The organism is Cupriavidus sp. FW305-27 (assembly GCF_058787995.1).
Window position 1 is genome coordinate 1 of the sequence record NZ_JBYTAG010000052.1, and the last position, 54,353, is coordinate 54,353.

The window sequence follows — 54,353 nt, forward strand, 5'->3', positions numbered from 1 at the left end:
GCCGACAGGGGCAGGGGCGCGGTCACCGTTGCCCCAACCAACCCCACGTCCGTTCCTCTGCCAAAATACGTCTTTAACCCCACCAGATTCCCCTGGAGACAAAATGAAGTTGCAGTTGTACGTCCCCGATGGCCGCTACGACGCCTGGATCGCAGGATTCGCCGAGGCACTGCCCGAAGCGCAATGCGTGACGTGGGAGGACAGCCGTGGCGAACCGGCCGACTACGCCGTGGTCTGGCGCCCGCCGGTGGAGATGCTGCGTGGCCGTACCGAGCTGAAGGCGGTGTTCAACCTGGGCGCCGGCGTCGACGGCATCCTGCGCCTGCGCGATGAAGCCCCTGACGCCTTGCCCGCGGGCGTGCCGATCGTGCGGCTCGACGATGCCGGCATGGCCGCGCAGATGGCCGAGTACGTCACCCACGCCGTGCTGCGCTATTTCCGCAAGATGGACGCCTACGAGGCCCAGCAGCGCGCCGGCAACTGGAAGTTCCTCAAGCCGCATCGCCGCGCGGACTTCACCATCGGCGTGATGGGGGTGGGCACGCTCGGCACGCATATCGCCCGCACGCTGGCGGGCTTCGGCTTCCCGGTGCGTGGCTGGAGCCGCACCGCGCGCGCCATCGAAGGCGTGAGCGGCTTCTATGGCGATGCCGGGCAGGCGCCGTTCCTCGATGGCCTGCGCGTACTGGTCAATGTGCTGCCGCTGACACCGCAGACCGAGAACATCCTCAACGCCGCGCTGTTCGCGCGGCTGGCACAGGGCGCGTATGTGATCAACGTCGCGCGCGGGCAGCACCTGGTCGAGGAAGACCTGCTCGCCGCGGTGCAGTCGGGGCAGGTTGCGGGTGCCACGCTCGACGTGTTCCGCACCGAGCCGCTGCCTGCCGAACACCCGTTCTGGCAGGAGCCGCGCATCACCGTCACGCCGCATATCTCGGCGCTCACGCTGCGCGAAGACAGCATCGCGCAGATCGCCGGCAAGATCCGCGCGCTGCGCGCGGGCCAGCCGATCGCGGGCGTGGTCGACGTGCAGCGCGGCTACTGAGCGCCCGACCAATATGAATCAAAGACAGGAGACTGCCATGACCATGCCGAACTACGTGAAGATCGTTGAAGTCGGCCCGCGCGACGGCTTGCAGAACGAGAAGGCGATGGTGCCGACCGAGGTCAAGGTCGCGCTGATCAACCAGCTGACCGATGCCGGCTTCGTCAATATCGAGGCCGCGTCGTTCGTGTCGCCCAAGTGGGTGCCGCAGATGGCCGACGGTGCCGACGTGATGGCGCGCATCCAGCGCCGGCCCGGCACACTGTTTTCGGCGCTGACGCCGAACATGAAGGGGTTTGAAGGCGCGATCGAGGCCGGTGCCGACGAGGTCGTGATCTTCGGCGCCGCCAGCGAGGCGTTCTCGCAGAAGAACATCAACTGCTCGATCGCCGAGTCGATCGCGCGCTTTGCGCCGGTGGCCGCCGCAGCCAAGGAGAAGGGCGTGCGCCTGCGCGGCAGCATCTCGTGCGCGCTGGGCTGCCCGTACCAGGGCGAAGTACCGGTGCACGCTGTGGTCGACGTGGTGCGGCGCATGCGCGAACTGGGCTGCGACGAGATCGACATTGCCGACACCATCGGCGTGGGCACTCCCGTGCGCGTGCAGGAAGTGATGCGCGCCGCGGCGGCGGAGTTTGCGCTGGACCGCCTGTCGGGCCATTTCCACGATACCTACGGGCAGGCGCTGTCCAATATCCTGGCCAGCCTGGAAGTGGGTATCTCGATCTTCCATGCGTCGGTGGCGGGGCTGGGCGGCTGCCCGTACGCAAAGGGCGCGACCGGCAACGTGGCGACCGAGGACGTGCTGTACATGCTGCACGGCATGGGCATCCACACCGGCATCGACCTGGAAGCGGTGGTGCGCACCGGCGACTATATCTCGCAGGCAATTGGCCGTGCCAACAGCTCGCGCGTGGGCCGTGCCTTGCTGACCAAGTGGGCCGCCGCCAGCGATGCGGCGCCTGCCTGCGCGTAAGTGCGGATCAGGCGCGGGCCACGGAACAAGGAGAAGTACGCATGACGGTGAATGACGAAGCGCTGCCCGAGTCCGCGCAGCGCGTGGCGGACCTGCTGGCCGGGCTTGGCCATGACCGGCCCGTGGTGATGCTGCCGGCCACCGGCAAGACCTCGGCCGAGGCCGCGGCGGGGCTGGGCTGCAGCGTGGCCGAGATCGCCAAGTCCATCATCTTCCGGCGCGTGGCCGACGATGCGCCGGTGCTGGTGATTGCCAGCGGCAGCAACCGCGTCGACGAGGCCAAGGTGGCCGCGCGCGTAGGCGCGCTGGGCAAGGCCGACGCGCGCTTCGTGCGCGAGAAGACCGGCTACGCCATCGGCGGCGTCTGCCCGATCGGACATGCGGTGGCGCCGGTGATGCTGCTGGACCAGGACCTGTTCCGCTATGACAGCTTGTGGGCCGCGGCGGGGCATCCCCATGCGGTATTCAACCTGACGCCGCACCAGTTGCAGCAGATGACGGGCGCTGAAGTGGCCGACGTCGCGGCAGGCTCAGTGGCATGAGTCCCGACCTGCGCCCCGGCCTGACCTTCAGCTGGCAATACACGGTGCCGCCCAAGGCCACCGTGCCGCGCCTGTACGACGATATCCCGGGCTGCCCCGAGATGCCCGACGTGCTGGCCACCGGCTATATGGTCGGCATCATGGAGTGTGCCTGCCTGCAGATGCTGCGCGAACACCTGGACTGGCCGCGCGAGCAGTCGCTCGGCACGCTGGTCAGCTTCTCGCACCTGGCGCCGACGCCGCCCGGCATGACGGTGACGGTCAAGGGCGAACTGGTGGCGGTGGACGGGCGCCGCCTGCGCTTCCAGCTGAGCGCCTGGGACGGCGAGGACAAGATCTCCGAGGGCGTGCATGAGCGCCACCTGATCGACGCCGGCCGCTTCAATGAGAAGGTCGCCGCCAAGGCCGCGCGCGCGGCGGGCTGAGCGCTGTCCGATGGCCACCATGCCCACGCCCGTCCCCTCCGCGGCTGAACTGGCGGCGCAAGCCGACCTCGCGCTGCGCGCGTCGCCTGTGCCTTCGCCATGCCGCAACATTTGCCACATGGACCCGTTCAGCGGCTACTGCGCAGGTTGCCTGCGCACGATCGACGAAATCGCCGGCTGGTCCTCGGCCAGCGACGAAGACAAGCGCCACGTGTGGGCGCAACTGCCGCAGCGCGCAGCATGGCTGGCAGGCGAGGAGGCATCCCCTTGAGCGCAAGCCCGGTTCCGCAGTTGCCGCCATCCATGCGCGTGTTCGAGCGCGGCTGGCTGTCGGCTAACAATATCCTGTTCGTGGACGGCGACGATACGGTGCTGGTCGATACCGGCTACGTCACCCACGCGCCGCAGACGGTGGCGCTGGTGGCGGCCGCCTTGCAGGGCCGGCCGCTCGCACGCGTGATCAATACCCATCTGCACTCCGACCACTGCGGCGGCAATGCCGCGCTGCAGGCGCGCTGGCAGCCGCGCACCGCGATCCCCGCGGCCGAGGCCGCTGCCGTTGCCGCGTGGGATACGGAAGCGCTCAGCTACAACGCCACCGGCCAGCAGTGCGACCGCTTCACCTTCGACAGCGTGCTGAGCGACGGCGACACGCTGCGCCTGGCCGGCATCGACTGGCAAGTCGTGGCCGCTCCCGGCCATGACCCGCACGCGGTGATGCTGTTCGCGCCGGCCGGGCGCATCCTGGTTTCCGGCGATGCGCTGTGGGAGAACGGTTTCGGCGTGATCTTCCCCGAGCTGGATGGCGAGAGCGGCTTCGCCGAGCAGGCGGCGGTGCTGGAGCGCATCGCCCAGCTCGACGCGCGGCTGGTGATCCCGGGCCATGGCCGGATGTTTACCGATGTGGCGGCGGCGGTCGAACGCGCCCAGGGGCGCCTGGCCTACCTGAGCGCCGACCCGGCGCGCAATGCCAGCCATGCGGTCAAGGTGCTGGTGAAGTTCAAGCTGCTGGAGCAGCAGCGCATGGCCCAGGACGCGCTGGTGGCATGGATGGAGGCCGCGCCGCTGATGGTGCGCATCCGCCAGCGCTTCATGCCGGGGCTGGAGATGGCCGAGGTCTGCGCGCAGACGGTGCGCGCGCTGGCGGGAGTGAAGGCGCTGGCGGTGGAGGGGGAGTGGGTGGTGAATCGGGATTGATTCACCACGCCTGCCTGCATCCTCAGAACGACGTCCTGAACCCCACCTTCACACTGCGCCCGGCCAGCGGTGCGATATCACGCAGGATCGAAGCCGAGTTGCGCGCATCCTGGTTGGTCAGGTTGTCGCCGCGCAGGTACACCAGCGTCTGCGTGCCCGACACCTTGAACTTGTAGGTCAGCGCCAGGCTCAGCAGCGTATAGGCATCGGTCGGCGTGTCGTTGGTCGGCACGCGGGTCTGCTTTGCGGCGTAGGTCACGTCGACGCGCGCGCCCCACGGGCCCGCGCCATACACCAGTGCACCGCCCAGGCGCAGCGGTGCCAGGCGCGGCAGCGGTTCGCCGGTATCGCGGTTCTCGCCGCGCACGTAGTCGGCGCGGGCCTCGAAGTCCAGCGTGTCGCTGGTGGTCAGCATTTTCTGCAGCAAGCGCGTCTTGCCTTCCACCTCGAAGCCGTACAGCGTGGCCGGCACACCCAGGTACTGGAACTCCGGCAGCGCGTCCGGGCTGCCGGCGGCGACCACATCGCCCGCCTCGTCACGCGTGCGGCCGGTGGCGTTCAGCGCGAGGTAGTTGGCGAAGCGGCTGTAGTAGCCCGACACGGCGGCGCTGTGCGCGCCGGACTTGAAGCGCACGCCCAGGTCGATAGAGGTGGCCCGTTCCTTGTTGGCATTGGGATCGCCCAGCTCCCACGCGCCGGTGGCCACGTGGGGGCCGTTGGCATACAGCTCGTAGAAGGTCGGCGCGCGCTCGGTGTACGACAGGTTGCTGGTCAGCGACCACAGCGGGTTGACCTTGTAGAGCAGGCCGGCCGACGCGCTGGTGGCGTTGAAGCTGCGGCTGGCATCGGTAAAGCGGTCGTTGCCGTTGGCGCTGGCCTTGATGCTGCTGTGGTCCAGGCGCCCGCCCAGGTTCAGCTTGAGGTCGCCGGAAGCGGTCAGCGGCAGTTCCTCGAACACGAACAGCGCCGCGTTATCCGTATTGGTGCTCGGCACGAATGCCTCTTCGCCCAACGCGGAGAAGTCGGTATGGCCGAACTGTGTGCCGATCACGCCCGTCATGTTGCCGATCTTCGCGTGCCTGGCCTCCAGGCGCGCATCCCAGCCGCGGTTCTTGAAGATCGTGCCGGTCTCGCCGCCCTCGATCTCCTTGTGTTCGTAGTCGGTGTAGCCGAACTTGCCCTTGACCGATTCGAGCCAGCCGGCGGTGTTGCCGGCCAGGTTGCGTGCCTCGCCTTCCAGCGCAAAGCGGTCCTGCCGCATTTTCAGCCGCACGTCGTCCTCGGCGGGCGTGCCGTACTCATTGCGGTAGGCGCTGTAGTTGGCGCCGACGAAGCCATCGGCCCAGGTGTAGGAGCCGCCCATCGCGCCGCCTTCCTGCTGCGCGCTGGTGTTGGGCAGGCGGCCATAGGCTTCGGTCTCGCCTTCCGGCAGAGGATCGGCGCTGCGCAGGCGGTCGCTGCGGGCGTAGCCGGGGATGCGCAGGTCGCTGGTCTTGCGCGCAAAGGCGTCGGCGTGGACGGCGAACTTGCCGTTGCCGGCCTCGATCAGCGCGCTGGCGTTGCGCGCCTGGTCGCCGCCCGCGGTGGCGCTGGCATCGACCGCGCCGCCGATGCCTTCGATCGGCTCCTTCGGAATCCGGTTGTCGATCACGTTGACCACGCCGCCGATGGCGTTGCCGCCGTACATCAGCGCTGCCGGGCCGCGCACGACCTCGATGCGCTCGGCCACGAGCGGGTCCACCGGCACTGCGTGGTCGTAGGACAGCGTGGAGGCGTCGACGGTGGTGCCGCCGTTCTGCAGCACCTTGATGCGGTCGCCGTCCAGGCCGCGGATCACCGGCCGGCTGGCATTGGGGCCGAAGTAGCTGGACGAGACCCCGGGCAGCTTGTCGAGCGTGTCGCCCAGCGTGCTGCCCTGGCGCACGGCCAGGGCGTCGCCGCCGAGCGTCGATACCGGTGCCACCATGTCGTTGAGGTCGCTGCCGAGCGGATTGGCGGTGACCACGACTTCGCGCAGCATGGCGCCGGCTGGCGCGGTGGCGGTGGCGGTGGCGGTGGCCGTGGCCGTGGCCGTGGCGGGTGCGCTGTCGGCGGCAGGTGCCGTGGCCTGTGCCAGCGCGGCGGGCGCGACGAAGGCGGTGGCCATGGTGGCGGTGAGGGACGCGGCAAGGGCCGCCAGCGGGGTCAGGCGCGGTGCGCTGGTTGGTGCGGTGTAACGATTCTTCGACATGGCGCGCGGAGTGAGGCAATGGCAATCGGCCCGGCTGGCACGGCAGCTGCCCGGCACTGCGCCGGCCGCCCGCGATGGGCGTGGCCGCGCAGCCGGAATAGGCAGGCGTTCAGCTCGGAATTGGTCAGGCCGGGTGCGCGGCGAGGGCCGCTTCCCGGATCAGGCGAGGGCGATGGCAGGCGCCGGCGGCGCGCGCGATTGGAAGGGGTGGGTGGCGGGCAGGTCGGGCCAGCGCCAGGCCAGGTTGGCCGGCTTGACCGGTTTGCCAAAGGCAAGCTGCGGCAGCGGCAGCTTGCCGCACAGGGTGTCGGCAACCGTGGCGCCATCGAACAGCACGCACGAGTGGCCGCTGAATTTCTGCGCCAGCGGGTGCGGCTCGGGGTCGTTGGCCGAGGCGGCGTCGGCCGTTGTCACGGAGGCCGACGGCGCAAGCAGGCCGCCATGCACGATGCGGTGGGTCAGCCCGGCGTGCTGCGTCAGCAGCAGGCATAGCGTCAGCCACAGCACGGACCAGAGGCCCGGGCCATGCGCGCGCAGGCGGGCGAACCAGTCAGTGCGCATGCGGATGGCCGGCGTGGTTGCCGTGGTGGTGGTCGGGATCGCCGCAGCCGCAATCATCGCCATGGTCATGATCGTGGTCGTCGTCAAAGTCGTCGACCCAGGCGGGGAAGGGATCCGCATAGCCCGCCCAGGCATCCGCGCCCGCGGCCATCTCGGCATCGGTCAGCAGGCAGGCGTCGAGCCGGGCCTGCAGCGCCGCATGGTCCAGGTCCAGGCCGGTCAGCACCAGTTCCTGGCGGCGGTCGCCGAAGGCTGCCGGGGCACCGTCGACCTGCATGTCGGCTTCGACTTCGGCGCGTTCGGCGCTGTCGGCCGGCCATTCGGCCGGATCCAGCGCGGCCCACCAGGCGCCGGCGCCGCCATGGCGGCAGACGCCGCCGGACTGGTTCCAGTCGCCCGCGGTGTCCATGCGGCTGGCCAGCCAGAACAGGCCCCTGGAACGCAGCACGCTGCCGTGCTCGCGCAGCCATTCGGTATGGATCAGGTCGGCGAAGCGCTGCGGGTGGAACGGGCGGCGGCGGCGGTAGACCAGCGTGGAGACGCCGCTGGCGTCGGCAGCCGGCAACTCGCCGCGCAGCGCGGCGAGCCAGCCCGGTGCGTCCGCGGCGGCTTCGAAGTCGAAGCGGCCGGTGCCTTGCACGCGCTCGGGCGCGACCTTGCCGAAGCTGGCTTCGACGATATCGGCACGCGGGTTCAGCGCCTGCAGCACGGCGTGCAGCCGCGCCAGTTCGGCCGCGCTGGCGAGGTCGGCCTTGTTCAGCACGATCACGTCGCTGCATTCGACCTGCGCCACCAGCACTTCAGCCACGGTCCGGTCATCGTCCGTGGCCGGCGCCAGCCCGCGGTCGGCCAGGAACTCGGCCTCGTTGAGGTCGCGCAGGAAGGTGGCGGCATCGATCACCGTCACCAGCGTGTCGGGTTGCACCGCCGCGTCGGGCCCGGCGCCATGCTCGGCCTCGAACAGGAAGCCTTCGGCAATCGCGAGCGGCTCGTCCAGGCCGTCGGCTTCGATCAGCAGCGAGTCAAAGCGGCGCTCGGCGGCAAGCCGGGCGGCTTCGCCGAGCAGGGCGTCGCCCACGGGCAGCAGCGTGGCCTCGCAACCGGGCGGCAGCGGCGCCAGCGCCTGCCCATGCTGCGGCCCGCAGACCAGCACGGCCAGGCGCCGGCCCGCGCTGTGCGCAAGCAGGTGGTTCAGCAGCGTGGTTTTGCCGGCGCCGGGGAAGCCGGACAGCACGGTGACGGGCAGGCGATCAGCCATGGCAGGAGAGATGGAAGTGACGAGGGACTACGCAGCCCAGGCGAGGGGCGCGTTGTTGCAACAAGGTTGCGAATTTACCAGAAAGGCCGGGGCGGCAACAGCCGGACGATTCTCAATGGTAGGCCGTGGCGACGGCACGACAAGGCGGACGCGGCCCGCCAAAGCAAACGGCCCGGGTAACCGGGCCGTCACGTTACGCCTGCCGCACCGTCCGTGCCGGCGCGCGGCGTATCAGTCGCCGAACAGCTTCTGGCGCAGTTCGCGGCGTTGCTGCGCTTCCAGCGACAGCGTGGCGGTGGGACGGGCCAGCAGGCGCGGCACGCCGATCGGCTCGCCGGTTTCCTCGCACCAGCCGTAGTCGCCGGACTCGATGCGCTGCAGCGACTGCTCCACCTTCTTCAGCAGCTTGCGTTCGCGGTCGCGCGTGCGCAGTTCCAGCGCATGCTCTTCCTCGATGGTGGCACGGTCGGCCGGGTCCGGCACGATGACCGTTTCGCGCAGGTGTTCCGTGGTCTGGTCAGCGTTCTTCAGGATTTCGTCGCGCAGCTGCTCAAGACGGTGCTTGAAGAAGGCGAGCTGCGCTTCGTTCATGTAATCCTTGTCGCTCATCTTCAGGATTTCAGCTTCAGTCAGAAGTTTGTTGCTGCTCATGGTTGCTGCTGATTCTCTTGTTGATGCGGCCGGCGGCGTCCGGGTCCGCTCGGGTGCGCTGTCCGCGCGCTTGCGCGCCTCGGTTGTTTCACTCTGGCTGGCTGCAGTCTTGCTGCTTCGCGGGCCTCCCTTCGTTGCGCCCGCTTCGGCGTTCGCCGTACTGCCGCGGGGAGCGGGCGCTGCCTTCACAGGCTGCGCCTTGAGCGTCTCTGCCGCTGCAGTACCAGTCTTGCTGCGGCTTTCTTTCGTCTTCGTTGCGGCTGTCATGGGGACACCTCTCTCTCGCGTCAGTCAGTGACGGCGCGCGTCGGGGCACCCCAGGCGGAAAAAGGCGGTCTCCGCACGAAGCACTGCGACCGCACCTGCCGGCGGCCTGCCTCATGCTGACGACAACCGCCGCCCTGCAAGTCCACCAGATCCGATGGACCAAATGCCGGCAGCGGGAAAAAGGTGCGCCACCGGTATCAAATCCGGCCTATTGTACTTGAACAAATTTTTCCGAGATACGGGGAAAACCGGCTGGCGCTTCGGTATTTCCCCGGTACCCCGAACGGGGGGCGGCCGCGGAGCGGGGTTCGAGGGGGCGTCGCCGATGGGGCGACTGGTGCACTCAGGCCAGGCAGTTCTCCAGGCCCTTGAGGATGGCGTCGCGGGGCAGGTCCACGCCGATGAACACCATGCGCGTGCCCGGGGTCTCTTCCTCCCACTTGGCGCCGATGTCGCTGCCCATCAGCTGGTGGACCCCCTGGAACACCACTTTGCGGTCCACACCGTCCATATATAGTACGCCCTTGTAGCGCAGCAGTTTTTCCCCGTATACGGCCAGGATGCCGGACAGGAATTCCTCCAGCTTGCCGTAGTGGAAGGGCTTGTCGCTGCGGAAGACGAACGACGCAATGCGGTCGGTATGGTGGTGGTGGTGGTGGTGGTCGTGCGCGTGGCCATGGCCGTGCGCATGGTCGTGCCCGTGGTCATGGCCGCAGTCGTCGCCGCAATGCTCGCCATGCTCATGGTCATGATCGTGGTCATGGTCGTCGGCGCGCAGGAATTCCGGGTCGATCTCCAGCTTGGCGTTCAGGTTGAAGCCGCGCAGGTCGAAGATGGTGTCGATCGGCGCCTCGCCGAAGTTGACCAGACGGATCGGCGCGCGCGGGTTCATGTGCAGCAGGCGGTGGCGCAGCTCGGCCACGTCGGCTTCGGTCACCAGGTCGGACTTGGTGATGAAGATGGCGTCGGCAAAGCCAACCTGGCGCTGCGCCTCTTCCTGCTTGTCCAGCTGCAGGTGGGCATGCTTGGCGTCGACCAGCGTGATCACCGCGTCGAGCAGGTAGCGCGAGGCAATTTCCTCGTCCATGAAGAAGGTCTGCGCCACCGGGCCCGGGTTGGCCACGCCCGTGGTCTCGATCACCACGCGGTCGAAGTCGATCTCGCCGGCGTCGCGGCGCGTCAGCAGCGTCGACAGCGCCTGCACCAGATCGCCGCGGATGGTGCAGCAGATGCAGCCGTTGCTCATCTGCACGATCTGCTCGCGGCCGTCCTGCACCAGGATCTCGTTGTCGATGTTCTCTTCGCCGAACTCGTTCTCGATCACGGCGATCTTCATGCCGTGCTGCTCGTTCAGGATGCGCTTGAGCAGGGTGGTCTTGCCGCTGCCGAGAAAGCCGGTCAGGATCGTGACCGGGGTCAGTTTGGACATTGTTGTTCTCCGGGTATGAGAGATTGCCGTTCAGTGCGAAGCGCCGCCAGGCGAGGCGGGCGCACGCTTGCCGCACTCGGCGCAGACGCCGTTTACGGTCAGTTCGACATGTTCGATGGCAAAGCCGCTGGGCACGCGCGGCGCGGCCGGCGGAGCCGGCGCGCTGGCATCGTCCAGGCAGAAGGTGCGGTCGCAGCGGGTGCAGTGGAAATGGCTGTGCTGGCGGTGCTCCTGCGCGCGCGCGGCCTCGTGTTCAACAAGGCTGAAGCGGAACACGCGGTCGTTGCCGGCACGCTTCTGCGCCACGCCCTGTTCCACCAGCCAGTCCAGCACGCGGTAGACGGTGACGCGGTCTATGGTCTCGCCCGGTTCGGGCAGGCGGTCGATCACGGCCTGGTGCGTCAGCGCCTCTTCGCTGCCGATCAGGCAGGCCAGGATGCACAGCCGCGGCTGGGTCACGCGCGCGCCCAGCTGGCGCAGGCGCTCGTGGGCGGCTTCCAGGGACTCAGGGGTGGGGATCGCCGGTTCCGGCACAGCGGCCGGCCGGTCCGGACTGGGACGGGTCATGGGCGGATTTAACCATAGGCCCCCGGTTGATGCAATTCAGTTGCGTCAGCTGGCCGAATGGCGAAGCCGGCGCAGCCACGCCGATGAGGCGGTTTGCGCCTATGATCGGCACAGGACGACCCTTAGAAGCGGAGACGACCCATGCTGAATGACGCCAGCGCGCTGCTGTTCCCGAACTTCGAACCCTTCCGGCAGCGTGTCGGCGAGGTCGAGATCGCCGGCGTGCGCGGCGGTTCGGGACCGCCGCTGCTGCTGTTGCACGGGCACCCGCAGAGCCACCTGATCTGGCACCGGGTGGCGCCGGCGCTGGCCGATCACTTCACGGTGATCGCCACCGACCTGCGCGGCTACGGCAGCAGCTCGGCCCCGCCCGGCAATGCCGGCCACGAGCACTACAGCAAGCGCACCATGGCGCAGGACCAGGTGTCGCTGATGACGGCGTTCGGTTTCGAGCGCTTTGCGCTGTGCGGCCACGACCGCGGTGCCCGCGTCGCGCACCGGCTGTGCATGGACCATCCGGACGCGGTCAGCCGCGCCATGCTGCTGGACATCGCGCCCACGCTGGCGATGTACGAGCGCACCAGCATGGCCTTTGCCGCCGCCTACTGGCACTGGTTCTTCCTGATCCAGCCGGCGCCGTTCCCCGAGACGCTGATCAACGCCGAGCCCGATTTCTACATCGAGAAGCTGATGGGCCTGCGCCACGCGGGCCTGACGCCCTTCGCCCCCGACGCCATGGCTGCCTACACCGCGGCGATGCGCGACCCGGCGCGCGTGCATGCCATGTGCGAGGACTACCGCGCCGCCGCCACCATCGACCTGGAGCACGACCGCGCCGACCGCGAGGCCGGGCGCCGGCTGGCGCTGCCGCTGCGCGTGCTGTGGGGCGAGCACGGCGTGGTGGCGCGCTGCTTCGAGCCGCTGGCGCTTTGGCAGGAGGTGGCGACCGACATCAGCGGCCAGGCGCTGCCGTGCGGGCACTACATCCCGGAAGAGGCCGCCGAACCTCTGCTTGAGGAAATGCTCGGTTTCTTCCGTTAGGCCGCACCGGGTGTCACAAACGCATGCCTTTGCATCCGATCTCTGCCATATCCTCCCCGTTTCCCGCCATATGCGGCTGATTGCAAGCGGGTTAGCCCCTATACCTGCGTATTGTCTGGAGTTGCTAACATCAAGGCCCGCCCTTGTCGTTTTACGGCAGGGGCAGCCGAGCCAGCCGGCATGGTCCAAGAGCGCCGCCACAGAGACCGCGCCAGATGCGCCCCGCACAAGCAGGGGCCGGGCCGGCGGCAACGCATTGCAAGACGGGTATCAAAGGGAATCAGGAGAAGAGAGCATGAAACGAGTAATAAAGATGGTCGCGGCCGCGCTGGCAGTCAGCGCAATGGGTGTGGCGTCGGGCGCGTACGCCCAGGAATATCCTGGCGGCAAGCCGGTGTCGGCGGTGGTGCCGTTTGCCGCGGGTGGTCCGACCGACAAGCTCTCGCGCGAGCTGACCGCGATCATGTCCAAGCATCTGGGCGCGACCATGATCATCGAGAACCTCGGCGGCGCCGGCGGCACCATCGGCGCCAAGAAGGTGGCCCAGGCCAAGAACGACGGCCACACCCTGCTGATCCACCATATCGGCATGGCCACGGCCCCGGCGCTGTACCGCAACCTGGGCTTCGATCCGCTCAAGGACTTCGAGATGGTCGGCGAAATCGCCGACGTGCCGATGATCCTGGTCGGCAACAAGCAGCTGCCGCCAAACACCTTCAAGGACCTGCTGCCGTACCTCAAGGCCAACGCCAGCAAGCTGTCGCTGGCCAATGCCGGCATCGGCTCGGCTTCGCACCTGTGCGGCCTGCTGTTCCAGAGCGCGATCCAGACCGAACTGACCACCGTGCCGTACAAGGGCGCCGCGCCGGCACTAACCGATATCCTGGGCGGCCAGGTCAACCTGCTGTGCGACCAGACCACCAATCTCGCAGGCCACCTCAAGGCCAACTCGGTCAAGCCGTACGCGGCCATGCAGGCACGCCGCGTGGAAGCGTTCAAGGATATCCCGACGGCGGCCGAGCAAGGCCTGCCGGGCGTGGAAGTGAAGGTCTGGCACGCCATGTACGCGCCCAAGGGCACGCCCAAGCCGGTGATCGACAAGCTGTCGGCTGCGCTGCAGAAGGCCGTGGCCGACCCGACCTTCCGCTCCAAGATGGCCGAGCTGGGCGCCGAAGCCGCGCCGGCACAGCGCGCCACGCCGGATTCGCTGCGCACCCTCCTGACCGCCGAGATCAACAAGTGGACCCCGGTGATCAAGAAGGCCGGCGTGTATGCGGACTGATCTGGTGGAGTGATGCGCGAGGCGCGCGGGCCAGTGGCCCCGCGCGTCGCGGACAAGGGCCATGCGGCAACGCATGGCCCTTTTTGTTTGGGCGCGGCGCCGGGCAACGTGGCGGCAGGCATCCTATATTGGTCAGACCGCGCCCGGCGCACGCGAGGGCCTTGAAACCCGCCGGGGGCGTCGCCAACTAGGGTCCTGACATATTCACGGAAGCCACCATGGAACAGTATCACGGCACTACCATCGTCAGCGTCCGCCGCGGCAATCAGGTTGCACTCGGCGGTGATGGTCAGGTCACTCTCGGCAATATCGTGATGAAGGGCACCGCGCGCAAGGTGCGCCGCATCTACAACGGCAAGGTCTTGGTCGGGTTTGCCGGCAGCACCGCCGATGCCTTCTCGCTGCTGGACCGCTTCGAGGCCAAGCTGGAAAAGTACCAGGGCAACCTGACCCGCGCCGCGGTCGACCTGGCCAAGGACTGGCGTTCGGACCGCGCCCTGCGCCGGCTGGAAGCCATGCTGATCACCGCCGACCGCGACACCACGCTGGTCATCACCGGCAACGGCGACGTGCTCGACCCCGAGGGCGGCATCGCCGCGATCGGCTCGGGCGGCGCGTATGCGCAGTCGGCCGCCAAGGCGCTGGCCGAGAACACCGAAATGGCGCCCAAGGACGTGGTCGAGAAGGCGCTGACCATTGCCGGCGAGCTCTGCATCTATACCAACACCAACTTCGTCATCGAGACGCTGGAATAAGCGCAGGCCGGCCACCGCGCAGGCCGGCGCGCCCCCACTGAACGGATACCATGTCGCACACCATGACCCCGTCGGAAATCGTTTCCGAACTCGACAAGCACATCATCGGCCAGAACAAGGCCAAGAAGGCCGTGGCGGTGGCGCTGCGCAACCGCTGGCGCCGCCAGCAGGTGGCCGAGCCCCTGCGCCAGGAAATCACTCCCAAGAACATCCTGATGATCGGCCCGACCGGGGTCGGCAAGACCGAGATCGCGCGCCGCCTGGCCAAGCTGGCCGACGCGCCCTTCATCAAGATCGAGGCCACCAAGTTCACCGAGGTGGGCTATGTCGGCCGCGATGTCGACACCATCGTGCGCGACCTGGCCGAGATGGCGATCAAGCAGACGCGCGAGTCCGAGATGAAGAAGGTGCGCACCAAGGCCGAGGACGCGGCCGAGGACCGCCTGCTCGATGTATTGCTGCCGCCGGCGCGCGATATCGGTTTCTCGCAGCCGGAAGAGAAGGATTCCAACACGCGCCAGGTGTTCCGCAAGAAGCTGCGCGAAGGCTCGCTCGACGACAAGGAAATCGAGCTGGAACTCTCCGCCGGCATGCCGAGCATGGACATCATGGGCCCGCCGGGCATGGAAGACATGACCGAGCAGATCCGCACCATGTTTGCCGGGCTGGGCCAGGGCAAGAAGGCGCGCCGCAAGATGAAGGTCAAGGAAGCCTTCAAGCTGCTGATCGACGAAGAGGCCGCCAAGCTGGTCAATGACGAGGAGCTCAAGCACAAGGCCATCGCCAATGTCGAGCAGAACGGCATCGTGTTCCTGGACGAGATCGACAAGATCGCCAGCCGCAGCGAGATCGGCGGCGGCGAGGTGTCGCGCCAGGGCGTGCAGCGCGACCTGCTGCCGCTGGTGGAAGGCACCACGGTGAGCACCAAGTACGGCATGATCAAGACGGACCACATCCTGTTCATTGCCTCGGGTGCGTTCCACCTGTCCAAGCCGAGCGACCTGATTCCCGAACTGCAGGGCCGCTTCCCGATCCGGGTCGAGCTGGATTCGCTGTCCGTGCAGGACTTCGAGGCCATCCTGACGCAGACCGATGCGAGCCTGACCAAGCAGTACCAGGCGCTGCTGAGCACGGAATCGGTCGACCTGGTGTTTGCCGATGACGGCATCCGCCGGCTGGCGGAGATCGCCTTCTCGGTCAATGAGAAGGTGGAGAACATCGGCGCGCGCCGGCTGTACACGGTGATGGAGCGGCTGCTGGAAGACCTGTCGTTCCATGCGACCAAGTCGTCGGGCGAGACCGTGACGATCAACGCGGCATATGTCGATGAGCGCCTGGGTGACCTGGCGGTCAATGAGGATTTGTCGCGCTACGTGCTGTAAGGGAATACGGGCGGAATGCGGGAGGGGCGCACCACGGTGCGCCCTTTTTGCGTCTGTGGGCCAGTTTCCGCCCCTGGCGGGAACGGATTTCACATATCCGTACGTATCCGGCTGCCACATGCGGGTAAGGAGCGTAAGCATTGGTAAGCACGCTGGCGCGCAACGGCCCGACAATGCGACCCTTCGTCACCTTGACGGTCGATTGACCGGTGCGGGAGCCACCGCATCCCACTCAACTCACTGGCAGGAGAAATCGAATGGTCCATTACAAGACCCGCCGTGTCGTGCTGGCCACAGGCGGCCTGCTGGCCGCGCTGGCCGCCGCGACGGCCTTCCTTTGCATCCGTCCCGCCGTGCCCGCCGCCGAGGCTGCGCAATCGGGCTCGCGCGGCGCGGCCACTGCCGCGGCCGCGAAGCTGGCGCTGGATTCTGGCGGCCTGTTCACGCTGGCCGACCGGCATGCCGGCGATGCCATGCGCATCGTCGCGCAGGGCAGCACGCCGCAGGGCAGCGCCGACGGGCTGGACTGGGACTACGTCCAGTTGCGCCTGTAACGCCGGCAGCAGTTGCCACCGGAAGGGCCGCGCAATCCGCGCGGCCTTTTTCTTTACCGCGACACCGGCCGCTTGCCCAGCTTGCGCTGCAAGGTGCGCCGGTGCATGTTCAGCGCCCGTGCCGTGGCGGAGATATTGCCGTCATGCTCGGCCAGCACGCGCTGGATATGCTCCCATTCCAGCCGCGCCACCGACAGCGGCACCGGCTCTTCCAGCGCGGCCTGCGCCGCATCTTCGGACACGCCCGCCATCAGCGCGGTCAGGATCGAATCGACATTGGCCGGCTTGGCCAGGTATTCGTCCGCGCCTTGCTTGACCGCCGCCACCGCGGTGGCGATGCTGGCGTAGCCGGTCAGGATCAGGATGCGTGCGTCCGGCAACGCCTGGCGCAGCGGCGACACCAGCTGCAGCCCCGATTCGGCGGGCACGGTGCTGCCGGCATCCGGCGGCGGCTCCAGGTGCAGGTCCAGCGTGACATAGGCAAACTCGATGCGTGATGCCAGCGCCAGTGCGGTGCGGCCGTCATGCGCCACCTGCACGGCATAGCCGCGTCGCGTGAGCGCGCGGGCCAGGGTGCCGGCAAAGACCTCGTCGTCGTCGATGACCAGGAAGGGCGTGCCAGCCGGTGCGGTGGCTTCGGGTACCGGGGTGAGGGTGTCGGTCATGGGGTTCGTGGTGCCGTGGCGGCGGCGGATGCGGAAAGGGTGGACAGCGCGGGCAGGCGCAGCTCGGCAACGGTGCCGCCGCCGGCGCGGTCATGCCAGGCCAGTTCGCCGTCCATCTGCCGGGCGGCGCTTTGCGCCAGGTACAGGCCGATGCCCTGGCCGCCGTGCTGGCTGGCCACCGGGGTTTCGCCCAGCTGGCCGCGCAGCATCTCGGGAATGCCGTCGCCGTGGTCGGCGATGCGGAACGACAGCCACGGCGCGGTATTGCCGGGCGCCATGGCGATCTGCAGCTGCAGCGGCTCCTGGCCGCGGCCGGCGGCTTGCTGGCTGCGCGCGGCGTTGTCCAGCAGGATGGTCAGGATCTGGCCCACGCGCGCGGTTTCCACCGCCTGCGCGCCGGCGCCCGGCGTGGCGCTGGCCTGCAGGCTGGCGTTGGGGTGGCGCAGCTGCCAGCGCTCGGCAAAGGCCGGCAGCCAGCCGTCGATGCGCTGCGGCGCCAGCGTGGCCGGGTCTTCGCGCAGGCGCGCGAGCGTGGTGCGGCACAGCGCCAGCTGCTGCTCCATGGTCTGCAGGTCGGGCAGGTAGCTGTTGATTGCGGAGGTGCCGCGGCCCGCGTCGGAGGCATCGGCACGCAGCTCGCCGGCGATGACCGCCAGCGTGGCCAGCGGCGTGCCGATCTCATGCGCGACCGCGGCGGCCTGGCCGTTCAGGTCTTCTACGCGCGCCTCGCGCAGCAGCTGCTCGCGTGCCAAGTTCAGCTGCGCCTCGCGCTGGCGCAGCACGCCGGACAGGCGCGCCACGAACAGCGCGATCATCACCGCGCTGGCAACGAAGTTCAGCCACATGCCGGCCAGGTGGTAGTTCACCGCGTTGTCCGGGTTGTGCAGGTCCAGCGGCACATATTCGAACAGCAGCAGCGTGTAGCAGACGAGCGCGTACAGCGCCAGCGCGATCACCTGGCGCCACGGCAGGATGGCGGCGGCAATGGCCAGCCCCGGCAGGTAGAACGAGACAAAGGGGTTGGTCGCGCCGCCGGTGTAGAACAGGATGGCCGACAGCGCGGTCAGGTCCACCAGCAGCTGGCCCATCAGCTCGGCCTCGCCGGGGGCGCTGTTGCGCCGCGTGTGCTGGCGCAGGCGCAGGCCGGTCAGCAGGTTGAACAGCGCCTGCAGGCCGAACACCACCAGCAGCGGCCCGTAGGGCAGGCGGATGCCGGCGATGGGCTCGCAGCTCAGCACGGTCAGCGCCTGTCCCGCCAGCAGTGCCCAGCGCAGCCAGAACAGCCGGCGCAGCGTCACCTGGCCATGGCGGGCGGAGGTGCCCGCCGGCAGTGGCGACAGGAAGGGGAGGTCGGGCAAGCGGGTCACGGCTGCGGCGGTGGTCATGGCGCGAGTGTATCAATGCGGCCGCGGGGCGCCGGTGCGTGCGACACCTTGCCGCATTGGCGCCGAGCTTGTCGGGCTGCCAGACTAGCCGGCTGTGCGCCGCATGGCGGGGTTGCCTGGGGCATGCACGGGCGGGCATCGCCATGGTCTAATGTCTGCTTTCAGGAGAGCCTTTCATGCAAGCCAAATTCCGCTCGGCCACGCTGGCCGCATCGGTCGCCCTCGCCGCCGCGCTGGCGTCCGGCGCCGCGCTGGCCCAGGTCGATGTCAGCAACGCCTGGGTGCGCGGCACGGTGCCGACCCAGACTGCCTCCGGCGCCTTCATGGTGCTGCACGCGCACGACAACGCGAAGCTGGTCGGCGTGTCGTCGCCGGTGGCCGCGGCCGAGCTGCACGAGATGAAGATGGAAGGCAACGTGATGCGCATGCGCCAGGTCAAGTCGCTGGACCTGCCAAAGATGAAGGACGTCGAGCTGAAGCCGGGCGGCTACCACGTGATGCTGATGGACCTGAAGGCGCAGCTCAAGAAGGGCGACACCGTGCCCATTACGCTGAAGATCGAGCAGGGCGGCAAGATGATCGAGCAGAAGGTCACGGCTGAAGTGCGTGACATGGTGCCCGCCGCCGCCGGCGCGAGCGGCGGCCACGGCGAACACAAGCACTGAGCGCCTGACGGGGCCGGCCTCGTCCATCCACCCATCCAGCCATCATGGCCAACAAGCAGCACGGCACCCGGCAGAAGCTGGTCTTTCGCGGCGACACGCGCCCCGCCAGGCCACCTGCTGTTCCCGCGCAGCGCCGTGATGCCCAGCCCCCGGCGCCAGCCAAGCCGGGGGTGCGCCGTCAGCCGCGCAAGCTGATCGGCTCTTCCGATTCCTGACTGGCCGCCGCGGCCAGCACGCGCTCGCGCAGCCAGGCGTGGGCGGGATCGGCTTCGGTGCGCTCGTGCCAGATCATGCTGAAGGTGAAGTCGTCCAGCGCAAACGGCGGCGCGAACACGGCGTAGCGCGGGTCCTCTTCCAGCGCGGCCAGGCTGCGCCGTGCCGTGGTCAGCACCAGGTTGGTCCCGGCGATCAGCGCCGGCGCCACGCTCCAGTGCGGCACCACGCAGGCGATCTTGCGCCGTCCCCCCAGCTTGGCCACCGCCGTGTCGATCGCGTCCATGCGTTCGCTGTGCGTGGCCACCAGCACGTGCGAGCGCGCCAGGTAGGCCACCTGGTCAAGCCGGCCGCTGTCGCGCACGGTGGCGGCATCCACCGCGCAGGCATAGCTCTCGCAGAACAGCTCGGCGGATTTCACGCCTTCCGGCTGGTGGGTGAACACGCCCAGCGCCATGTCGATCTCGCCATCGGCCACCTGGGCGGTCATGCCTTCGCGGCTGGCCTGCGACACCACCAGGTCGATATTGGGCGCGGCCTTGCGCACCGCGCGCAGCAGCCGCGGCAGCACCACCAGCGCACCGTAGTCGGACATGGCCAGGCGGAAGCTGCGCCGCGCGGTGGCCGGCTGGAAGCCGCTCGGCCCCAGCAGGATGCGCACCTGCGCCAGCGCCTCGGCCAGCGGGCCGGACAGCTCATGGGCGCGCGCGCTCAGCACCAGGCCGCCCTTGCCGCGCACCAGGATGGGGTCGTCGAGCAGCTGCCGCAGGCGCCCGAGCGCGTGGCTGACCGCCGGCTGGCTCAGGTGCAGCCGCAGCGCGGCGCGGGAGATATGGCGCTCGGCCAGCAGTGCTTCGAGCACCACCAGCAGGTTGAGGTCGATTCCGCGTAGGCTATTCATTCGGCGAATAATAAACGTACGAAAGCAGAATTGGAAATTCGCATTGCGATATTTCAAACTGCTGGCATCGCATCTTGCCCTATGGAGCGCTTCATGTCAGGCACCCAGTTGCCGTTTTCCTTCCCGGTTTCACTCTGGCTGCCGCTTGGCACGGCCGTGCTGGCCGGCGCGGCGATCCCCTTCCAGGCCGGCGCCAACGCCACCCTCGGGCGCACACTCGGGCATCCGCTGTCGGCCACGCTGGTGTCGCTGCTGGTCAGCCTGGCGGCGCTGCTGCCCGTGCTGTGGCTGATGCGCGTGCCGCTGCCGGCGCCAGCGGCACTGGCGCGCGCGCCGGGCTGGCTCTGGATCGGCGGGGTGCTTGGGGTGTTCTATATTTCGGCCGCGCTGATGATGGCGCCGAAGCTGGGCGCCGCGGGCTTTATCGCCGCGGTGGTGGCGGGCCAGGTGCTGGCGGCGCTGCTGGTGGACCAGTTCGGGCTGGCCGGCTTTGCGGTGCGCGCGCTCACGCCGGCGCGGCTGGCGGGCGCGGCGCTGATCGTGGCGGGGATGCTGGTGATGCAGTGGGGCAGTGCCGCAGGGCCCGGGCCGGCGCCTCAGCCAGCGGCGGAATCAGGTTCCTGAGCCGCTTGCCGGCGCGCTGCCAGGCAGGCCGGACACAGGCAATGCTGGCCCGGCACGATGCGCCGCGCCGGCAGCAGCGGCTGGCTGGCGCACCAGCACTCGGGCAGCCCCGCCACGTAGCCGCAGACAAAGCCCGCGCCGCAGTGGCTGCAATGTTCGACCGGGCGCAGCTGGCCGGTCAGCACGGTCGAGGCGTCGCTCATGGCTGGCTTCCCGGCGCTGGCGGGAAATCGGGGATGCTGGCTGGCAAGAGGCGGCTGGCGGCGGGCATGATGGCCAAGGTGGGGAACGCTGTGCCGCGGCGCAGGCCAAACGGCTGAGTGGTGGCACGTTGTTGCGTGGACGGAACGCGTTGGTGCCCCGTGGGGCGCTTGCAGGCGGTTCGCGGGACCACGTTCGGCCGGTTGACTCGCGCCCCGCGCGGTTTCTTGTAAAATCGGCGCCTGCCATGGCCGGATGGCGCACTTTCGGGCGATCCCCGTTGGTTATCCCTGGCTACGTGGCCGATTAGCCATCATACCTGTTGATTCTCACGGATGTCCCCCATGAACGCCGACAACCCCGGGCCTGCCGCAACCACGGTGGCCGCCATTGCTCCCGCGCTGAAAGCCGAGATCCTCGCCGAGGCCCTGCCGTATATCCGCAAGTTCCACGGCAAGACCATCGTGGTCAAGTACGGCGGCAATGCCATGACCGAAGAGAAGCTCAAGCATGGGTTCGCGCGCGACGTGATCCTGCTCAAGCTGGTCGGCATGAACCCGGTGGTGGTGCACGGCGGCGGCCCGCAGATCGATGAGGCACTGAAGAAGGTCGGCAAGGTCGGCACCTTCGTGCAGGGCATGCGCGTCACCGACGAAGAGACCATGGAAGTGGTCGAGTGGGTGCTGGGCGGTGAGGTCCAGCAGGACATCGTGATGCTGATCAACCAGTACGGCGGCCAGGCCGTGGGCCTGACCGGCAAGGACGGCGGCCTGATCCGCGCCAAGCGCTTGCAGATGCCGGACCGCGAGAACCCGGGGGCGTTCATCGATATCGGCTACGTCGGCGACATCGAGGCGATCAACCCCGCGGTGGTCAAGGCGCTGCAGGACGACGCCTTTATCCCGGTGATCTCGCCGATCGGCTTCTCCGACGACGGCCAGGCCTACAACATCAACGCCGACGTGGTTGCCGGCAAGATGGCCGAGATCCTGAAGGCCGAGAAGCTGGTGATGATGACCAACATCCCGGGCGTGATGGACAAGAAGGGCAACCTGCTGACCGACCTGTCCGCGCGCGAGATCGAAGAGCTGTTCGCCGACGGCACCATCTCGGGCGGCATGCTGCCGAAGATCTCGTCGGCGCTGGATGCGGCCAAGAGCGGCGTGCATTCGGTGCACATCATCGACGGCCGCATCGAGCATTCGCTGCTGCTGGAAATCCTGACCGAGCAGGCCTTCGGCACCATGATCCGCTCGCACTGAGCGGAGCCTCGGGGCGGTGCCGGCAGCGGCCGGCCGCCCCGGTTATCCCATCACCCTCCGAGTTTGCCCGGCGTGCCTTCAAGTCTTCCTTCTCCGCGCCGTGTCCGCGCTCGCCTCTGCCGCCGCCCCGCGGGCAATACCTCGGGCGATACGGTCTGGCTGTTCGATCTCGACAACACCCTGCACGACGCCTCGCACGCGATCTTCCCGGCCATCAACCGGCTGATGACCGACTACGTGGCGCGCGTGCTCGGCTGCGACGAGGCCACCGCCAGCCGCGTGCGCGTGGACTACTGGCAGCGCTACGGCGCCACGCTGCTCGGCATGATCCGGCACCACGGCGTGGATCCGGCTGACTTCCTGCGCGCCGCGCATGAATTCCCGGCGCTGGCCGACATGGTGCGGGTGCGGCGCGGGCTGGCCGCGCACCTGCGGCGCCTGCCGGGGCGCAAGATCCTGGTCACCAATGCGCCGCAGGACTACGCGCGGGCGGTGCTGGAGATAGCGGGCATACGGCATTGCTTCGAGCGCATGGTGGCAATCGAGCAGATGTGGGTGCATGGCCACCTGCGGCCCAAGCCGGACCGCCGCATGCTGCGCCGGTTGCTGGTGCAGACCCGCATCGCGCCACATCGCGCGGTGCTGGTGGAAGACACCGTGTCGCACCTCAAGCGCTATGCCGGCACCGGCATCCGCACCGCGTGGGTGACGGGCTACCTGCGCACGATCGCGCCATCGCGCCCGCATGAGGTGCCCGCGGTGCGCGACGACGGCAGCCGGCGCGATGCCGCGGTACGCTCGACGCTGGAGGCGGAGGACCGGCGCCATGTCGGCCACGCCGCGCAGGAGCAGTCGGTGACGCTGGTGGCTGCGGAGACCCAGGCACCGCAGGCGCAGCCCGACAACGTGCGGCGCGTGCGCGCCCGCGTGCCGAACCGGCCGGCCTATGTGGACATAAAAGTACAATCGATGCATCAACTCCAACGACGAATGCGGAGAATCGGGTCATGACGCAAAGCAACGGGCGCGAGCCAGAGGCGGTCATTTCAGGCAGTGCGCAGGATGCGCAGGACGGAGGCCAGCCGCCGGCCACGCCGGCGCGCAAGCGCCCGCGCCCGGGCGAGCGCCGCGTGCAGATCCTGCAGACCCTGGCCACCATGCTGGAGCACCCGCGCGGGGAGAAGATCACAACGGCGGCGCTGGCCGCGCGCCTGAGCGTGTCGGAGGCGGCGCTGTACCGCCATTTCGCCAGCAAGGCGCAGATGTACGAGGGCCTGATCGGCTTTATCGAGCAGACCGTGTTCGGCCTGATCAACCAGATCACCGACAAGGAAGAGCACGGCCTGCGCCAGGCCCACGCCATTGTGCGCATGCTGCTGTCGTTTGCCGAGAAGAACCCTGGCATGACGCGCGTGCTGACCGGCGAGGCGCTGGTGGGCGAGCACGAACGCCTGCAGGAGCGCATCAACCAGGTGGTGGACCGCATCGAGGCCTCGCTGCGCCAGTGCCTGAAGATGGCGGTGACGCAGGCCGCGTTCCCGGCGGATGCCGATATTCCCGCACGCGCGGCGCTGATCATGGCGGCGGTGCAGGGCCAGTGGCACCGCTATGCCAAGAGCGGCTTCCGCAAGTCGCCGTCGGACCATGCCGAGGCGCACCTGAGGGTCTTGCTGGGTTAAGAACCCATTTCACAATGAAGAAGGGGCCCGGCAGCAGCCTTCCCTTCGGGTTCAAGCCAGGCGCGGCGCATGCGTCGTTACGGGCCTTGACCTTGGAATGACCAAGGCCGGCGGCCCGCGCCTAGCCTGCGCCGCGCCTGGCTTGAACGCGTGCCCATCTTCAATGTGAAATGGGTTCTAAATCAACATGCCGGGCCGATTGCTCTATAATTGCCCGGTCGCGCCGATTTGATGACTGGCTTGCGGGCGCGCGGCAGCCAAGGGACCAAGTTCCGGGTTGCCACTACAAATGCGGCTAAAGAGGTTGGGTCGGCGCCCCATGCCTCCACGGTAGTGGATGGCGCCGGCACGCGGAATCCCGCAAGGAATCCAGTGAATCCCGACTTGGCTGCGACGCTTTATACGCAAATGCCGGTCGGGTTTTTTTATGCCCGTTCGCCACGGGCCGGATTCCATGACTGATGTCGCCCTGCCGACCGCCGCGCCTGCCGCGTTCGACCTGCCGCCCGATTCGGTCGGCGTGGTTGCGCCGCAGCGCATGCACTTTGCCGAGCCGCTGAAGCTGCGCAACGGCTCGTCCATTGCCGGCTACGACCTGATGGTCGAGACCTATGGCACGCTCAATGCGGCCCGCTCCAACGCGGTGCTGGTGTGCCACGCGCTCAATGCCTCGCACCATGTGGCCGGCGTCTATGCGGAAGACCCGCGCGACGTGGGCTGGTGGGACAACATGGTCGGGCCCGGCAAGCCGCTCGATACCAATCGCTTTTTCGTCATCGGCGTCAACAACCTGGGCTCGTGCTTCGGCTCGACCGGCCCGATGAGCCTCAATCCGGCCACCGGCGCGCCCTACGGCGCAGCGTTCCCGGTGGTGACGGTGGAAGACTGGGTCAATGCGCAGGCGCTCGTGGCCGACGCGTTCGGCATCACGCAGTTCGCCGCGGTGATGGGCGGCAGCCTGGGCGGCATGCAGGCGGTGGCCTGGAGCCTGCTGTACCCGGAACGCCTGCGCCACTGCATCGTGGTCGCGTCCACGCCCAAGCTGTCGGCGCAGAATATCGCCTTCAACGAGGTCGCGCGCAGCGCCATCCTGTCGGACCCCGACTTCCACGGCGGCAACTACTACGCGCATGGCGTCAAGCCCAAGCGCGGCCTGCGCGTGGCGCGCATGATCGGCCATATCACCTACCTGTCGGACGAGGACATGGCCGAGAAATTCGGCCGCGAGCTGAAGACCGACGACATCCGCTTCTCCTTCGATGTCGAGTTCCAGGTAGAGAGCTACCTGCGCTACCAGGGCGACAAGTTCGCCGAATACTTCGACGCCAACACCTACCTGCTGATCACGCGCGCGCTCGACTACTTCGACCCGGCGCTGGCCTTCGGCGGCGACCTGACGCGCGCGATGGCGCAGACCCAGGCCAGCTTCCTGGTGGCGAGCTTCGGCACCGACTGGCGCTTCGCGCCCAGCCGCAGCCGCGAGCTGGTCAAGGCGCTGCTGGACAACAAGCGCCCGGTCTCGTACGCCGAGATCGATGCGCCGCACGGCCACGATGCCTTCCTGCTCGACGACCCGCGCTATCACAACCTGATGCGCGCCTACTACGACCGCATCGCAGAGGAGATCGGCGCATGAACGCACTGGCCAATCCCAATATCCTGGCGCTGCGCCCCGATTTCCGCGCGATCGCGCGCTGGATCGAACCCCATTCCACCGTGCTCGACCTGGGCTGCGGCGACGGCAGCCTGTTGCGCGTGCTGCAGGACGAACTCGACGTGCAGGCCTACGGCATCGAGATCCGCGACGAAGGCGTGCTGGCGTGCGCGCAGAAGGGCGTCCATGTCATCCAGCAGAACCTGGAGGGCGGGCTGGCGCTGTTCGAGGACAAGAGCTTCGACACGGTGATCCTGTCGCAGACGCTGCAGACCATCCACAACACCGCGCAGGTGCTGCGCGACACGCTGCGGGTGGGGCGCGAGTGCATCGTCTCGTTCCCGAACTTCGGCTACTGGCCGCACCGGCTGTCGGTGTTCCGCGGCCGCATGCCGGTATCGGAATCTCTGCCCTACCAGTGGTACAACACGCCCAATGTGCGCGTGCTGACCATCAGCGACTTCGAGGCGCTGGCGCCCAAGGTCGGCCTGCGCGTGATCGACCGCGTGGTGATGCACGAAGGCGTGACCGTCAACTGGGGCGGCAACTGGCGCGGCAGCCTGGCGGTGTACCGGGTCTGCGCGGCCTGAGCCAGGCGCGTCAGCCGGGCAGCGCGCCCGCCTCGTACTGCGCGGCAAACTCCCCCGACGGCGGGATCGGCTTGATGATGTCGATCAGCACGCCGTTCGGGTCGGCGGTAATGAAATGCCGCTGCCCGAAGGCCTCGTCGCGCAGCGGCAGCAGGATCGGCAGCCCGGCCGCCCGCAGGCGGTCATGGACCGCATCCGGGTCTTCCACTTCGAAGTTCAGCAGCAATCCCCTGGCGCGCTGGCCCCGGGCCGGGGCGGGGATGGTCTCGTGGGTGCCGTCCAGCACCGCGAGGTTGACCGACGGATCGCCGGCCAGTTGCAGGTGCACGTACCAGTCGCTGGTGAACAGCGCCACAAAGCCGAAATGGCGCTGGTAGAACGCGGCCGTGCCGGCAACCTCGCCGGTCATGATGACGGGGTAGTAGCTGGTGATTTTCATGGATGCTCCTCTGTTATTCAGATACATGCAGCCTGTATGTAAATCCATATTAAGATACAGGCTGCATGTATGCAAGGAGGCAATGGTGGCCAGATCCAACCGCGAACGTACCGAGGCAACCCGGCAGGCGCTGCTCGATGCCGCGCGCACGCTGTTTGTCAGCCGCGGCTACGGGGAGACCTCTACCCCTGACATCTGCGCCGCCGCCCGCATCACGCGCGGCGCGCTGTACCACCATTTCGCCGACAAGCGCGACCTGTTCCGGCACGTGCTGGCGGAGGAGGCTGCCGCGGTGGCGGACGATATTGAAGCCGCGGCGCCCGCGGGGCTGGATGCCGCGGACGCCCTGATCGCCGGGGCGCAGGCCTACCTGGACGCAATGACGGTGCCGGGCCGCACGCGCCTGCTGCTGGTGGAAGGGCCGGCGGTGCTGGGACTGCGCGAAATGCTCGCGCTGGACGACGCCAACGCCGCCCGCACGCTGCGCGAGGGGCTGGAGGCCGCGGGCGTGGACCCGCAGGGCGATGTGGCGCCGCTGCTGTCGGCGGCATTCGACCGGGCCGCGCTGGAGATCGAGGCCGGGGCCGATGCCGTGCGCGTGCGCGGCGCGATGCTGTGGTTGCTGCGCCGGGTCCTGGGCCAGTCGGCGCGGTGATCAGCGCGGCGCGTCGTCGGCGGTGCCGGCCAGGTGATCGACAAAGGCGCGCACCTTGGGCGGTACATGCCGGGTGGGCGTGTAGACCGCGTAGGCCGTGCCGATGTAGGGTTCGAGGATGTCCCAGTCGGCCAGCACGGTGACGACCCGGCCCTGGTCCAGCGCATCGCCCAATGAGAAGTCCGGCACCAGCCCGATGCCGGCATCGCGCTCCACCATGCTCATGATCGCCAGGCTGTTGTTCAGCGTCAGGCGCGGCGGGATGCGCACCTCCACTTTCTCGCCGCCGGCCTGGTGGCGCATGGCCCAGCGCTCGCCGAAGTTGCCGTAGCCCAGGTACAGGCAGCGTGCGGCGGGCAGGTCGGCGGGCGTGGCCGGCGTGCCGTGGCGGGCCAGGTAGCCGGGCGAGGCCACCAGCCGGTAGCGCACCTCGCGCAGCGGGCGCGCAGCCAGCCCGGGCGCCAGTTCGCGCGCGATGCGTACGGCCACGTCCATCCCTTCTTCGACCAGGTCGACCATGCGGTCGGCCAGCGTCAGCTGCAGGTCCAGCCCCGGGTATCTGGCCAGCAGCGCCGGCAGCCGCGGCGCCAGCCAGGCCTGCCCGAACGAGACCGGCGCGCTCACGCGCAGCACGCCATGCGGCGTGCCGCCGTGCTCGCCGGCCAGCGCGGTGACGTCGCGCGCTGCCGCGGTCATGCGGGCGCAGGCGGCGTAGACCGACTGGCCCAGCTCAGTCAATGCAAAGGCGCGCGTGGTCCGCTGCAGCAGGCTGGCGCCGAGCGTGGCTTCCAGCCGGGAGACGTGCCGGCTGACCGCCGACGGCGTCATGCCCAGGTCGAGTGCGGCAGCCGAAAAGCTGCCGCACTCGACCACGCGCGCAAACACGGCCATCGCATTAAGTGGCATATCCGGCATGGCACGTCCTCTTTCTTTGACTTCAGATCAAATACTAATTGAGCTCTGACGGGATTGTTGAGCAGATCGCATGATGGAACAATGCGGCCATTGTCTGACCGGAGTCCGTCATGCCCTCGCAACAACCCTTGCCAGGCGGCGCCTGGCGCATGGTCGCGGCCATGCTGCTGTCCGGTACCATCGGCTGGTTCGTGGTCACCAGCGGCCAGCCGCCGCTCGATGTGGTCTTCTTCCGCTGCCTGTTCGGCGGCGCGGCGCTGCTGGGCGTGCTGACGCTGCAGCGCGGCTGGGTGCGGATGAGCCGCGCGCAGCTTGGCTGGCTGGCGCTGGGCGGCGTCACGCTGGTGCTCAACTGGCTGGCCTTGTTCTCGGCGTATGCGTACAGCGGCATCGCCATTGCCACGGTGGTCTACCACACCCAGCCGTTCTTCCTGCTGCTGCTGACCTCGGTGATCCAGCGCGAGCCGTTCCCGTTCGCGCGGCTGCCATGGCTGGTGCTGGCCTTTGCCGGGGTGATGCTGATCACCGGGCTGGAGCATGGCGCCACTGGCACTGCGATGCTGGCCGGCATCGGCCTGGGCCTGCTGGCGGCACTGCTGTATGCGGTGACGACCCTGGCCACGCGGCGGCTGCAGGCCATCCCGCCAGGCCAGATCGCCGGGCTGCAGATGGTGCTGGGCGTGCTGATGCTGGCGCCGCTGGCACATCCCGCGGCCGGCAGCTATGGCACCGGCACCTGGGCCGCGCTGCTGGCGCTGGGGCTGGTGCATACGGGCGTGATGTACACGCTGCTGTATGGCGCGTTCCAGCGGCTCAACGTGGTGTCGATCGCCACACTGTCCTTTATCTATCCGCTGGTGGCGATCGTGATCGACGTGATGGTGTTCGGCGTGGTGCTGGGCCCGCTGCAGATCGCCGGCATGGCGCTGGTGCTGCTGGGCGTGGTCGCCAACCAGCTGGGCTGGAGCCTGCCGCTGCGGCGGCGGGTGCAAGGCTGATGCGGGCACCACGGTGCCAGCGGCTGGAATATTGGCGTCTTGACCCGAACGCTGACTACGGTTAGTGTAGGCAGCACGATCGAACGATCGTGCTATTCCCTGCGAGTCACCAACCCATACCAGCCATGTCCACTGCGCCCCAGACCCGGGCGGCCACCGCCGCCAGGCCGCTCCATCCCTTTGACGACGCGCTGGCGCTGGAGCCGGCCGGCGAGCACCGCTTCCTGGGCCGCACCACGCCCGAGTACTGGAACATGATCGGTCCGTTCGGCGGCATCACCGCCGCCACGCTGCTGCAGGCGGCGCTGGACCATCCGCAGCGCCTGGGCGACCCGGTCTCGCTGACGGTCAACTTTGCCGGGCCGATCGCCGAGGGCCCGTTCGAGATCGAGGCGCGCCCGGTGCGCACCAACCGCTCGACCCAGCACTGGACGCTGGAGCTGCGCCAGGGCGATGCCGTGGCCACCACCGCCACCGCCATGTTTGCGGTGCGCCGCGAGACCTGGGCCTGCGGCGAGGCGCTGATGCCGGAGGTGCCGGCGGCCGAAGCCCTCGTGGCGATGAGCGGGTTTGCGCCGGTGCGCTGGCTCAAGTCCTACGACATGCGCCCGGTGCGCGGCGCCAAGCCGACCGCCGAGGCCGGCACCGAGCACCCGGACAGCCTGACGCAGTTCTGGCTGCGCGACGCGCCGGCGCGCACGCCGGACTTTGCCGCGGTGGCGGCCTGGGCCGACAGCTTCTACCCGCGCATCTTCCTCAAGCGCGCGGGCTTCGTGCCGGCCGGCACGGTGTCGATGACCACCTATTTCCATGCCGACGCGGCCACGCTGGCGGCGCTGGGCGACAGCCACGTGCTGGCCAGCGCGCAGGCGCAGGTGTTCAGGCAGGGCTTCTTCGACCAGCGCGCGCAGCTATGGAGCGCCGGCGGCGAGCTGATCGCCAGCTCGCACCAGATCGTCTACTACAAGGAGTGAGGCAGGCGCGGGCTCAGGCGATCGCTTCGCGCGCCTGGGCCTCGTAGCGATGCACGGTGTGGCGCATGGCCCAGAGCAGCATCACGCCGGGCAGCGCCACCACCACGGTGCCCAGGTAGAACGGCGCCCAGCCCCAGGCCTCGACCATATAGCCGGAAGTGGGCCCCACATAGACCCGGCCCACCGACGCCAGCGCCGACAGCAGCGCGTACTGCGTGGCCGAGAACGAGCGGTTGCACAGCGTCATCAGCAGCGCCACGAAGGCCGCCGTGCCCATGCCCCCGCACAGGTTTTCGACCGCAATGGTCGCTCCCATGGTCCACAGGTGCGGCGGCGTCACCGCGAGGATCCAGTAGCCCAGGTTAGACACCGCCTGCAGCACGCCGAACAGCATCAGCGAGCGGTACAGGCCCAGGCGCACCATCAGCGTGCCGCCGAACAGCGCGCCGATGATGGTGGCGGCCAGCCCCAGGGTCTTGTTGACGATGCCCACCTCGCCCGCCGAGAAGCCCACGCCGCGGATCAGGAAGGTGGTCGACAGGCTGCCGGCAAAGGCGTCGCCGAGCTTGTACAGCACGATCAGCAGCAGCAGCCACCACGCGCCCTGGCGGCCAAAGAAGTCGCGCAGCGGCCCGACCACCGCCTCTTCCAGCGAGCGCGGCGCGCGTGCGGGCACGTCGGGTTCCGGTGCCCACAGCAGCGTGACGATACCCACGCCCATCAGCGCCGCCATCAGCAGGTAGGTCTGCTGCCAGCCCAGCACGCGGTCGGCCAGCCACAACGCCAGGCCGCCCGAGACCAGCATCGCCAGCCGGTAGCCCAGCACCTTGACCGCCGCGCCGGCGCCGCGCTCGGGCGGGCGCAGCACGTCGGTGCTGTAGGCGTCGAAGACGATGTCCTGCGAGGCCGACAGGAAGGCCACCAGCGTGGCCAGCGCCGCCAGCGTCCACAGCGCCTCGCGCGGCGGGCAGAAGGCCATGCCGGCGATGCCCAGCACCAGCCCCAGCTGCGTCACCAGCAGCCAGCCGCGCCGGCGCCCCAGCAGCGGCGGCGTGTAGCGGTCCATCAGCGGCGCCCACAGGAACTTGAAGATATAGGCCTGGCCCACCAGCGAGAAGAAGCCGATGGTCTTGATATCCAGCCCCTCGACCGTCATCCATGCCTGCAGGGTGCCGGAGGTCAGCGCCAGCGGCAGCCCGGAGGCGAAGCCCAGCGCCAGCATGGCGCCGATGCGGCGGTTGCGGAAGATATCGAGATAGGTCTGGAAGGTCATGAACGGGCCGGCGTGAAGCGCCGCGCGGCTGCGCGGGCGCCGTGTATTATTGCATCACCTGTTTGCCTGCCCGCCACATGCGGCACGGCATCGTTGCCGCGGATCACCGATCCGCCTGCCTGGTCTTCCACTGCGTCCGAGGAACCGCAAATGCTCCGCCGCCTGCAAGGTGTTCAGCGTCCTACCCGTGACCGGCTGGTCCGCGCGCTGGCGCTGGCCGCGGTGGCGGCGCCCATGGCCTGGTGCCTGCCCGCCCAGGCGCAGGACAGCGAGGCTGGCGGCATCCGGCTGGACCGCAGCGGCTCGGCCGTGCGCAAGATCGTGCCGGTCGAGGCCATCGAGCAGCAGGCCGCGCAGGAATACGAGCAGCTCAAGCAGGAAGCCATCGCCAAGCATGCACTGGCCGCCGCCGACAACCCGCAGCTGGTGCGCCTGCGCACGATCGGCAAGCGGCTGCTGCCGCAGACCGCACGCTGGAACGAGCGCGCGCGGCAGTGGCAGTGGGAGATCAACCTGATCGGCTCCAGGCAGGTCAATGCGTTCTGCATGCCGGGCGGCAAGATCGCTTTCTATACCGGGTTGCTCGACCAGCTCAAGCTGACCGACGATGAGATCGCCATGGCGATGGGCCACGAGATCGCCCACGCGCTGCAGGAGCATGCGCGCGAGCGCGCCGCCAAGTCCGAGATCACCAACCTCGGCGCCAACGTGATCTCGCAGCTGTTCGGCTTCGGCAACCTTGGCAATATGGCGCTCGGCACCGGCGCCCACCTGCTGACGCTGCGCTTCTCGCGTGCGGATGAATCCGAGGCGGACCTGATCGGCATGGATATCGCCGCGCGCGCCGGCTATGATCCGCGCGCCGCGGTGTCGCTGTGGCAGAAAATGGGCAAGGTGAGCCAGTCCGGCACCGAGTTCCTGTCCACGCATCCGTCCGGGCGGAGCCGCATCGCCGACCTGGAGAAGCACCTGCCGGAGGTGCTGCCGCTCTATGCGCGCGCGAGCAATACCACGGTGGAGAAGCTGCCGCCATACCGCGCCAATATGGCGGGCCTGGGCGGCGCGCCGGTGGACAGCGGCGACGACGACCGGCAAAAGCCGCTGCAACGCTGAGCGGTCCGCTGACGCCAATGAAAAAAGCCGGCAATGCCGGCTTTTTCCTCATTCAGGGCTGGCTGCAGCGTCAGGCGCGCAGCCCCGTGGCCTCGTCGGCGCCCACATGCACGTTCATGCATTGCACCGCGGCGCCGGCCGCGCCCTTGCCCAGGTTGTCCAGGCGAGCCACCAGGTTCAGGCGCTCGGCATTGCCGAACACGAACAGGTCGACACGGTTGGTGTCGTTGTTGGCCTGCACGTCGAAGAAGCCGCCGTCGAGGTTGTCGGCGCTGTTGTACGGCATCACGCGCACGAACTGCTCGCCTTCATAGTGCTTGCGGTAGATCTCGACGATCTGCTCAGCGCTGACCTTGCGCGCCAGCCGGTCCGTGAACACCGGCACCGTCACCGCCAGGCCCTTCAGGAAGTTGCCGACGATCGGGTTGAAGACCGGCGCCTGCGCCAGGCCGGCCTGCACGCGCATCTCGGGCAGGTGCTTGTGTTCCAGGCCCAGCGCGTACGGACGCGGGCTGTCCAGCTTCGGGTTACCGCCGGCTTCGAACTCGGCAATCATCGACTTGCCGCCGCCGCTGTAGCCGGTCAGCGAGAACGCCGAAACCGGGTAGTCGGCCGGCAGCACGCCGGCGTCCACCAGCGGACGCACTGCCAGCACGAAGGCGCTGGCGTGGCAGCCCGGCACCGCAATGCGCTTGCTGTCGCGGATCTTCTCGCGCTGGCCGCGCGCCAGCTCGGGCAGGCCGTAGGCCCAGCTGTCGGCGGTGCGGAACGCCGTGCTGGCGTCGATCACGCAGGTGTTCGGGTTGGTCACCAGCGATACCGCCTCGCGCGAGGCCACATCGGGCAGGCACAGGAAGGCGACGTCGGCGGCATTCAGGAATCGTGCTCGTTCGGCCGGGTCCTTGCGCTTGTCATCGGCAATGCGCAGCAGTTCCACGTCGGAACGGCCGGAAAGATAGTCAAGCAGCCGGAGACCGGTGGTGCCTTCCTGACCATCGACGAACACTTTGAAAACCATGGCTGACTCACTCAATGAAGTGCGGGGGAATGCTTTGGATATGAGAAATCTCCCCTGCCGGGCGCTGTGGGGAACCTGCATTGTAGCGGGGATGGGGGCCGGTCGCAGGGGTTTGTACGGATTGGATTATTGCGATTCGGCACAGTTCGCGGCTTGCAGCATCTAACCAAGTAGGTTAATTTGCATGGGGAAGGGAACGGCGCATTACCCGCTGTGGCGGGTCCGGGAGTTGATTGCGGCAGGGCGGGTCAGCTTGACGATGGCAGCGTTCCAGGGCGCCAGGAACATGTGTCTCACCCGCGGCGACGTCCTTGATGTAGTCGCCAGGATCCAGCCCGCCGACTTCTACAAAAGCATGACGACCTACGTCGACCATACCGTCTGGCAGGATGTGTATCGCCCATGCACATCGTATGGAGCGATATACCTGAAGCTGACGGTGACCGAGGAAGTCCTGATTGTGTCGTTCAAGGCGCGCTAGCGCGTGCGCCGCCTTGCCAGAGGAGCTGTCTATGCGATGCCCAGTATGTGGAGGCGCCGAACTCGAAAGGGGGCGGAAAGACTTTGTCTATACCTACCGTGGCGAGTCCACGGTAATCGAAGCGGTCCTTGCCGACTGGTGTGCTCAGTGTGGAGAAGGTGTGCTGGGCCAGGAAGAGGAAGAGCGGATCGGACCGCTGGCGCTCGCCTTCAACAAGCAAGTCAACGCCTCGCTTGTCGATCCGACTTACATCATGCAAGTCCGCAAGAAACTCCACCTCGACCAGCGCGAAGCCGCAGAGATCTTCGGCGGCGGGGTCAATGCATTCTCGCGCTACGAGACTGGCCGGACCAAGCCGCCGCTTGCGCTGGTAAAACTGCTCAGGCTGCTGGACCGCCACCCGGAACTGCTTGAGGAGGTCCGGGCGGCCTGATGGCTGCGCTCAGAGCGGATAGTCGTAATCGATCGACAGCGGCGCGTGGTCGCTGAACTTCTCGTCCTTGTAGATCGAGCAAAGCCGCGCGGTATCGGCGATCTTCGGCGTGGCCAGGTGGTAATCGATCCGCCATCCCACGTTCTTGGCATAGGCCTGGCCGCGGTTGCTCCACCACGTGTACTGCTCGGGGCGCGGATCCAGCTTGCGGAACACGTCCACATAGCCATGGACGTCGAACAGTTCGCCGATCCAGGCGCGCTCCTCCGGCAGGAAGCCTGAGTTCTTCAGGTTGCCCTTCCAATTCTTGATGTCGATTTCCTTGTGCGCGATGTTGACGTCGCCGCACAGCACGATCTCGCGCCCGCTCGCCTTGAGTTGCAACAGGTGCGGCAGGAACGCTTCCATGAAGCGGAACTTGGCAAGCTGGCGTTCCTCGCCGCTGGAACCCGACGGCACGTAGACCGAGATCACTGCCAGGTGCGGATACTGCACTTCGACGTAGCGGCCCTCGCTGTCGAACTCGGAATTACCGAAGCCGGTGACCACCCGCTCCGGCTTGTGCCGCGTGTACAGGCCCACGCCGCTGTAGCCCTTCTTCTCGGCGTAATGGAAAAAACCATGGTAGCCATGTGGCGCCAGGAACGCTTCGGTCATGTCGGCCTCCTGGGCCTTCAGTTCCTGCACGCAGACCATGTCCGCGTCCTGCTTGCCCATCCAGTCGAAAAAGCCCTTCTTCGACGCGGAGCGGATGCCGTTGAGGTTGGCGCTGATAATCCGTAACATTCGGGGAAATTTTGAATTCAGAGAGAAATGATGACGCAGCAGAAACCGCCCGCGGGTGCCGATCTCAGCCAGACCTTTATCCGCTTTGCGCTCGATGCGGGCGTGCTGTCGTTTGGCGAGTTCGTCACCAAGGCCGGCCGCAAGTCGCCTTACTTCTTCAATGCCGGCCTGTTCAACCAGGGTGCGATGCTGGGCGAGGTGGCGCAATTCTATGCCAAAACGCTGCTGGCCTCGGGCGTGCAGTTCGACGTGCTGTTCGGGCCGGCCTACAAGGGCATCACGCTGGCGTCGGCCACCGCGGTGGCGCTGGCTGGCATGGGACGTGACGTCGGCTTCGCCTACAACCGCAAGGAAGCCAAGGACCACGGCGAAGGCGGCACGCTGGTCGGGGCCAAGCTGCAGGGCAAGGTGGTCATCGTCGACGACGTGATCTCCGCCGGTACCTCGGTGCGCGAATCGGTAAACATGATCCGCGCCGCCGGCGCCGAGCCGGCCGCGGTGCTGATCGCACTGGACCGCATGGAGAAGAGCGGTACCGCCGAGCAGGTCGGCACCCATTCCGCCGTGCAGGACGTGCAGCGTGAGTATGGCATCCCGGTGATCGCCATCGCCAGCCTGAAGGACCTGCTGGCTTACCTCGATGCGTCGCAGGACCCCGCGCTGTCGGCCTCGCGCGAGGCGGTGGCGGCCTATCGTCAGCGCTACGGCGTCTGAAACCGTTGATGGCAAGGGGCGCCGCCAAGCGGCGCCCGTTCAGCATCTGGCGGACAGGCGGACTTTCCAATCGGCAGGAGCGCGGCGTGGCGGAAAAAGAACGGCAGGAGCGGCAAGTACGGCAAGTGCCGCAAGAGCGGCAGGAAAAGACGGCACGGCAGATGGCACGGCAGCCAACGCAGGCCAAGGCTGAAAGCGGCGCCAATGCCGATTCCCTGGCCGAACGCGGCGCGCAGGTGCAGCCGCGCAAGCCGGTGCGCCGGGCCGCCAAGGCCCCGGACCGGCCGGCGCACGAGGCCTATGCCGTGCGCGCGCTGGTGCTGCAGGGCGGCGGCGCGCTCGGGGCCTACCAGGCCGGCGTGTACCAGGGCCTTGCCGAGGGCGGCATCTACCCGAACTGGGTTGCCGGCATCTCGATCGGTGCGCTCAACGCCGCCATCATCGCCGGCAATCCGCCCCGGCGCCGCGTGGAACAACTGCGCGCCTTCTGGGAGTACATCTGCGCGCAGCCGTGGCTGCCCAGCCTGTCGCATTCCTGGTTCGCCGACCATGCCGAAGGCTGGCCCGAGCCAATGCGGATCTGGTTCGATGGCCTGCATGCAGCGCGTGCCATGCTGGAAGGCCAGCGTGGCTTCTTCCAGCCGCGCGGCTGGCCGGAGCTGATGTCGCGCTACTCGGACCCGAGCCATGTCAGCTTCTACGACACCACGCCGCTGAAGGCGACGCTCGAGCGTTTTGCCGACTTCGACCTGATCAACCACCGCCCCGACCTGATGCGCGTCTCGGTGGGGGCGGTCAATGTGCGCACCGGCAATTTCGCCTACTTCGACAATACCCGCGACAAGCTCTGCCCCGAGCATTTCATGGCCTCGGGCGCGCTGCCGCCGGGCTTTCCGGCGGTGGAGATCGATGGCGAGTACTACTGGGATGGCGGGCTGGTATCGAACACGCCGCTGGCCGAGGTGCTGACGGCGCAGCCGCGGCGCGACGCGCTGATTTTCCAGGTCGACCTGTGGAGCGCGCGCGGCAAGCTGCCGCACGACCTGGTCGACGTGGCCGAGCGCCAGAAGGACATCCAGTACTCCAGCCGCACGCGGGCCATTACCGACTACATGCGCGAGCAGCAGAACATGCGCCGCATGCTCAACGAGGTGATGGCGCTGGTGCCGCCGTCAAAGCGCGACAACGCCTGGTACCGCCGCGCGGCGGAGCAGGCCTGCGACGCGCGCCGCAACGTAATCCAGCTGATCTACCGCGACAAGTCGTTCGAGAACCTGGCCAAGGACTACCAGTTCGGCGCGCTCACCATGCATGAGCACTGGACCAGCGGGCTGGACGATATCCGCCAGACCCTGCGCCACCCCCAATGGCTGGCGATGCCCAGCCGCGAGCACCCCTTCGTCACGCACGACGTGCACCGCGGCAACGGTGGCTGAGGCGGCCGGGCGGCTCAGTCGACCTTGGTACTGGCCAGTTCCGGCCGGGCGGGCGGGTAGGCCGGCTTCAGGTCCTCGAAGACCCTGGTCAGGATCTCCGCCACCATCAGGTTGCGGTGTGTCTTGGAGTCGGCCGGCACCACGTACCACGGGCATTCGGGCGTGCTGGTCGCCATGATGGCAGCCTCGTAGGCGTCCATGTAGGCCTTCCAGTGCTTGCGCTGGGCGAGGTCGTTGGTGTCGAACTTCCAGTGTTTCTCCGGATCCGCCAGGCGCGCTTCGAGCCGTGCCTTCTGCTCGTCGCGGGATATGTGCAGGAAGCACTTGACGATGGTGGTGCCGGTCTCGGTCAGCATCGACTCGAAGTCCCGGATCTGGCGGAAGCGCCGCTCGCACTCGGCGGCGTCGATCCAGTTGTGCACGCGCGTGATCAGTACGTCTTCATAGTGGCTGCGGTTGAAGACCACGATCTCGCCCGTCTTCGGAACCTGCAGGTGGATGCGCCATAGAAAGTCGCGCGCCAGTTCCTCCGGCGACGGGGACTTGAAGCCCACCACGCGGATGCCCAGCGGATCGAAGCTGCGGAACACGCCGCGCACGGTGCCGTCCTTGCCGCTGGTATCCATGCCCTGCAGCACCACCAGCAGCCTGCGCCGGTGCTCGGCGTAGAAGATATCCTGCTGCGCGTCGAGGGCGTTGCTCAGCTCGATGATGCGGGCCAGGTCTTCTTCTTTCTTGCCGCACGACAGCGGCTTGCTGCCCGGGTCGAAGTCGGCAAGGCGAAAACGCTTGCCTGAGGTAATGCGGAAATCGTCCAGCGGCATGGGCGCTCCATCGGTCTGACCAGCAAGATCAAGGGAATGAGCGCCCCGGCCGGGGCTCCGCGGCAAGGAATGCGGGGCGTGTGGACAGGGGCGCACAGCCCCTATGGTCAGGCCGGCAGGGCTGCCAGGTCAATGCTGCCTTCAAACACGGTGGTGGCCGGGCCGGTCATGCGCACCGGTTCCGCGCCGCCATCCCAGGCAATGGTCAGATCGCCGCCGTGGGTATGCACCCGCACCGGCGAGTCCAGCAGGCCGCGCCGGATGCCGGCCACCACGGCCGCGCAGGCGCCGGTGCCGCAGGCCAGGGTTTCGCCGGCACCGCGTTCGTAGACGCGCAGCCGGATGGCATGGCGGTCCTGCACCTGCATGAAGCCGGCATTGACGCGGTTGGGGAAGGCGGCATGGTGCTCCACCACCGGGCCGTCCTGCAGCACCGGGAAGTTCTCCACGTCGTCCACCACCTGCACCGCGTGCGGATTGCCCATCGATACCACCGAGATCCATTCGGTGCGGCCGTTGACCTCCAGGCCGTACAGCGTGTCCGCGCCTTCCGCGCGGGTGGGCAGGCCTTCCGCACGGAACGGCACGCGCGCCGGTTCCAGTTCGGGCGCACCCATGTCCACCGTGACCTGGCCGTCGTCCTGCAGCGTCAGGGTAATGACGCCGTTCATCACTTCGACGCGCACCGAGCGCTTGTCGGTCATGCCCTTGTCGGTGACAAAACGCACAAAGCAGCGCGCGCCGTTGCCGCAGTGCTCCACCTCGCTGCCATCGGCATTGACGATCCGGTAGCGGAAGTCGACATCGGGGCGGGACGGCTTTTCAACGATCAGGATCTGGTCAGCGCCAACGCCGAAATGCCGGCTGGCCAGCGCACGCCATTGCGCCGGGGTCAGGTCGATCTGCTGGTGGATGCCGTCGAGCACGACAAAGTCGTTGCCCGCGCCGTGCATCTTGGTGAACTGGAGTTTCATGGTGGGGATTGTAGCTGCGCGGCGCCGGACGTGCCGGCGCGCTCAGTAGATCTCGGGCTCGCCCGGCAGGCGGTGCTTGAAGCGCTTGTGCACCCAGTAGTACTCGGGTACGCGCGGGCGGATGCAGTCCTCGAAGAAGGCATTCATGCGGCGCGTGTCGTCGGTGACGCTTGCGCCGGGGTAGTCTTCCCAGGGCGGCAGGATGCGCAGCACATAGCCCTGGTAGTCGGGCAGCATCTCGGTGTAGATCGGCACGACCTTGGCCCCGGTCAGGCGCGCCAGCCGCGACACCGAGGTCAGTGTCAGCGCCTGCACGCCGAAGAACGGCACGAACTCCGAGTCGCGCTCGCCGAAATCCATGTCGGCGATCAGTTGCAGGGCCTCGCCCTTCTTCAGGCAGCGCAGGATGTCGCGCGCGCTGTCGTTGCGCGAGATCATGTTGGCGCCGAAGCGCCCGCGCGCGTGCTTCAGGAAGTGGTCGAACAGGTCGTTCTTCTGCCTGGTATAGAGCGATGCGCCGGAGCGGCCGAGATGCTCGCGCAGGTCGATGGTGAGTCGGATCGCACCGGCTTCCACGCCCGACAGGTGCAGCGTCACCAGGATATGCGGGGTGCCATCCAGGGCCACCAGGCCGGCCTGGTCGTCGATCTGCACCCAGCGGCGCATCTGCGCCTCACTGCCGGTCCAGAAGATGCCGCGTTCGGCAAAGCTGCGGAACAGGATGCGGAAGCTCTGCCGCGACAGTTCATCGATTTCGGCCTCGGTCCGGTCCGGGAAACACAGGCGCAGGTTGGCCTGCACCACGCGGCGCCGCTCGCTCGGCACCAGGTAGAGCAGGCTTCCCAGCGCCTCGCCGAAGCGCGCGACGAACGGATATGGCAGCTTGCCCAGCACCGTCAGCAAGCCGATGCCAAGCCACGTGAACACACGGCTCATGAAATCGATCGATCAGTGGCCGGCTCGGTATCATTGCCCGGCGCGTCCGGGGTACCCGCTCCGGCGGGTTGCTTGTAGCGGTTGTAAGCCCACAGGTACTGCGAGGGGCACAGGCCCACCAGTTCCTCGATAGTCCGGTTGATGACCGCGGCAGCGGCGGCAGGATCGTCCGGCAGCATGCCGCCGTCGTTGATCACGCGCAGGTGGCCGCGATAGCCGGCGCCGCGCGGCAGGCGCTCGGCAAAGACCGCCACCACCGGCGCGCCGGTCAGCTGCTGCAGCCGGTGCACCAGTGCCATGGTATAGGCCGGCTTGCCGAAGAACGGCGCCCAGTTGCCCTCGCCGCCGCTGGGCACCTGGTCGGGCAGGATGCCCACCGCCTGGCCGCGCTTGAGTGCCTTGACCAGCATGCGCACACCGCGCGGCGTGGCCGGCGCCATGTGCATGCCGGGGCGGGTGCGCATTTTTTCGATCCAGTCGCGCAGCCAGGGCTGGTGCGGCGGCTTGAACAGGGCGGTGACCGGGCGCTGCAGCGCGTGGGACTGCGGCAGCACTTCAAAGCAGCCCAGGTGCGGGGTCAGGATGATGATGCCCTTGCCGCGCGCCTGCAGCTTGCCCAGCTCGGGCCACAGGTAGTCGTCAAAGCCATGCAGCTTCGCACCGATCTTGCTGCGGCTCCAGAAGTAGGGCATCTCGACGATCATGCGTCCGGCCGAACGGGCCGCTTCGTCGATCATCGCATCGGTGGCGTCGGGAAACGCCTGGCGGAAGTTCTCCCGCAGGCGCTGGCCGTAGCGGCCGGGCAGGCGCGCGCTCAGCAGTCCGAGCGCGCCGCCCGCGGCTTGCAGCAGCCGCAGGGGAAAACGGGAGATCAGCCAGAATAAAAAGGTCATCAGGCGCGAAAAGCGGGTCTGCTACGGGTCTGTGCCGGGGAACAGACGGGCAGGCAGCGTTTTTTCTATGGCGGTATTCAGTTCCGCGCGCAGCGTGCCGTCATCGGATTCATCTGGGCACGGTGCCCCCGGCTGGTTGGCAGGGTGCCGTACCGTACCGTTGGCGCGCTGCAACGAGCCCGGCAGGCGCGTATAATAGCGTGTATCGCCGAGTTAACTGACAACTTGCGGGGCGATGCGGCTCTAACCGGGCTGCTTGAAATACCGCTAAAGCGTCGCCGCCATGAACCGATCGGGCTGGCACGCAATAGCCAACCTGGAGAATAAGTTCGTGGCAAACGACTTCCTTTTTACTTCGGAATCCGTCTCCGAAGGCCATCCCGATAAGGTCGCCGACCAGATTTCCGACGCCGTCCTCGACGCCATCCTGGCCCAGGACAAGTACGCGCGTGTGGCGGCCGAGACGCTTTGCAACACCGGTCTGGTGGTGCTGGCTGGGGAAATCACCACGACCGCCAACGTCGACTATATCCAGATCGCGCGCGACACGATCAAGCGCATCGGCTACGACAACACCGATTACGGCATCGACTACAAGGGCTGCGCGGTGCTGGTCGCCTATGACAAGCAATCGCCCGACATCGCCCAAGGCGTGGACCGCGCCTCCGACGACTACCTGAACCAGGGTGCCGGCGACCAGGGCCTGATGTTCGGCTACGCCTGCGACGAGACCCCGGAACTGATGCCGTTCCCGATCTACTACGCCCACCGCCTGGTCGAGCGCCAGTCGCTGCTGCGCCGCGACGGCCGCCTGCCCTGGCTGCGCCCGGACGCCAAGTCGCAGGTGACGGTGCGTTATGTCGACGGCAAGCCGCACAGCGTGGATACCGTGGTGCTGTCGACCCAGCATTCGCCGGACATCACCCAGGCCCAGATCCGCGAAGCCGTGATCGAGGAAATCATCAAGCCGGTGCTGCCGGCCGAGATGCTGAAGGAAACCAAGTACCTGGTGAACCCGACCGGGCGCTTCGTCATCGGCGGCCCGCAGGGCGACTGCGGCCTGACCGGGCGCAAGATCATCGTCGATACCTACGGCGGCGCCTCGCCGCACGGTGGCGGCGCGTTCTCGGGCAAGGACCCGTCCAAGGTCGACCGCTCGGCCGCCTACGCCGCGCGCTACGTTGCCAAGAACGTGGTGGCTTCGGGCCTGGCGCGCCAGTGCCAGGTGCAGGTCAGCTACGCCATCGGCGTGGCCCGCCCGATCAACGTGACGGTCTACACCGAAGGCACCGGCAAGATCCCCGACGCCAAGATCGCCGAGCTGGTGCAGGAGCACTTCGACCTGCGCCCGAAGGGCATCGTGCAGATGCTGGACCTGCTGCGCCCGATCTACGAGAAGACTGCTGCCTACGGCCACTTCGGCCGCGAAGAGCCGGAATTCTCTTGGGAAGCCACCGACAAGGCGGCTGCCCTGCGCGCCGCGGCCGGCCTGTAAGCGCCACCCGCGCCAGCAGCACTGACGGCAAGCCCCGCCGGCCCGCAAGGGCCCGCGGGGTTTTTTTACGCGGGCTTGATCCTGGTCCAGTCGCCGCGTGACGCCGGCGCCACGGCTGACGGCAGGGAGTAAAATCCCGCCATCCCCAGCCGCCACGCCGGCGGCCGACCCCAAACACTGGTGACCGTTTCCAGAGGATGCCATGTCCGAAGCGCCTGTCCTTGCCCCCTCGACCTCAACCCAGCCGCCCGCCGCCGGCCAGCTCAACCTGATCCGCCCGCAGCCATATGCCGACTGGGCGCCGCAGGTCACGGCCGAAGAACGCGCCACGCTGCGCCGCGAGCTGGAGCAGGGCGCCGTGCTGTACTTCCCGAACCTGAATTTCCGCTTCCAGCCGGGCGAAGAGCGCTTCCTTGACAGCCGCTATTCCGACGGCAAGTCCAAGAACATCAACCTGCGCGCCGACGACACCGCGGTGCGCGGCGCCCAGGGCAGTCCGCAGGACCTGGCGGACCTGTACACGCTGATCCGCCGCTACGCCGACAACAGCGAATTGCTGGTGCGCACGCTGTTCCCTGAATACATCCCGCACATGACGCGCGCCGGCACCTCGCTGCGGCCCAGCGAGATCGCCGGGCGCCCGGTCAGCTGGCGCAAGGACGACACCCGCCTGCACGTGGACTCGTTCCCGTCCAACCCGATGTTGGGCAAGCGCCTGTTGCGCGTGTTCCACAACATCGACCCGGCCGCGGCGCGCGTGTGGCGCGTGGGCGAGCCGTTCGGCGATTTTGCGCAGAAGTTCGTGCCCAAGACCCATGGCATGTGGCCGGGGCAGGCGGCGCTGATGAAGCTGCTGCATATCACCAAGCGCAAGCGCTCGGAATATGACCACCGCATGCTGCAGCTGCATGACTTGGCCAAGGCCGACCTGGATTACCAGGCCAAGGTGCCGCAGCAGGAATTCCACTTCCCGCCGGGTTCCACCTGGATCGTCTTCAGCGACCAGCTGCTGCACGCGGCCATGCGCGGACGGGCGATGATGGAGCAGACCATCTACCTGGCGCCGCAGGCGATTTCCGACCACACCCACTCGCCCGAGGCGGTGCTGTCGCGCATGCTCGGGCGGCCGATGCTGGTGTCCTGATCAACGCAGAAGCAGGCGCAACATGGTTTCGAAGGTCTTGCCGTAAGGCGGCTTGAGCAGTCCTGCGCCGTTCAGGCCGGCCTGGTGGAACACCGGCTTCACCTTGGAGAAGGTGTCGAAGCCCGCCTGGCCGTGATAGGCGCCCATGCCGCTGGCGCCGACCCCGCCGAAGGGCAGGCCGTCCTGGGCGATATGGAACAGGGTGTCGTTGACCGTGACGCCGCCGGCAACGGTCTGCCTCATCACATGGCCGATGGCGCCGCGGTCGCGCTCGAACAGGTATAGCGCCAGCGGCCGCGGGCGCGCATTGATGTAGTCCACCGCCTCGTCCAGGGTGCGGTACGTCACCACGGGCAGTACCGGCCCGAAGATCTCCTCCCGCATCGCCGTGACGCCTTCGGGCACATCCAGCAGCAGCACCGGTGGCAGGCGCCGCGCGTGCGCGTCCGGCTGCGCATCGGACAGCGGCACCACGGTCGCGCCTTGCGCCGCGGCTTCATCCACCAGCGCCGCCAGCCGCGCGAAGTGGCGCGGGCTGATGATGCTGGTGTAGTCCCGGTTGCGCGCCAGGTCCGGATAGAGCCGGTCAACGCACCGGCGTGCCGCCTCCACCAGCTGCCCGCGCAGGTCTTCCGGCACCAGCACGTAGTCTGGCGCGATACAGGTCTGGCCCGCGTTCATCAGCTTGCCCACCAGGATGCGTTCCACCGCACGCGGCAGGTCAGCGCCGGCGCCGATAATCGCCGGCGATTTGCCGCCGAGTTCCAGCGTCACCGGGGTCAGGTTGGCGGCCGCCGCGCGCATCACATGGTGGCCGACCGCGGTCGAGCCGGTGAACAGCAGGTGGTCGAAGGGCAGCGCGGTAAAGGCGCTCGCCACCTCGGCATCGCCATTGACCACCATGATCTCGTCCGGCGCAAAGTGCTGCGGCACCAGTTGCGCGAACAAGGCCGCAAAGCGCGGCGTGTATTCCGACAGCTTCACCATGGCGCGGTTGCCCGCCGCCAGCGCGCCGGCCAGCGGCCCTACCGTCAGGTACAGCGGATAGTTCCAGGGCACCACGATGCCCACCACTCCCAGCGGCTGCGGCACCAGCCGCGAGCGGCCCGGGCGGAACCAGAAGCCGGTGGCGGCGCGGCGCACGCGCATCCAGCGCTTGCCGTGGCGCAGCGCGTCGTCGATGCCGCCGAGGCTCGGGAATACCTCCAGCAGCGCAGTTTCTTGGCGCGGCCGGTTGGTGAAGTCCGCGTGAATGGCGGCGGCAATGGCAGCCTCGTTCTCTGTCACCAGCCGGCGCAGGCGCTGCAGGCGGTCGGCGCGCACGGCCCAGGCGGGCAGCTGGTCGCGCCGCGACGCGGCGTGCATGGCGCCAAAGACGGACGACAGGTCGGGGACTTCTCGCATTGCTGCGCTCCTGGGCAAGGGACGTGCGGGGAAAGTGGATGTGGATCGCGGCGAGTGGCGCTGCAGCGGTCCGCGTGTTCCCGCGCACGATAAGGTAGCGTGCCAGCCATGGCAATGGAAGTTTCCTACCAGAAGGACAATTCAAACGCCCGTCTGCGCAGCGCCGGCGGCCCGCGCCACCGGGCTTCTCCACCGTCCGGGCTAGCGCCTACACTGAATCTCACAGCTTGCCATCCGCTGGACGGACAGGGCGCGCATGCACCGGCGCGGCCCGGCTCACGCACGCGCGCCGCCTGCGGACTCGCGGGGAGACAGATGGAAACCACCTTTGACTACGTCATCGTCGGCGCGGGCTCGGCGGGCTGTGCGCTGGCGGGGCGGCTTGCCGACAGCGGCGACGACACCATTGCCCTGGTCGAGGCCGGGCACCACGATCACCATGTGCTGGTACGCACACCCGCGGCGCTTGCCGCGCTGCTGCCGCGCGCGGGGGCACGCAACTACGGCTATGAAACCGTGCCGCAGCCAGGCCTGAACGGCCGCCGCGGCTACCAGCCGCGCGGGCGCGGGCTGGGCGGCAGTTCCTCGATCAACGCCATGATCTACACGCGCGGCCGCGCCGCCGATTATGACGCGTGGGCCGCCGCCGGCTGCGACGGCTGGTCGTGGGACGACGTGCTGCCGTACTTCCGCCGCGCCGAGTGCAATGAACGCCTGGCCGGCAGCGACGACGACCCGCTGCACGGCGGCAACGGGCCGTTGCACGTGAGCGACCTGCGCACCCCCAACCCCTTTGCCGAACGCTTCATCGAGGCCGCGCAGCAGGCGGGCTTCCCGCGCAACGACGATTTCAACGGCGAAGAACAGGAGGGCGTGGGCTGGTACCAGGTCACGCAGCACGCGGGCGAGCGCTGGAACGCGGCGCGTGCCTACCTGCACGGTGGCAACAAGCGCGACCGGGCCTGCAATGGCGGCCGCGCGCACCTGCGGGTGCTGACCGATACGCAGGCGCTGCGCATAGTCTTCGAAGGCCGCCATGCGGCCGGGGTGCAGGTGGTGCGCGAGGGCCACCGGCAACTGCTGCGCGCGCGCCGCGACGTGATCGTGTGCGCGGGCACGTTCGGCTCGCCGCAGCTGCTGATGGTGTCGGGCGTCGGCCCCGCCGCGCACTTGCGCGAACATGGCATCGCCGTCGTGCATGACCTGCCCGGCGTGGGCGCCAACCTGCAGGACCACCTGGACATCGTGCTGCACAAGCGCGTGGCCGTGCCTGAATTGTTCGGCGTGTCGTTCGGCGGCCTGGCGCGGCTGGTGCCTGAAATGCTGCGCTACCGGCGCGAACGCACCGGCATGATGTCAAGCAACTTCGCCGAGGCAGGCGGCTTCCTGCGCAGCCGCCCGGACCTGCCCGAGCCCGACCTGCAGCTGCATTTCGTGGTCGGCATGGCCGATGACCACATGCGCCGGCTGAACTTCGGCCACGGCTATTCCTGCCATGTCTGTGTGCTGCGCCCGCGCAGCCGCGGCGAGGTGCGGCTGGCCTCGCACGATATCCGGCGCGCGCCGCTGATCGACCCGCAATACCTGAGCGATGCGCGCGACCTGGACGACATGGTCGCCGGCGTTCGCATCGTGCGCAGCATCTTTGCGCAGCCGCAACTGGCCGGCTTCGGCGGGCGCGAACTCTATTCCGCCGGCCTGCGTGCCGATGGCAGCGACGACGCTGCCGTGCGCGAGATGATCCGCGAGCATGCCGACACCATCTACCACCCGGTGGGCACCTGCCGCATGGGCATGGATGCGATGGCGGTGGTGGACCCGCAACTGCGCGTGCGCGGCGTCGAGGGTTTGCGCGTGGTCGATGCATCGGTGATGCCGACCCTGGTCGGCGGCAACATCAATGCGCCCGCGATCATGATCGGCGAGCGCGCGCATGACCTGATCCGCTATGCGCCGCGCGTGATGCTGCGGGTGCTGGAATCGATGGAGGCTTGAATCGCTAGCCTTCGAAGCCGCGCGAGAACACCCGCTTGAGCACGTCGGCATCCGCATCCAGGGTGCCGAACACGCGCCCGTGCTGCCGTCCCAGCCGGCTGGCGACGAACAGCTCGGCATTCTCGGTATCGGCATGCGCCAGCATCAGCGCGGCCTGTGCGGTCAGCACCAACCCCTGCGCAAAGCGTCGGGCGCTGGCTTCCAGCAATTCCGGCGGCTGGCGCAGCAGCGCCTGCAGCGATGCCAGTTCCGCGCGCACCGCCGGATGGCCGCCGGCGCGGCGCGACAGGTCTTGCAGCAAGCGCGCGGCATCGTCGGGATTGCGCTGGATCGCGCGCAGCACGTCCAGGCACATGATGTTGCCCGAGCCTTCCCAGATCGAGTTGACCGGCGCCTCGCGGTACAGCCGCGCCATCGGGCCTTCTTCCACGTAGCCGTTGCCGCCCCAGACTTCCATGGCTTCGCCGGTGGCTTCCAGCGTGCGCTTGCAGACCCAGAATTTGGCCGCGGGGGTGACCACGCGCTTCCACGACGCCGCGAGCGGATCATCGTCAGCGTGCTCGAAGGCGTGGCCCAGTTCCATCATCAGCAGCGTGGCCGCTTCGGATTCCAGCGCCAGGTCGGCCAGCACATTGCGCATCAGCGGCTGGTCGGCCAGCAGGCGCCCGAAGGCGCTGCGGTGGCGCGCATGGTGCAGCGCCTGCACAAAGGCGGCGCGCAGGATCGCGGCACTGCCGATCACGCAGTCCAGCCGCGTGCTGGTGGCCATCTCGATGATGGTCGGGATGCCGCGGCCTTCCTCGCCGATCAGGATGCCGGTGGCGTCGCGGAACTCCACCTCGCTGCTGGAATTGGAGCGGTTGCCTAGCTTGTCCTTGAGCCGCTGGATCAGCACCGCGTTCTTGCTGCCGTCGTCGCGGAAGCGCGGCACGAAGAAGCACGACAGCGGGCCGTCTTCGGCGCCCATGCGCGCGACCACCAGGTGCGCATCGCACATCGGCGCGGAGAAGAACCACTTGTGCCCGGTCAGCGCGTATTCCGCGCCGCGGCCCTCGCCGCGCACCGCGCGCGCCACGGTGGTGTTGGCGCGCACGTCCGAGCCGCCCTGTTTCTCGGTCATGCCCATGCCGATCATGATCGCGCTCTTGCTGCGCCACGGCAGGTCGCGCGCATCGTGTTCGGTCGCATACAACCGCGGCTCAAGCTCGGCAAACAATGCGGTTTCCTTGCGCAGCACCGGGATGCTGGCGAAGGTCATGGTCGGCGGGCACAGCGAGCCGGATTCCACCTGCGCCTGCAGGAAGTAGCCGGCGGTGCGCGCCACCCATGCGCCCGCGCGCGGCTGCGCGAAGGGCAGGGCCTGCAGCTGCTGGCTGCGCAACAGGGCCAGCAGCGCGTGCCAGCTCGGGTGGAAATCCACGGCGTCGATGCGCTCGCCGGTGCGGCTGTGTGTGTGCAGCTCGGGCGTGTGGCGGTTGGCATCGGCTGCCCATTGCTGGACTTCCGGCTCGCCCAGGCGCGCGCCGAACTGGCCCAGCGTGCCGGCGTGCCAGCCGCCTCCCAGCCGTTCCAGCGCGCCGCGCAGCGCCGGATCGGTGGCGAACAGGTTGTAGTGCGCGAGATCGGGCACCTGGTTGAACACGCGGTGGGTGGCAGCTTCGGTCATGGCGGGATCGGAAGATGGACGCGTCTTACTGCATGGTAGAGCACGTCGCCGGCGTTTGAGTGCGCGGTTGTCCCCTTGTGAGTGATTATTGCGCTGCAGCATGCGCGATTCGATACCTTTTCGAACAGGTGTGGCACCACAAACGGCAGGGAACTGGCACTGGCGCCCACCGGCACCTTGTGCTTAAATTCACCCCGTTGGATGAAACAGGGGTGCCGTACGGATGGGCCGTGCGGCTGAGAGAGTCCCTTCGAACCCGATCCGGCTAGTACCGGCGTGGGAAGTTTCACAAGACCAAGTCTCCAGTCCCTCCGGGACTCGCCGCCTCAGGCCTCAGGCCCCGGGCAGCGCTCACAAGGCTCCTGGTTTCGTCCACCCCGCAAGAGAGAGGACGACACCCATGGCCCGTACTGCCCCCGCTGCATCCTTCGAATCGCTCGAAAGCGACCTCGACCAGAAATTCGCCTACCCGGCTTCCAGCAAGACCTACCTGACGGGCAGCCGCCCCGATATCCGCGTACCGCTGCGCACCATCCTGCAAACGTCGACGCGCACCGACAAGGGCGAGATGCAGAATCCGCCGATCCCGGTGTACGACACCTCGGGCCCGTACAGCGATCCGGACGTGCATATCGACCTGAAGGCCGGCCTGCCCGCCGTGCGCGCCAAGTGGATCGAAGAGCGTGGCGACACCGAAGTGCTGCCGGGCCTGTCGTCGGAATACGGACGCGACCGTGCCAACGACCCCGCCACCGCACACCTGCGCTTTGCCCAGCTGACCAATCCGCGCCGTGCCAAGGCCGGTGCCAACGTGTCGCAGATGCACTATGCGCGCAAGGGCATCATCACGCCTGAAATGGAGTATGTGGCGCTGCGCGAATCGCTGAACCTGCAGGCGCTGTACGACAAGCCCGACTACAAGGCGCTGCTGCGCCAGCATCCCGGCAATGCGCTGGGCGCCGGCCTGCCGCTGCGTCCGGAAGACATCACGCCGGAATTCGTGCGCCAGGAAATCGCCTCGGGCCGCGCCATCATTCCCGCCAACATCAACCACACCGAACTGGAGCCGATGGCGATCGGGCGCAATTTCCGCGTCAAGATCAACGGCAACCTGGGCAACTCGGCGGTGACCTCGTCGCTGGCCGAGGAAGTGGAAAAGATGGTGTGGTCGATCCGCTGGGGCGCCGACACCATCATGGACCTGTCCACCGGCAAGCACATCCACGAAACCCGCGAATGGATCCTGCGCAACTCGCCGGTCCCGATCGGCACGGTGCCGATCTACCAGGCGCTGGACAAGACCGGCGGCATCGCCGAGGACCTGACCTGGGAGATGTTCCGCGACACGCTGATCGAGCAGGCCGAGCAGGGCGTGGACTACTTCACCATTCACGCAGGCGTGCTGCTGCGCTACGTGCCGCTGACCGCCGACCGCGTCACGGGCATCGTTTCGCGCGGTGGTTCGATCATGGCCAAGTGGTGCCTGGCACACCACAAGGAAAACTTCCTGTACACGCACTTCGACGAGATCTGCGAAATCATGAAGGCCTATGACGTGTCGTTCAGCCTCGGCGACGGCCTGCGTCCGGGTTGCATCGCCGACTCGAACGACGACGCCCAGTTCGGCGAACTGCGCACGCTGGGCGAACTGACCGCCAAGGCATGGAAGCACGACGTGCAGGTGATGATCGAAGGCCCGGGCCACGTGCCGCTGCAGCGCATCCAGGCCAATATGGACGAAGAGCTCAAGCATTGCTACGAGGCGCCGTTCTACACCCTTGGACCGCTGGTGACGGACATCGCCCCCGGCTACGACCACATCACCAGCGGCATCGGCGCGGCCAATATCGGCTGGATGGGCACCGCCATGCTGTGTTACGTCACGCCCAAGGAGCACCTTGGCCTGCCGGACAAGGAAGACGTGCGCGAAGGCATCATCACCTACAAGATCGCGGCCCACGCTGCCGACCTTGCCAAGGGCTGGCCCGGCGCGCAGCTGCGCGACAACGCGCTGTCCAAGGCACGCTTCGAGTTCCGCTGGGAAGACCAGTTCAACCTGGGCCTCGACCCGGAACGCGCGCGTTCGTACCACGACGCCACGCTGCCGGCCGAGGGCGCCAAGATCGCCCACTTCTGCTCGATGTGCGGGCCGAAGTTCTGCTCGATGAAGATCACGCAGGAAGTGCGCGACTACGCGGCGTCGCTGCCCAAGGAAGCGCAGCAGGGCATGGAAGAGAAGTCGATCGAGTTCCTGAAGAAGGGCAGCAAGATCTACTCGTGATGCAGTGACTGGCAGTACGGGCATGGCTTCGCATCCATGCCCGCTCGTGTTTCGCCGCCGCGCAGCGCCTCGCGCGGCGGCACCGACAACAAGGAGGCCGGCGCGGCCGCACGCGCCGTCCGGCACAACACCCCTCATGACAGCAGTGCAGTCGTTTGACGTCGCCATTCTCGGGGCCGGTCTTGCCGGGCGCCTGGCCGCCTGGCAACTGGTACGCAGCGGCGCCCGCGTGGCGCTGGTGGAGCGGGCCGGTCCGGACGGCGCGGGCTCGGCCGCCTATGTGGCTGCGGCCATGCTGGCGCCGCTGGCGGAATCGGCCATCGCCGAGCGCCGCATCGTCGACCTGGGCATCGCCAGTGTCGACCTGTGGCGCGCGTGGCTGGCCGAATTGCCTGAGCCGGTCTTCTTCCAGGAGGACGGCACGCTGGTGGTCTGGCATGCGCGCGACCGTGCCGAGATGTCGCTGTTCACCAGCCGCGTGCGCGCGGTGGCGCCGCCCGAACTGGTGTCGCAGCGGCTGCGCGCGCTGGACGGCAAGGGCGTGGGCGAAGTCGAGCCCGCGCTGGCGGGCCGCTTCCCGCAGGGCCTGCTGCTGGCCGGCGAAGGCCAGCTCGACAACCGTGGCGCGCTGCGCGCGCTGTTGTCGTGCGCGGTCAGCGAAGGCGTGCATTGTGTCTGGGAGGCTGGCGAGGTCGATGCCGAATCGCTGCCCAAGCTCGGCATCCGTGCCGACGTGGTGCTGGATTGCCGCGGCCTGGGCGCGCGCTCGGCCTGGCCCGCACAGCCGGGCGGCGACAAGCCGGGCCTGCGCGGCCTGCGCGGCGAAGTGGTGCGCGTGCATGCGCCCGACGTCAGGCTGCATCGGCCGGTGCGGCTGCTGCATCCGCGCTACCCGATCTATATCGCGCCCAAGCCCAACGACCTGTACGTGATCGGTGCCACCGAGCTGGAAAGCGAGGATGATTCGCCCATGAGCGTGCGTTCCGCGCTGGAGCTGCTGTCGGCGGCGCATTCACTGCATCCCGCCTTCGGCGAGGCCCGCGTGCTGGAACTGAACGTGCAGCGGCGCCCGACGCGGCCCGACCACCTGCCGGCGATCCGCGTGGACCAGCGCGCGCGCGTGGTGCGCGTCAACGGCTTGTACCGGCATGGCTTTCTGATTGCGCCGGCGGTGACCGAGGCCGCGTGCGCGGTGGTTGGCGCGCTGCTCAAGGGCGATCCCGCGGCCCATGCCGTGCCGGCCGCGCTGCGCTGGCCTGGCATGATCGAAGCCGTGACCGAAGCGCCCGCTGCCGCTACCATGGCCGCACCCGGCGGGCTGCTGCACTAACGCATGACTGACATGGAAATCCTGCTCAACGGCCGACCGCTCGCCCTTGCCGATTCCGCCACGCTGGCGGACGCGGTGAGCGCGGCGCAGATCGCGCCCCCCTTTGCCGCGGCGGTCAACGGCCAGTTCGTGCCGCGCGGCGCCCACGCCAACACCATTCTTGCGGCCGGCGACCGCATCGACCTCGTGCAACCCGTGACGGGAGGCTGACCCATGACATTCGAACCTTCCGAAACCTTGCGCGACCCGTTCGTGCTGTATGGCGAGTCGTTCGGCTCGCGCCTGCTGCTGGGCACTGCTCGCTACCCGTCGCCGGCCACGCTGGAGGCGGCCGTGCAGGCCTCCAGGCCCGCCATGATCACCGTTGCGCTGCGCCGCCAGGGCGCGGTCGGCGCCGGCGAGGGCGGCCAGGCCTTCTGGCAGATGCTCAAGGCGCTGGACGTGCCGGTGCTGCCCAATACCGCCGGCTGCTTCACCGCGCAGGAAGTGATCACCACTGCGATGATGGCGCGCGAGGTCTTCGAAACACCGTGGATCAAGCTGGAGCTGATCGGCGACGACTACACGCTGCAACCCGATACGCTGAACCTGCCGGCCGTGGCCGAGACCCTGATCAAGGAAGGCTTCAAGGTGCTGCCGTACTGCACCGAGGACCTGGTGCTGTGCCGCCGCCTGCTCGACGTGGGCTGCCAGGCGCTGATGCCATGGGCCGCGCCGATCGGCACCGGCCGCGGCGCGGTCAACCCGCACGCGATGCGCGTGCTGCGCGAGCGCCTGCCCGACACGCCGCTGATCGTCGATGCCGGCCTGGGCCTGCCGTCGCATGCGGCGCAGGTGCTGGAGTGGGGCTACGACGGCGTGCTGCTCAATACCGCGGTGGCGCAGGCCGCCTACCCGGTCAATATGGCGCGCGCCTTTGCGCAGGCCGTTGAGGCCGGCCGCACCGCCTACCTGGCCGGGCCGATGCCCGAGCGCGAGGTGGCGCAGGCCAGCACCCCGGTGGTCGGCATGCCGTTCTGGCACGCCGACAGCACGGAGCAGCGCGCATGACCCGCCGCGCCGTGCATGCCGCCAGCGACGGCCCGCTGCGCCAGGCGGTGCTGGAACACTATGGCGAGACCTTCGGCGTCGATGACAAGCCGTGGCAGGCCTGGCGCCTGGCCGACGCGCCCGCGCAACCCGGCGCCCACGACGTGCTGCTGTTCGACGGCGAAGCCGACGCAGGCACGATCGCGCGCGTCGCCGCCGCGGGCGCCACGCTGATCGAGAGCGATCGCGAGGGCGGCCAGTGGATCGACACCGTGCGCTCGCCGATGGGCACGTGGGTCTTCTCCGTCGCCGCCGACACCGACCAGCCGCATTCGCCCGCCTTCGTCGCGGTGCTGCTGGCCAGCCTGGCGCTGCATTTCCCCGCGCACGACGCGCTGTGCCTGGCGCGCGCCTGGGAGCCGGGCTCGGCCGACTGGCCGTCTGACTTTGCCCGCTTCCCGCATGTACGGCACGCCGCCCTGGTGGCACCCGAGCAGGCCGCGGCGCCGTTCGCGCCGTGCCCCGCGCTGGGCCTGTACGTGGTGGTGCCAAGCGCCGAATGGATCGAGCGCCTGGCGCCACTGAACGTACCGACGGTGCAGCTGCGCTTCAAGTCCGAAGACCCGGCCGCGGTGCGCGCCGAGATCGCACGCGCGGCGAAGGCCACGCAGGGCTCGTCTTCGCGCCTGTTCGTCAACGACCACTGGCAGGCCGCGATCGACTACCGCGCCGCCAACGGCGGCGATCAGAGCGGCATCTACGGCATCCACCTTGGCCAGGAAGACCTGGACGATGCCGACCTCGATGCGATCCGCGCTTCGGGCCTGCGCCTGGGTGTCTCCACCCATGGCTATGCCGAGATGCTGCGCGTGGCCGCGATCCGCCCCAGCTACCTGGCGCTGGGCGCGATCTTCCCGACCACCACCAAGGTGATGCCGACCCAGCCGCAGGGCATGGGCCGCTTCCGCGCCTACGTGAAGCTGATGCAGCCGGTGATCCCGTCGCTGGTGGGCATCGGCGGCGTCAACGCGGCCAATATGCGCGAGGTGCTGGCGGTGGGCGTCGGCAGTGCCGCCGTGGTGCGCGCGGTGACCGAGGCTGACGACGTGCCGGCCGCGGTGGCCCAACTGATCAGCCTGTTCCCGGCTG

Annotated in this window: 55 protein-coding genes and 1 riboswitch (1 of these 56 running past the window's edge); of the genes, 34 read left to right on the top strand and 21 right to left on the bottom strand. The window is 68.2% G+C overall.

From position 1 onward, the window contains the following. Positions 1-103 precede the first annotated feature (103 nt). The 6 genes from AC3WRI_RS22940 to AC3WRI_RS22965 are packed head-to-tail and all read left to right on the top strand — an operon-like array spanning position 104 to position 4,182. On the top strand, positions 104-1,045 hold the full coding sequence (locus AC3WRI_RS22940) for a 2-hydroxyacid dehydrogenase (protein WP_010813273.1): 942 nt from the start codon (positions 104-106) through the stop codon (positions 1,043-1,045). 37 nt (positions 1,046-1,082) lie between these two features. Next, entirely contained in the window at positions 1,083-2,018 is a 936-nt protein-coding gene (locus AC3WRI_RS22945) for a hydroxymethylglutaryl-CoA lyase (protein ID WP_010813274.1), read from the top strand. Positions 2,019-2,059: 41 nt separating this feature from the next. Beyond that, positions 2,060-2,560 carry a YbaK/EbsC family protein gene (locus AC3WRI_RS22950; RefSeq protein WP_010813275.1) on the top strand — a complete coding sequence of 167 codons (501 nt, stop codon included), beginning with the start codon at positions 2,060-2,062 and terminating at the stop codon, positions 2,558-2,560. After that, positions 2,557-2,985, top strand: a complete 429-nt coding sequence (locus tag AC3WRI_RS22955; protein ID WP_010813276.1) for a thioesterase family protein — start codon at positions 2,557-2,559, stop codon at positions 2,983-2,985. Before AC3WRI_RS22950 ends, AC3WRI_RS22955 begins: the two co-directional genes overlap by 4 nt. 10 nt (positions 2,986-2,995) lie before the next feature. Continuing rightward, complete coding sequence (locus tag AC3WRI_RS22960; RefSeq protein ID WP_010813277.1) at positions 2,996-3,256, top strand: DUF1289 domain-containing protein; 261 nt, start codon at positions 2,996-2,998, stop codon at positions 3,254-3,256. Next, entirely contained in the window at positions 3,226-4,182 is a 957-nt protein-coding gene (locus tag AC3WRI_RS22965; RefSeq protein WP_052181600.1) for an MBL fold metallo-hydrolase, read from the top strand. Before AC3WRI_RS22960 ends, AC3WRI_RS22965 begins: the two co-directional genes overlap by 31 nt. A 22-nt stretch (positions 4,183-4,204) precedes the next feature. On the opposite strand, the gene AC3WRI_RS22970 is transcribed toward AC3WRI_RS22965, so the two are convergent. The 6 genes from AC3WRI_RS22970 to AC3WRI_RS22995 all read right to left on the bottom strand — a co-directional run bounded on the left by AC3WRI_RS22970 (position 4,205) and on the right by AC3WRI_RS22995 (position 11,145). Further along, positions 4,205-6,412, bottom strand: a complete 2,208-nt coding sequence (locus AC3WRI_RS22970) for a TonB-dependent receptor (protein WP_439668488.1) — start codon at positions 6,410-6,412, stop codon at positions 4,205-4,207. Positions 6,413-6,571: 159 nt separating this feature from the next. Further along, a complete protein-coding gene (locus AC3WRI_RS22975) occupies positions 6,572-7,030 on the bottom strand; it encodes a hypothetical protein (RefSeq protein WP_454750761.1) in 459 nt (152 codons plus the stop codon). Next, on the bottom strand, positions 6,963-8,231 hold the full coding sequence (locus AC3WRI_RS22980; protein WP_492294149.1) for a GTP-binding protein: 1,269 nt from the start codon (positions 8,229-8,231) through the stop codon (positions 6,963-6,965). The genes AC3WRI_RS22975 and AC3WRI_RS22980 overlap by 68 nt, the downstream gene beginning before the upstream one ends. 231 nt (positions 8,232-8,462) lie before the next feature. Continuing rightward, positions 8,463-8,882, bottom strand: coding sequence for an RNA polymerase-binding protein DksA (gene dksA / locus AC3WRI_RS22985; RefSeq protein ID WP_010813282.1), 420 nt, complete (start codon positions 8,880-8,882; stop codon positions 8,463-8,465). Positions 8,883-9,492: 610 nt separating this feature from the next. Continuing rightward, entirely contained in the window at positions 9,493-10,578 is a 1,086-nt protein-coding gene (locus tag AC3WRI_RS22990; protein ID WP_492294151.1) for a CobW family GTP-binding protein, read from the bottom strand. 30 nt (positions 10,579-10,608) lie between these two features. Then, positions 10,609-11,145 (bottom strand): Fur family transcriptional regulator, encoded by a 537-nt coding sequence (locus AC3WRI_RS22995; RefSeq protein ID WP_010813284.1) that lies wholly within the window; start codon positions 11,143-11,145, stop codon positions 10,609-10,611. 141 nt (positions 11,146-11,286) lie between these two features. On the opposite strand from AC3WRI_RS22995, the gene AC3WRI_RS23000 reads away from it, so the two are divergent. From AC3WRI_RS23000 to AC3WRI_RS23020, 5 genes are all read left to right on the top strand, one after another. Next, positions 11,287-12,186 carry an alpha/beta fold hydrolase gene (locus AC3WRI_RS23000; protein WP_010813285.1) on the top strand — a complete coding sequence of 300 codons (900 nt, stop codon included), beginning with the start codon at positions 11,287-11,289 and terminating at the stop codon, positions 12,184-12,186. Positions 12,187-12,481: 295 nt separating this feature from the next. After that, entirely contained in the window at positions 12,482-13,468 is a 987-nt protein-coding gene (locus tag AC3WRI_RS23005) for a tripartite tricarboxylate transporter substrate-binding protein (protein WP_011614396.1), read from the top strand. A gap of 218 nt (positions 13,469-13,686) precedes the next feature. Next, on the top strand, positions 13,687-14,223 hold the full coding sequence (gene hslV, locus AC3WRI_RS23010; RefSeq protein WP_011614397.1) for an ATP-dependent protease subunit HslV: 537 nt from the start codon (positions 13,687-13,689) through the stop codon (positions 14,221-14,223). A gap of 50 nt (positions 14,224-14,273) precedes the next feature. Then, on the top strand, positions 14,274-15,605 hold the full coding sequence (gene hslU, locus AC3WRI_RS23015; RefSeq protein WP_010813288.1) for an ATP-dependent protease ATPase subunit HslU: 1,332 nt from the start codon (positions 14,274-14,276) through the stop codon (positions 15,603-15,605). Between the two features lie 257 nt (positions 15,606-15,862). Then, positions 15,863-16,159, top strand: a complete 297-nt coding sequence (locus AC3WRI_RS23020; protein ID WP_010813289.1) for a hypothetical protein — start codon at positions 15,863-15,865, stop codon at positions 16,157-16,159. Between the two features lie 53 nt (positions 16,160-16,212). Here the strand turns inward: AC3WRI_RS23020 and AC3WRI_RS23025 are convergent, their stop codons facing one another. Together AC3WRI_RS23025 and AC3WRI_RS23030 are read right to left on the bottom strand one after the other, a co-directional pair. Then, positions 16,213-16,824, bottom strand: a complete 612-nt coding sequence (locus AC3WRI_RS23025; RefSeq protein WP_011614398.1) for a response regulator transcription factor — start codon at positions 16,822-16,824, stop codon at positions 16,213-16,215. Further along, the gene (locus AC3WRI_RS23030) at positions 16,821-18,209 is read right to left on the bottom strand and encodes an ATP-binding protein (protein ID WP_011614399.1); all 1,389 of its coding nucleotides are present in this window, start codon (positions 18,207-18,209) and stop codon (positions 16,821-16,823) included. The genes AC3WRI_RS23025 and AC3WRI_RS23030 overlap by 4 nt, the downstream gene beginning before the upstream one ends. 176 nt (positions 18,210-18,385) lie before the next feature. Between AC3WRI_RS23030 and AC3WRI_RS23035 the strand changes: the two genes are divergently transcribed. After that, positions 18,386-18,874 (top strand): copper chaperone PCu(A)C, encoded by a 489-nt coding sequence (locus tag AC3WRI_RS23035; RefSeq protein WP_010813292.1) that lies wholly within the window; start codon positions 18,386-18,388, stop codon positions 18,872-18,874. A 178-nt stretch (positions 18,875-19,052) separates the two neighbouring features. On the opposite strand, the gene AC3WRI_RS23040 is transcribed toward AC3WRI_RS23035, so the two are convergent. Beyond that, positions 19,053-19,988 carry a LysR family transcriptional regulator gene (locus AC3WRI_RS23040; RefSeq protein WP_010813293.1) on the bottom strand — a complete coding sequence of 312 codons (936 nt, stop codon included), beginning with the start codon at positions 19,986-19,988 and terminating at the stop codon, positions 19,053-19,055. A 93-nt stretch (positions 19,989-20,081) separates the two neighbouring features. On the opposite strand from AC3WRI_RS23040, the gene AC3WRI_RS23045 reads away from it, so the two are divergent. Then, positions 20,082-20,612 carry a DMT family transporter gene (locus AC3WRI_RS23045; protein WP_011614400.1) on the top strand — a complete coding sequence of 177 codons (531 nt, stop codon included), beginning with the start codon at positions 20,082-20,084 and terminating at the stop codon, positions 20,610-20,612. Here AC3WRI_RS23045 and AC3WRI_RS23050 read toward each other — a convergent pair. Beyond that, on the bottom strand, positions 20,585-20,815 hold the full coding sequence (locus AC3WRI_RS23050; protein WP_010813295.1) for a cysteine-rich CWC family protein: 231 nt from the start codon (positions 20,813-20,815) through the stop codon (positions 20,585-20,587). The two genes, AC3WRI_RS23045 and AC3WRI_RS23050, sit on opposite strands and share 28 nt — an antisense overlap. A gap of 342 nt (positions 20,816-21,157) precedes the next feature. Here AC3WRI_RS23050 and argB point away from each other — a divergent pair, with 342 nt between their 5' ends. From argB to metW, 5 genes are all read left to right on the top strand, one after another. Beyond that, positions 21,158-22,075 carry an acetylglutamate kinase gene (gene argB, locus AC3WRI_RS23055; RefSeq protein ID WP_010813296.1) on the top strand — a complete coding sequence of 306 codons (918 nt, stop codon included), beginning with the start codon at positions 21,158-21,160 and terminating at the stop codon, positions 22,073-22,075. Between the two features lie 72 nt (positions 22,076-22,147). Beyond that, complete coding sequence (locus AC3WRI_RS23060) at positions 22,148-23,086, top strand: pyrimidine 5'-nucleotidase (protein ID WP_492294152.1); 939 nt, start codon at positions 22,148-22,150, stop codon at positions 23,084-23,086. After that, positions 23,083-23,754 (top strand): nucleoid occlusion factor SlmA, encoded by a 672-nt coding sequence (slmA, locus tag AC3WRI_RS23065; RefSeq protein WP_011614401.1) that lies wholly within the window; start codon positions 23,083-23,085, stop codon positions 23,752-23,754. The genes AC3WRI_RS23060 and slmA overlap by 4 nt, the downstream gene beginning before the upstream one ends. A 454-nt stretch (positions 23,755-24,208) precedes the next feature. Next, positions 24,209-25,390, top strand: a complete 1,182-nt coding sequence (metX, locus tag AC3WRI_RS23070; RefSeq protein WP_011614402.1) for a homoserine O-succinyltransferase MetX — start codon at positions 24,209-24,211, stop codon at positions 25,388-25,390. Next, positions 25,387-25,998 (top strand): methionine biosynthesis protein MetW, encoded by a 612-nt coding sequence (gene metW / locus AC3WRI_RS23075; protein WP_010813300.1) that lies wholly within the window; start codon positions 25,387-25,389, stop codon positions 25,996-25,998. The genes metX and metW overlap by 4 nt, the downstream gene beginning before the upstream one ends. A gap of 10 nt (positions 25,999-26,008) precedes the next feature. On the opposite strand, the gene AC3WRI_RS23080 is transcribed toward metW, so the two are convergent. Beyond that, on the bottom strand, positions 26,009-26,437 hold the full coding sequence (locus AC3WRI_RS23080) for a VOC family protein (RefSeq protein ID WP_011614403.1): 429 nt from the start codon (positions 26,435-26,437) through the stop codon (positions 26,009-26,011). A gap of 82 nt (positions 26,438-26,519) precedes the next feature. On the opposite strand from AC3WRI_RS23080, the gene AC3WRI_RS23085 reads away from it, so the two are divergent. Then, positions 26,520-27,092: a TetR/AcrR family transcriptional regulator gene (locus AC3WRI_RS23085; protein WP_011614404.1), complete on the top strand. Its 573-nt coding sequence runs from the start codon at positions 26,520-26,522 to the stop codon at positions 27,090-27,092. Here the strand turns inward: AC3WRI_RS23085 and AC3WRI_RS23090 are convergent, their stop codons facing one another. Further along, positions 27,093-28,007: a LysR family transcriptional regulator gene (locus AC3WRI_RS23090; protein ID WP_011614405.1), complete on the bottom strand. Its 915-nt coding sequence runs from the start codon at positions 28,005-28,007 to the stop codon at positions 27,093-27,095. It lies immediately after the preceding gene. 110 nt (positions 28,008-28,117) lie between these two features. On the opposite strand from AC3WRI_RS23090, the gene AC3WRI_RS23095 reads away from it, so the two are divergent. Together AC3WRI_RS23095 and AC3WRI_RS23100 are read left to right on the top strand one after the other, a co-directional pair. Beyond that, positions 28,118-29,005: a DMT family transporter gene (locus AC3WRI_RS23095; RefSeq protein WP_010813304.1), complete on the top strand. Its 888-nt coding sequence runs from the start codon at positions 28,118-28,120 to the stop codon at positions 29,003-29,005. A 125-nt stretch (positions 29,006-29,130) separates the two neighbouring features. Continuing rightward, entirely contained in the window at positions 29,131-29,979 is an 849-nt protein-coding gene (locus tag AC3WRI_RS23100) for an acyl-CoA thioesterase (protein WP_010813305.1), read from the top strand. Positions 29,980-29,992: 13 nt separating this feature from the next. Here AC3WRI_RS23100 and AC3WRI_RS23105 read toward each other — a convergent pair whose 3' ends face one another. Beyond that, complete coding sequence (locus tag AC3WRI_RS23105) at positions 29,993-31,252, bottom strand: muropeptide transporter (RefSeq protein WP_010813306.1); 1,260 nt, start codon at positions 31,250-31,252, stop codon at positions 29,993-29,995. A gap of 150 nt (positions 31,253-31,402) precedes the next feature. Here AC3WRI_RS23105 and AC3WRI_RS23110 point away from each other — a divergent pair, with 150 nt between their 5' ends. Further along, the gene (locus tag AC3WRI_RS23110; protein WP_010813307.1) at positions 31,403-32,365 is read left to right on the top strand and encodes a M48 family metallopeptidase; all 963 of its coding nucleotides are present in this window, start codon (positions 31,403-31,405) and stop codon (positions 32,363-32,365) included. Positions 32,366-32,435: 70 nt separating this feature from the next. On the opposite strand, the gene argC is transcribed toward AC3WRI_RS23110, so the two are convergent. Beyond that, positions 32,436-33,383, bottom strand: a complete 948-nt coding sequence (argC, locus tag AC3WRI_RS23115; protein WP_010813308.1) for an N-acetyl-gamma-glutamyl-phosphate reductase — start codon at positions 33,381-33,383, stop codon at positions 32,436-32,438. Positions 33,384-33,567: 184 nt separating this feature from the next. On the opposite strand from argC, the gene AC3WRI_RS23120 reads away from it, so the two are divergent. Next, positions 33,568-33,864 carry a type II toxin-antitoxin system MqsR family toxin gene (locus tag AC3WRI_RS23120; protein WP_454750756.1) on the top strand — a complete coding sequence of 99 codons (297 nt, stop codon included), beginning with the start codon at positions 33,568-33,570 and terminating at the stop codon, positions 33,862-33,864. A gap of 31 nt (positions 33,865-33,895) precedes the next feature. Then, a complete protein-coding gene (locus AC3WRI_RS23125; RefSeq protein WP_010813310.1) occupies positions 33,896-34,297 on the top strand; it encodes a type II toxin-antitoxin system MqsA family antitoxin in 402 nt (133 codons plus the stop codon). A gap of 9 nt (positions 34,298-34,306) precedes the next feature. Here the strand turns inward: AC3WRI_RS23125 and AC3WRI_RS23130 are convergent, their stop codons facing one another. Further along, on the bottom strand, positions 34,307-35,083 hold the full coding sequence (locus tag AC3WRI_RS23130; protein ID WP_011614408.1) for an exodeoxyribonuclease III: 777 nt from the start codon (positions 35,081-35,083) through the stop codon (positions 34,307-34,309). 27 nt (positions 35,084-35,110) lie between these two features. Between AC3WRI_RS23130 and pyrE the strand changes: the two genes are divergently transcribed. Next, positions 35,111-35,797 carry an orotate phosphoribosyltransferase gene (gene pyrE / locus AC3WRI_RS23135; RefSeq protein WP_010813312.1) on the top strand — a complete coding sequence of 229 codons (687 nt, stop codon included), beginning with the start codon at positions 35,111-35,113 and terminating at the stop codon, positions 35,795-35,797. A 161-nt stretch (positions 35,798-35,958) separates the two neighbouring features. Beyond that, complete coding sequence (locus AC3WRI_RS23140) at positions 35,959-37,233, top strand: patatin-like phospholipase family protein (protein WP_010813313.1); 1,275 nt, start codon at positions 35,959-35,961, stop codon at positions 37,231-37,233. 14 nt (positions 37,234-37,247) lie between these two features. Here AC3WRI_RS23140 and AC3WRI_RS23145 read toward each other — a convergent pair whose 3' ends face one another. From AC3WRI_RS23145 to AC3WRI_RS23160, 4 genes are all read right to left on the bottom strand, one after another. Further along, positions 37,248-38,057, bottom strand: a complete 810-nt coding sequence (locus AC3WRI_RS23145; protein WP_011614411.1) for a polyphosphate kinase 2 family protein — start codon at positions 38,055-38,057, stop codon at positions 37,248-37,250. A gap of 107 nt (positions 38,058-38,164) precedes the next feature. Then, a complete protein-coding gene (gene dapF / locus AC3WRI_RS23150; RefSeq protein ID WP_011614412.1) occupies positions 38,165-39,031 on the bottom strand; it encodes a diaminopimelate epimerase in 867 nt (288 codons plus the stop codon). 42 nt (positions 39,032-39,073) lie between these two features. Then, positions 39,074-39,967, bottom strand: a complete 894-nt coding sequence (locus AC3WRI_RS23155; RefSeq protein WP_010813316.1) for a lipid A biosynthesis lauroyl acyltransferase — start codon at positions 39,965-39,967, stop codon at positions 39,074-39,076. After that, positions 39,964-40,860, bottom strand: a complete 897-nt coding sequence (locus AC3WRI_RS23160; protein WP_492294154.1) for a lysophospholipid acyltransferase family protein — start codon at positions 40,858-40,860, stop codon at positions 39,964-39,966. The genes AC3WRI_RS23155 and AC3WRI_RS23160 overlap by 4 nt, the downstream gene beginning before the upstream one ends. Before the next feature lie 331 nt (positions 40,861-41,191). Between AC3WRI_RS23160 and metK the strand changes: the two genes are divergently transcribed. Then, positions 41,192-42,355, top strand: coding sequence for a methionine adenosyltransferase (metK, locus tag AC3WRI_RS23165; protein ID WP_010813318.1), 1,164 nt, complete (start codon positions 41,192-41,194; stop codon positions 42,353-42,355). A 202-nt stretch (positions 42,356-42,557) separates the two neighbouring features. Further along, positions 42,558-43,499 carry a Kdo hydroxylase KdoO gene (gene kdoO / locus AC3WRI_RS23170; protein WP_011614413.1) on the top strand — a complete coding sequence of 314 codons (942 nt, stop codon included), beginning with the start codon at positions 42,558-42,560 and terminating at the stop codon, positions 43,497-43,499. Here kdoO and AC3WRI_RS23175 read toward each other — a convergent pair whose 3' ends face one another. Next, complete coding sequence (locus tag AC3WRI_RS23175; protein WP_010813320.1) at positions 43,500-44,903, bottom strand: coniferyl aldehyde dehydrogenase; 1,404 nt, start codon at positions 44,901-44,903, stop codon at positions 43,500-43,502. It lies immediately after the preceding gene. A 315-nt stretch (positions 44,904-45,218) separates the two neighbouring features. Here AC3WRI_RS23175 and AC3WRI_RS23180 point away from each other — a divergent pair, with 315 nt between their 5' ends. Continuing rightward, positions 45,219-46,898 (top strand): GMC family oxidoreductase, encoded by a 1,680-nt coding sequence (locus AC3WRI_RS23180; protein ID WP_058698556.1) that lies wholly within the window; start codon positions 45,219-45,221, stop codon positions 46,896-46,898. 4 nt (positions 46,899-46,902) lie between these two features. Here the strand turns inward: AC3WRI_RS23180 and AC3WRI_RS23185 are convergent, their stop codons facing one another. Continuing rightward, positions 46,903-48,564 (bottom strand): acyl-CoA dehydrogenase family protein, encoded by a 1,662-nt coding sequence (locus AC3WRI_RS23185; RefSeq protein ID WP_010813322.1) that lies wholly within the window; start codon positions 48,562-48,564, stop codon positions 46,903-46,905. A 198-nt stretch (positions 48,565-48,762) separates the two neighbouring features. Beyond that, positions 48,763-48,864, top strand: a riboswitch (TPP riboswitch). Positions 48,865-48,964: 100 nt separating this feature from the next. On the opposite strand from AC3WRI_RS23185, the gene thiC reads away from it, so the two are divergent. The 5 genes from thiC to AC3WRI_RS23210 form a co-directional block, all read left to right on the top strand. Next, complete coding sequence (gene thiC / locus AC3WRI_RS23190; protein ID WP_010813323.1) at positions 48,965-50,845, top strand: phosphomethylpyrimidine synthase ThiC; 1,881 nt, start codon at positions 48,965-48,967, stop codon at positions 50,843-50,845. Positions 50,846-50,981: 136 nt separating this feature from the next. After that, positions 50,982-52,175, top strand: a complete 1,194-nt coding sequence (locus AC3WRI_RS23195) for an FAD-dependent oxidoreductase (RefSeq protein WP_011614417.1) — start codon at positions 50,982-50,984, stop codon at positions 52,173-52,175. A gap of 12 nt (positions 52,176-52,187) precedes the next feature. Beyond that, positions 52,188-52,385, top strand: coding sequence for a sulfur carrier protein ThiS (gene thiS, locus AC3WRI_RS23200; protein WP_011614418.1), 198 nt, complete (start codon positions 52,188-52,190; stop codon positions 52,383-52,385). A gap of 3 nt (positions 52,386-52,388) precedes the next feature. Next, on the top strand, positions 52,389-53,225 hold the full coding sequence (locus tag AC3WRI_RS23205; protein WP_010813326.1) for a thiazole synthase: 837 nt from the start codon (positions 52,389-52,391) through the stop codon (positions 53,223-53,225). Then, positions 53,222-54,353 carry the 5' portion of a thiamine phosphate synthase gene (locus tag AC3WRI_RS23210; RefSeq protein WP_011614419.1) on the top strand. The gene runs 5 nt beyond the window's last position, so 1,132 of the gene's 1,137 nt are visible here — the first part of the coding sequence; the start codon lies at positions 53,222-53,224; the stop codon falls past the right edge of the window. Before AC3WRI_RS23205 ends, AC3WRI_RS23210 begins: the two co-directional genes overlap by 4 nt.

What these genes read in the sequence shown, in the direction of transcription:
- AC3WRI_RS22940 (WP_010813273.1), top strand. Translation starts at nt 104, where the DNA reads ATGAAGTTGCAGTTGTACGTCCCCGATGGCCGCTACGACGCCTGGATC.
- AC3WRI_RS22945 (WP_010813274.1), top strand. Translation starts at nt 1,083, where the DNA reads ATGACCATGCCGAACTACGTGAAGATCGTTGAAGTCGGCCCGCGCGAC.
- AC3WRI_RS22950 (WP_010813275.1), top strand. Translation starts at nt 2,060, where the DNA reads ATGACGGTGAATGACGAAGCGCTGCCCGAGTCCGCGCAGCGCGTGGCG.
- AC3WRI_RS22955 (WP_010813276.1), top strand. Translation starts at nt 2,557, where the DNA reads ATGAGTCCCGACCTGCGCCCCGGCCTGACCTTCAGCTGGCAATACACG.
- AC3WRI_RS22960 (WP_010813277.1), top strand. Translation starts at nt 2,996, where the DNA reads ATGGCCACCATGCCCACGCCCGTCCCCTCCGCGGCTGAACTGGCGGCG.
- AC3WRI_RS22965 (WP_052181600.1), top strand. Translation starts at nt 3,226, where the DNA reads ATGGCTGGCAGGCGAGGAGGCATCCCCTTGAGCGCAAGCCCGGTTCCG.
- AC3WRI_RS22970 (WP_439668488.1), bottom strand. Translation starts at nt 6,412, where the DNA reads ATGTCGAAGAATCGTTACACCGCACCAACCAGCGCACCGCGCCTGACC.
- AC3WRI_RS22975 (WP_454750761.1), bottom strand. Translation starts at nt 7,030, where the DNA reads ATGATTGCGGCTGCGGCGATCCCGACCACCACCACGGCAACCACGCCG.
- AC3WRI_RS22980 (WP_492294149.1), bottom strand. Translation starts at nt 8,231, where the DNA reads ATGGCTGATCGCCTGCCCGTCACCGTGCTGTCCGGCTTCCCCGGCGCC.
- dksA (WP_010813282.1), bottom strand. Translation starts at nt 8,882, where the DNA reads ATGAGCAGCAACAAACTTCTGACTGAAGCTGAAATCCTGAAGATGAGC.
- AC3WRI_RS22990 (WP_492294151.1), bottom strand. Translation starts at nt 10,578, where the DNA reads ATGTCCAAACTGACCCCGGTCACGATCCTGACCGGCTTTCTCGGCAGC.
- AC3WRI_RS22995 (WP_010813284.1), bottom strand. Translation starts at nt 11,145, where the DNA reads ATGACCCGTCCCAGTCCGGACCGGCCGGCCGCTGTGCCGGAACCGGCG.
- AC3WRI_RS23000 (WP_010813285.1), top strand. Translation starts at nt 11,287, where the DNA reads ATGCTGAATGACGCCAGCGCGCTGCTGTTCCCGAACTTCGAACCCTTC.
- AC3WRI_RS23005 (WP_011614396.1), top strand. Translation starts at nt 12,482, where the DNA reads ATGAAACGAGTAATAAAGATGGTCGCGGCCGCGCTGGCAGTCAGCGCA.
- hslV (WP_011614397.1), top strand. Translation starts at nt 13,687, where the DNA reads ATGGAACAGTATCACGGCACTACCATCGTCAGCGTCCGCCGCGGCAAT.
- hslU (WP_010813288.1), top strand. Translation starts at nt 14,274, where the DNA reads ATGTCGCACACCATGACCCCGTCGGAAATCGTTTCCGAACTCGACAAG.
- AC3WRI_RS23020 (WP_010813289.1), top strand. Translation starts at nt 15,863, where the DNA reads ATGGTCCATTACAAGACCCGCCGTGTCGTGCTGGCCACAGGCGGCCTG.
- AC3WRI_RS23025 (WP_011614398.1), bottom strand. Translation starts at nt 16,824, where the DNA reads ATGACCGACACCCTCACCCCGGTACCCGAAGCCACCGCACCGGCTGGC.
- AC3WRI_RS23030 (WP_011614399.1), bottom strand. Translation starts at nt 18,209, where the DNA reads ATGACCACCGCCGCAGCCGTGACCCGCTTGCCCGACCTCCCCTTCCTG.
- AC3WRI_RS23035 (WP_010813292.1), top strand. Translation starts at nt 18,386, where the DNA reads ATGCAAGCCAAATTCCGCTCGGCCACGCTGGCCGCATCGGTCGCCCTC.
- AC3WRI_RS23040 (WP_010813293.1), bottom strand. Translation starts at nt 19,988, where the DNA reads ATGAATAGCCTACGCGGAATCGACCTCAACCTGCTGGTGGTGCTCGAA.
- AC3WRI_RS23045 (WP_011614400.1), top strand. Translation starts at nt 20,082, where the DNA reads ATGTCAGGCACCCAGTTGCCGTTTTCCTTCCCGGTTTCACTCTGGCTG.
- AC3WRI_RS23050 (WP_010813295.1), bottom strand. Translation starts at nt 20,815, where the DNA reads ATGAGCGACGCCTCGACCGTGCTGACCGGCCAGCTGCGCCCGGTCGAA.
- argB (WP_010813296.1), top strand. Translation starts at nt 21,158, where the DNA reads ATGAACGCCGACAACCCCGGGCCTGCCGCAACCACGGTGGCCGCCATT.
- slmA (WP_011614401.1), top strand. Translation starts at nt 23,083, where the DNA reads ATGACGCAAAGCAACGGGCGCGAGCCAGAGGCGGTCATTTCAGGCAGT.
- metX (WP_011614402.1), top strand. Translation starts at nt 24,209, where the DNA reads ATGACTGATGTCGCCCTGCCGACCGCCGCGCCTGCCGCGTTCGACCTG.
- metW (WP_010813300.1), top strand. Translation starts at nt 25,387, where the DNA reads ATGAACGCACTGGCCAATCCCAATATCCTGGCGCTGCGCCCCGATTTC.
- AC3WRI_RS23080 (WP_011614403.1), bottom strand. Translation starts at nt 26,437, where the DNA reads ATGAAAATCACCAGCTACTACCCCGTCATCATGACCGGCGAGGTTGCC.
- AC3WRI_RS23085 (WP_011614404.1), top strand. Translation starts at nt 26,520, where the DNA reads ATGGTGGCCAGATCCAACCGCGAACGTACCGAGGCAACCCGGCAGGCG.
- AC3WRI_RS23090 (WP_011614405.1), bottom strand. Translation starts at nt 28,007, where the DNA reads ATGCCGGATATGCCACTTAATGCGATGGCCGTGTTTGCGCGCGTGGTC.
- AC3WRI_RS23095 (WP_010813304.1), top strand. Translation starts at nt 28,118, where the DNA reads ATGCCCTCGCAACAACCCTTGCCAGGCGGCGCCTGGCGCATGGTCGCG.
- AC3WRI_RS23100 (WP_010813305.1), top strand. Translation starts at nt 29,131, where the DNA reads ATGTCCACTGCGCCCCAGACCCGGGCGGCCACCGCCGCCAGGCCGCTC.
- AC3WRI_RS23105 (WP_010813306.1), bottom strand. Translation starts at nt 31,252, where the DNA reads ATGACCTTCCAGACCTATCTCGATATCTTCCGCAACCGCCGCATCGGC.
- AC3WRI_RS23110 (WP_010813307.1), top strand. Translation starts at nt 31,403, where the DNA reads ATGCTCCGCCGCCTGCAAGGTGTTCAGCGTCCTACCCGTGACCGGCTG.
- argC (WP_010813308.1), bottom strand. Translation starts at nt 33,383, where the DNA reads ATGGTTTTCAAAGTGTTCGTCGATGGTCAGGAAGGCACCACCGGTCTC.
- AC3WRI_RS23120 (WP_454750756.1), top strand. Translation starts at nt 33,568, where the DNA reads ATGGGGAAGGGAACGGCGCATTACCCGCTGTGGCGGGTCCGGGAGTTG.
- AC3WRI_RS23125 (WP_010813310.1), top strand. Translation starts at nt 33,896, where the DNA reads ATGCGATGCCCAGTATGTGGAGGCGCCGAACTCGAAAGGGGGCGGAAA.
- AC3WRI_RS23130 (WP_011614408.1), bottom strand. Translation starts at nt 35,083, where the DNA reads ATGTTACGGATTATCAGCGCCAACCTCAACGGCATCCGCTCCGCGTCG.
- pyrE (WP_010813312.1), top strand. Translation starts at nt 35,111, where the DNA reads ATGATGACGCAGCAGAAACCGCCCGCGGGTGCCGATCTCAGCCAGACC.
- AC3WRI_RS23140 (WP_010813313.1), top strand. Translation starts at nt 35,959, where the DNA reads ATGGCACGGCAGCCAACGCAGGCCAAGGCTGAAAGCGGCGCCAATGCC.
- AC3WRI_RS23145 (WP_011614411.1), bottom strand. Translation starts at nt 38,057, where the DNA reads ATGCCGCTGGACGATTTCCGCATTACCTCAGGCAAGCGTTTTCGCCTT.
- dapF (WP_011614412.1), bottom strand. Translation starts at nt 39,031, where the DNA reads ATGAAACTCCAGTTCACCAAGATGCACGGCGCGGGCAACGACTTTGTC.
- AC3WRI_RS23155 (WP_010813316.1), bottom strand. Translation starts at nt 39,967, where the DNA reads ATGAGCCGTGTGTTCACGTGGCTTGGCATCGGCTTGCTGACGGTGCTG.
- AC3WRI_RS23160 (WP_492294154.1), bottom strand. Translation starts at nt 40,860, where the DNA reads ATGACCTTTTTATTCTGGCTGATCTCCCGTTTTCCCCTGCGGCTGCTG.
- kdoO (WP_011614413.1), top strand. Translation starts at nt 42,558, where the DNA reads ATGTCCGAAGCGCCTGTCCTTGCCCCCTCGACCTCAACCCAGCCGCCC.
- AC3WRI_RS23175 (WP_010813320.1), bottom strand. Translation starts at nt 44,903, where the DNA reads ATGCGAGAAGTCCCCGACCTGTCGTCCGTCTTTGGCGCCATGCACGCC.
- AC3WRI_RS23180 (WP_058698556.1), top strand. Translation starts at nt 45,219, where the DNA reads ATGGAAACCACCTTTGACTACGTCATCGTCGGCGCGGGCTCGGCGGGC.
- AC3WRI_RS23185 (WP_010813322.1), bottom strand. Translation starts at nt 48,564, where the DNA reads ATGACCGAAGCTGCCACCCACCGCGTGTTCAACCAGGTGCCCGATCTC.
- thiC (WP_010813323.1), top strand. Translation starts at nt 48,965, where the DNA reads ATGGCCCGTACTGCCCCCGCTGCATCCTTCGAATCGCTCGAAAGCGAC.
- AC3WRI_RS23195 (WP_011614417.1), top strand. Translation starts at nt 50,982, where the DNA reads ATGACAGCAGTGCAGTCGTTTGACGTCGCCATTCTCGGGGCCGGTCTT.
- thiS (WP_011614418.1), top strand. Translation starts at nt 52,188, where the DNA reads ATGGAAATCCTGCTCAACGGCCGACCGCTCGCCCTTGCCGATTCCGCC.
- AC3WRI_RS23205 (WP_010813326.1), top strand. Translation starts at nt 52,389, where the DNA reads ATGACATTCGAACCTTCCGAAACCTTGCGCGACCCGTTCGTGCTGTAT.